This window comes from Streptomyces sp. NPDC056486 (assembly GCF_042795295.1).
Lineage (GTDB): Bacteria > Actinomycetota > Actinomycetes > Streptomycetales > Streptomycetaceae > Streptomyces.
This window is the reverse complement of sequence record NZ_JBHTSF010000044.1, coordinates 1-56475: the sequence shown is the minus strand read 5'-3', so window position 1 is coordinate 56475 and position 56475 is coordinate 1. Positions and strand designations below refer to the sequence as shown.

Sequence of the window (56475 nt, the reverse complement as noted above, 5' to 3'; positions counted from 1 at the left end):
AGCGAGCCGGGCCCGGCGAAACTTGAGCTGACCGGCCGCTACCACGGCTCGACCACGGCAGGGCAGTGGCTCGACCGCATCGTGGCGCACGGCCTCGGTACCCGCAGCCGCGTGGAGCTGACGCTCACGGACGCGGGCCTCGACGTCGTACGCCCCGGGGCAGCCGACTTCTTCGTCCCGGCCGGCCAACTGCGCGAGGCCCGCCTCGACAAGGGCATCGCGGGAAAGGTCCTCGCGGAGGGCGGTCTGCTGATCGTCACCTGGGAACACGGCGAGAAGCTGCTCGACTCGGGCTTCCGCTCGGACCACGCGGCCGAGCAGGCCGAGTGGGTCGAGGCCATCAACAACATGATCCATACGACCAGCACGACGGAAGGCACCGCACGATGACGACCTCCACAAGGGGAGCCTCCAGGACTCCCGCCGTACTCGTCCTGGAGGACGGCCGCATCTTCCGCGGCCGTGCCTACGGGGCCGTGGGGGAGACCTTCGGCGAAGCGGTGTTCTCCACCGGCATGACCGGCTACCAGGAGACCCTCACCGACCCCTCGTACCACCGCCAGGTCGTCGTCATGACGGCCCCGCACGTCGGCAACACGGGCGTGAACGACGAGGACGACGAGTCCGCCCGCATCTGGGTCTCCGGCTACGTCGTGCGCGACCCCGCACGCGTGCCGTCGAACTGGCGCGCCAAGCGCTCCCTCGACGAGCAGCTCGCGAACCAGGGCGTCGTCGGCATCTCCGGCATCGACACCCGCGCCCTCACCCGCCACCTGCGCGAGCGCGGCGCGATGCGCGTCGGCATCTTCTCCGGCGAGGCCTGGACCGGCGTCCGCGACGACGCCCTGCTCGCCAAGGTGCAGGCATCCCCGCAGATGAAGGGCGCCGACCTCTCCGCCGAGGTCGCCACCAAGGAGACGTACGTCGTCCCCGCGATCGGCACCAAGAAGTTCACGGTCGCCGCCGTGGACCTCGGCATCAAGGGCATGACCCCGCAGCGCATGGCCGAACGCGGCATCGAGGTGCACGTCCTGCCTGCCACCGCCACGGTTGAAGACGTGTACGCGGTCAACCCTGACGGGGTGTTCTTCTCCAACGGTCCCGGCGACCCGGCCACCGCCGACCACCCCGTCTCCGTCATGCAGGGCGTGCTCGAACGCAAGACGCCGCTCTTCGGTATCTGCTTCGGCAACCAGATCCTCGGCCGCGCCCTCGGCTTCGGCACCTTCAAGCTGAAGTACGGCCACCGCGGCATCAACCAGCCGGTGCAGGACCGCACCACCGGCAAGGTCGAGGTCACCGCGCACAATCACGGCTTCGCCGTGGACGCGCCCCTCGACAAGGTCTCGGACACCCCCTTCGGGCGCGCCGAGGTCTCCCACGTATGCCTGAACGACCAGGTGGTGGAGGGGCTTCAGCTCCTCGACCAGCCGGCCTTCAGCGTCCAGTACCACCCCGAAGCTGCTGCCGGCCCGCACGACGCCGCGTACCTCTTCGACCGCTTCGTATCTCTGATGGAGGGCCAGCGTGCCTAAGCGCTCCGATATCCAGTCCGTCCTGGTCATCGGCTCCGGCCCGATCGTCATCGGCCAGGCCGCCGAGTTCGACTACTCCGGCACCCAGGCGTGCCGCGTGCTCAAGGCCGAGGGCCTGCGCGTCATCCTGGTGAACTCCAACCCGGCGACGATCATGACCGACCCGGAGATCGCCGACGCGACCTACGTCGAGCCGATCACCCCCGAGTTCGTCGAGAAGATCATCGCCAAGGAGCGCCCCGACGCGCTGCTCCCGACCCTCGGTGGCCAGACCGCGCTCAACACCGCGATCTCCATGCACGAGCAGGGCGTCCTGGAGAAGTACGGCGTCGAGCTCATCGGCGCCAACGTCGAGGCGATCAACAAGGGCGAGGACCGCGAGCTCTTCAAGGGCGTCGTCGAAGAGGTCAACAAGAAGATCGGGCTCGGCGAGTCCGCCCGCTCGTACATCTGCCACTCGATGGACGACGTCCTCAAGGGCGTCGACGAGCTGGGCGGCTACCCCGTGGTCGTCCGCCCCTCCTTCACCATGGGCGGCGCCGGTTCCGGCTTCGCGCACGACGAGGAGGAGCTGCGCCGCATCGCCGGGCAGGGCCTCACGCTCTCGCCGACCACCGAGGTGCTCCTGGAGGAGTCCATCCTCGGCTGGAAGGAGTACGAGCTGGAGCTGATGCGCGACAAGAACGACAACGTCGTGGTCGTCTGCTCCATCGAGAACTTCGACCCGATGGGCGTGCACACCGGCGACTCGATCACCGTCGCGCCCGCGATGACGCTGACCGACCGCGAGTACCAGGACCTGCGTGACGTCGGCATCGCGATCATCCGCGAGGTCGGCGTCGACACCGGCGGCTGCAACATCCAGTTCGCCATCGACCCGACGGACGGCCGGGTCATCGTCATCGAGATGAACCCGCGTGTCTCGCGGTCGTCCGCGCTCGCGTCGAAGGCCACCGGATTCCCGATCGCGAAGATCGCAGCGAAGCTCGCCGTGGGTTACACGCTCGACGAGATCCCGAACGACATCACCGAGAAGACCCCGGCGTCCTTCGAGCCGACCCTCGACTACGTAGTGGTCAAGGCCCCGCGTTTCGCCTTCGAGAAGTTCCCGTCCGCCGACTCCACGCTGACGACCACCATGAAGTCGGTCGGCGAGGCCATGGCGATCGGCCGCAACTTCACCGAGGCCCTGCAGAAGGCGCTGCGGTCCCTGGAGAAGAAGGGCTCGCAGTTCACCTTCGTCGGCGAGCCCGGTGACAAGGCCCTTCTTCTGGAAGAGGCCGTCCGGCCGACCGACGGGCGCATCAACTCCGTCATGCAGGCCATCCGCGCCGGCGCGAGCCCGGAAGAGGTCTTCGCACACACGAAGATCGACCCGTGGTTCGTCGACCAGCTCTTCCTGATCAAGGAGATCGCGGACGAGCTCGCCGCCGCCGAGCGCCTGGACGCCGATCTGCTCGCCGAGGCCAAGCGGCACGGCTTCTCCGACGCCCAGATCGCGGAGATCCGCGGCCTGCGCGAGGACGTCGTCCGCGAGGTCCGGCACGCGCTCGGGGTCCGCCCCGTCTACAAGACGGTCGACACCTGCGCCGCCGAGTTCGCCGCCAACACGCCGTACTTCTACTCCTCGTACGACGAGGAGAACGAGGTCGCCAAGCGCGAGAAGCCCGCGGTGATCATCCTGGGCTCGGGCCCCAACCGCATCGGCCAGGGCATCGAGTTCGACTACTCCTGCGTCCACGCCTCCTTCGCGCTGAGCGACGCGGGCTACGAGACCGTGATGGTCAACTGCAACCCCGAGACCGTCTCGACGGACTACGACACCTCCGACCGTCTCTACTTCGAGCCGCTCACGCTCGAGGACGTCCTGGAGATCGTCAACGCCGAGGCGCAGGCAGGCCCGATCGCGGGCGTCATCGTCCAGCTCGGCGGCCAGACCCCGCTCGGCCTCGCGCAGGCCCTCAAGGACAACGGCGTCCCGGTCGTGGGCACCCCGCCCGAGGCCATCCACGCCGCCGAGGACCGCGGCGCCTTCGGCCGGGTGCTCGCCGAGGCCGGTCTCCCGGCGCCCAAGCACGGCACCGCCACCACCTTCGACGAGGCCAAGGCCATCGCCGACGAGATCGGCTACCCCGTCCTCGTCCGCCCGTCGTACGTGCTCGGCGGTCGCGGCATGGAGATCGTGTACGACGAGACCCGCCTCTCCGCGTACATCAAGGAGTCGACCGAGATCAGCCCCTCGCGTCCGGTCCTCGTCGACCGCTTCCTCGACGACGCGATCGAGATCGACGTGGACGCGCTCTACGACGGCCACGAGCTCTACCTCGGCGGCGTCATGGAGCACATCGAGGAGGCCGGCATCCACTCCGGCGACTCCGCGTGCGCGCTGCCCCCGATCACGCTCGGCGGGCACGACATCAAGCGGCTCCGCGCCTCCACGGAGGGCATCGCCAAGGGCGTCGGCGTGCGCGGGCTCATCAACATCCAGTTCGCGATGGCCGGGGACATCCTCTACGTCCTGGAGGCCAACCCGCGTGCCTCGCGCACCGTCCCCTTCACCTCGAAGGCGACCGCGGTGCCGCTCGCCAAGGCCGCCGCGCGCATCTCGCTCGGCGCGACCGTCGCCGAACTGCGCGCCGAGGGCATGCTCCCGGCGACCGGTGACGGCGGCACGCTGCCGATGGACGCGCCGATCTCGGTGAAGGAAGCCGTGATGCCGTGGTCGCGCTTCCGCGACATCCACGGGCGTGGCGTCGACACCATCCTCGGCCCGGAGATGCGCTCCACCGGTGAAGTCATGGGCATCGACTCGGTGTTCGGCACGGCGTACGCCAAGTCGCAGGCGGGCGCGTACGGTCCGCTGCCGACCAAGGGCCGTGCCTTCATCTCCGTCGCCAACCGCGACAAGCGCTCGATGATCTTCCCGGCGCGTGAACTGGTCGCGCACGGCTTCGAGTTGCTCGCCACGTCCGGCACGGCCGAGGTGCTCAAGCGCAACGGCATCAACGCCACGATCGTGCGCAAGCAGAGCGAGGGCGAGGGCCCGAACGGCGAGAAGACGATCGTCCAGCTCATCCACGACGGTGCGGTCGACCTCATCATCAACACCCCGTACGGCACGGGTGGCCGCCTCGACGGCTACGACATCCGTACGGCGGCCGTGTCCCGCTCCGTGCCCTGCCTGACCACGGTCCAGGCGCTCGCCGCCGCCGTCCAGGGCATCGACGCGCTCAACCACGGGGACGTGGGCGTCCGTTCACTCCAGGAACACGCGGAGCATCTGACCGCGGCCCGCGACTAGCAGCCCACCAGGGGGACACCGATCCGGTGTCCCCCTTCTGGTGAGAACACCGAGGACACCCCATGTACAAATTCTTCTTCAACCTCGTCTTCAAGCGCATGGACCCGGAGCAGGCCCACTACACGGCCTTCCGCTGGATCCGGCTCGCTGCCCGCGTCCCCGTCCTGCGCACCTTCGTCGCGGCCGTGCTCGCGCCGCGCCACAAGGAGCTGCGCACCGAGGCCTTCGGGCTTCGCATGCACGGCCCGTTCGGGCTCGCGGCCGGTTTCGACAAGAACGCCGTCGCGATCGACGGCATGTCGATGCTGGGCTTCGACCACATCGAGATCGGCACCGTCACGGGGGAGCCGCAGCCCGGCAACCCCAAGCAGCGTCTCTTCCGGCTCGTGCAGGACCGGGCACTGATCAACCGCATGGGCTTCAACAACGAGGGTTCGGCGGCCGTCGCCGAGCGCCTGGGTGCCCGTAAGGCCGTCTTCAAGACGGTCGTGGGCGTCAACATCGGCAAGACCAAGGTCGTCCCCGAGGATGAGGCGGCCGCCGACTACGTGAAGTCGACCGAGCGGCTCGCCGCCCACGCCGACTACCTCGTGGTGAACGTGTCGTCCCCGAACACCCCAGGCCTGCGCAATCTCCAGGCCACGGAGTCGCTGCGGCCGCTGCTCACCGCCGTACGCGAGGCGGCCGACCGGAGCGTCACCGGGCGGCGCGTGCCGCTCCTCGTGAAGATCGCCCCCGACCTCGCGGACGAGGACATCGACGCGGTCGCCGATCTGGCCGTCGAGCTCGGTCTCGACGGCATCATCGCCACGAACACGACCATCGCGCGCGAGAGCCTCGGTTTGCAATCCGAACCTTCGCTCTACGCGGAGATGGGCGGTCTGTCCGGCGCGCCCCTCAAGGAGCGCTCCCTGGAGGTCCTGCGCCGCCTCTACGCGCGCGTGGGCGACCGCATCACGCTGGTGGGCGTCGGCGGCATCGAGAACGCCGAGGACGCCTGGCAGCGGATCCTCGCGGGCGCCACCCTGGTGCAGGGCTACAGCGCGTTCATCTACGAGGGGCCCTTCTGGGGCCGCGCGATCCACAAGGGGCTCGCCGCCCGTCTGAACACCTCCCCGTACGCCACGCTCGCCGAGGCCGTCGGCGCCGACGTAAGGAAGTCCGCATCATGAGTGCCCTCGAACCCTTCGGTACGCGCCTGCGCCACGCCATGGACGAGCGCGGGCCGCTCTGCGTCGGCATCGACCCGCACGCGTCCCTGCTGTCCGCCTGGGGCCTGAACGACGACGTCGCGGGCCTGGAGCGGTTCACCGGGACCGTCGTCGAGGCGCTCGCCGGTACCGTCGCGGTCTTCAAGCCGCAGAGCGCGTTCTTCGAGCGCTTCGGCTCGCGCGGCATCGCCGTACTGGAGAAGGCCGTCCAGGAGCTGCGCGCCGCCGGCGCCCTGGTGGTCATGGACGCCAAGCGCGGTGACATCGGCTCGACGATGGCCGCGTACGCGGAGACCTTCCTGCACAAGGACTCACCGCTGTTCAGCGACGCCCTCACCGTCTCGCCCTACCTCGGCTACGGATCGCTGAAGCCGGCCGTCGACCTCGCGCGCGAGAACGGCACCGGGCTCTTCGTGCTCGCCCTCACCTCCAACCCCGAGGGCGCCGAGGTGCAGCACGCGGTGCGCGAGGACGGCCGCACGATCGGCGCGACGATGCTTGGGCACTTGGCGGCCGAGAACGCCGGGGCGGAGCCCCTGGGGTCCTTCGGGGCCGTCGTCGGGGCGACGCTGGGGGACCTCTCCTCGTACGACCTCGCGGTCAACGGTCCGCTGCTCGCCCCCGGCCTCGGGGCGCAGGGCGCAACGCCGGCGGATCTGCCGGGCGTCTTCGGGGACGTCGTGCGCAATGTGGTGCCGAGCGTCAGCCGGGGTGTCCTGCGTGAGGGTCCCGACGTGGTGGGTCTGCGCGTCGCGGCGAGCCGCTTCGCGGACGAGATTCGTGAGGCCGTCGCCTCGGCATGAGGGTGGCCTGAGGGTGTTTTTCCGCCTTCGCAGGACGTGTCCGGCCACGTCCTCACGTTTCGCTGATGGCTCACCAAGCCAAATCCGGGGTGAAATGCCCGGAATGTACACCTCGACAGAGGCTGACCAGGACTTTTCGTCTGTTCTCGCTGACTCTGGCGGCCATGCCCGCTAGTCTCCGACGAGAGCGAACGGGCAAGCGCGTTGCACGTTGCTCACCAGGTGTGGGGCGACTAGGTTCCTCACCGGTCCGTATCCGACAGTTCGACATCCGAGGTGACGTAGGCGTGGCTCTTCCGCCCCTTACCCCTGAACAGCGCGCAGCCGCGCTCGAAAAGGCCGCCGCGGCTCGCCGGGAGCGGGCCGAGGTCAAGAATCGACTCAAGCACTCCGGCGCCTCCCTTCATGAGGTCATCAAGCAGGGTCAGGAGAACGATGTCATCGGCAAGATGAAGGTCTCCGCTCTCCTGGAGTCCCTGCCCGGCGTGGGCAAGGTCCGCGCCAAGCAGATCATGGAGCGTCTTGGCATCTCCGAAAGCCGCCGTGTGCGCGGTCTCGGCTCCAATCAGATCGCCTCCTTGGAGCGTGAGTTCGGCGGTGGCGCTGCCTGACGTTCTCAGGCACTCCTGAGAACCTGGATAATCGCTGCATGGCTGCAACATCCCGGGGGACGACCCCCGTGCCCCCGGACGTACGTCCGCGGCTGACCGTGCTCTCCGGCCCCTCCGGGGTCGGCAAGAGCACGGTCGTCGCTCATATGCGCAAGGAACACCCCGAGGTCTGGCTCTCCGTCTCGGCCACCACCCGGAAGCCGCGCCCCGGCGAGAAGCACGGTGTCCACTACTTCTTCGTCTCCGACGAAGAAATGGACAAGCTGATCGCCAACAGCGAGCTGCTCGAATGGGCCGAGTTCGCGGGCAACCGCTACGGCACGCCTCGGGGTGCCGTCCTCGAACGCCTCGAGGCGGGCGAGCCCGTCCTTCTGGAGATCGATCTGCAGGGCGCGCGCCTGGTCCGCGAGTCGATGTCCGACGCGCAGCTGGTCTTCCTCGCCCCGCCGAGCTGGGAGGAGCTGGTCCGCCGGCTCACCGGCCGGGGGACCGAGGCGCCCGAGGTGATCGAGCGCAGGCTCGGCGCCGCAAAGATCGAACTCGCTGCCGAGGCCGAGTTCGACACCACCCTGGTCAATACCTCCGTCGAGGACGTGGCACGCGAGCTGCTAGCCTTGATGAAAGTTGTTTGATTTTCTTCATCCTCAGTAACCCGGCTCGGCCTTCAATTTCCATCCGAAGGTCGAACCCCATCGGAAGGCAGAGAGTGTCCTCTTCCATCACTGCGCCCGAGGGCATCATCAACCCGCCGATTGATGAGCTCCTCGAAGCGACCGACTCGAAGTACAGCCTCGTGATCTACGCCGCCAAGCGCGCGCGCCAGATCAACGCGTACTACTCGCAGCTCGGTGAGGGCCTGCTGGAGTACGTCGGCCCGCTGGTGGACACCCACGTCCACGAGAAGCCGCTCTCGATCGCGCTCCGCGAGATCAACGCGGGTCTGCTGACGTCCGAGGCCATCGAGGGCCCGGCGCAGTAGTCACAGTTCTTTTCTTGCAGTTCTTTTCTTCATCTCAGGCCCGGCAGCGCGACTGCCGGGCCTGTGGTGTGTCATGGAGTCGTACGTTCCCCGGTCCGGGGGACGCGAGTGCGGGGAGGCACGGTGGGCAAGCCCAAGGTCGTTCTGGGGGTCAGCGGCGGTATCGCCGCGTACAAGGCCTGTGAGCTGCTGCGGCGGCTGACCGAGTCGGGCCATGACGTACGCGTCGTGCCGACCGAATCGGCGCTGCACTTCGTGGGGGCGGCCACGTGGTCGGCCCTGTCCGGCAACCCGGTCTCGACCGAGGTCTGGTCCGATGTCCACGAGGTGCCGCACGTACGGATCGGCCAGTCCGCCGACGTCGTGATCGTCGCCCCGGCGACGGCCGACATGATGGCGAAGGCGGCCCACGGCCTCGCCGACGACCTGCTGACGAACACGCTCCTCACCGCCCGCTGTCCGGTGATCTTCGCGCCCGCCATGCACACGGAGATGTGGGAGCACCCGGCCACGCAGGAGAACGTCGCCACGCTGCGCCGCCGCGGCGCCCTCGTCATCGAGCCCGCCGTCGGCCGCCTCACGGGCGTGGACACGGGCAAGGGCCGCTTCCCGGATCCGGTGGAACTCTTCGAAGTCGTACGTCGTGTCCTGGCGCGCGGTGATCTGGCCCAGGACCTCGCGGGCCGGCACGTCGTCGTCAGCGCGGGCGGGACGCGCGAGCCGCTCGACCCGGTCCGCTTCCTGGGCAACCGTTCCTCCGGCAAGCAGGGGTACGCCCTTGCCCGCAGCGCGGCGGCGCGCGGTGCCCGTGTCACGCTCGTGTCGGCGAACGCGGCCCTTCCCGCGCCCGTGGGCGTCGACGTCCTGCCGGTCGGCACCGCGGTCCAGCTCCGCGAGGCGGTCCTGAAGGCGGCGGCGGACGCCGATGCCGTGGTGATGGCGGCGGCCGTGGCCGATTTCCGCCCGCAGACGTACGCGGCAGGAAAGATCAAGAAGAAGGACGGTCAGGAACCGGCGCCCATCGCCCTGGTCCGCAACCCCGACATCCTCGCCGAGATCGCGGGCGAGAGGCCGCGCCCCGGCCAGGTCGTCGTCGGCTTCGCCGCCGAGACGGACGACGTGCTCGCCAACGGCCGCGCCAAGCTGGAACGCAAGGGCTGTGACCTGCTCGTCGTCAATGAAGTGGGCGAGCGCAAGACGTTCGGCTCCGAGGAGAACGAGGCGGTCGTGCTCGGCGCGGACGGCAGCGAGACCCCCGTGCCGTACGGACCCAAGGAAGCGCTCGCGGACACGGTCTGGGATCTGGTGGCTGAACGCCTGCCGAAAAATTCCTGAAAAAATCAGGGTGACCCGCAGAAGAAGCCAGAAGGCCAAAATAAGCCGGACGAAGTCTCCTGCCCAAGCCTCAGCAGAACAGGCGCGAAAACCTGGGCCCGAATGTCACAATCGCCCCACTGGGCGCCTCAAACCCGGGAAATTCGGGCGTGAGGCCCTCTGGTGGAGAACGATTGTCGTACCGCACAATGCAGTGCCGCAGGTCACAGCACTCCCAAGTGGCGAGACACGTGGTCCGGCGGCCGAGTGCGACCGATAAACTGGTCTCGGACGACGTCGAGCGCAGCTCTCGGCCGTCCACCAATGATCAGCCAGCAGCCGCTGCAACCACAGGGAGCGATGTGTCCCGCCGTCTCTTCACCTCGGAGTCTGTGACCGAGGGTCACCCCGACAAGATCGCTGACCAGATCAGCGACACCATTCTTGACGCCCTTCTGCGGGAGGACCCGAAATCCCGGGTCGCCGTGGAGACGTTGATCACCACCGGCCTGGTGCACGTGGCCGGCGAGGTGACCACCAAGGCGTACGCGCCGATCGCGCAGCTGGTGCGCGACAAGATCCTCGAGATCGGTTACGACTCCTCCAAGAAGGGCTTCGACGGCGCCTCCTGTGGCGTCTCGGTGTCCATCGGCTCGCAGTCCCCCGACATCGCGCAGGGCGTCGACACGGCGTACGAGAAGCGCGTCGAAGGCGACGAGGACGAGCTCGACAAGCAGGGCGCGGGCGACCAGGGCCTGATGTTCGGCTACGCCTGCGACGAGACCCCGGAGCTGATGCCGCTCCCGATCCACCTCGCGCACCGCCTCTCGCGCCGCCTGTCCGAGGTCCGCAAGAACGGGACCATCCCGTACCTGCGTCCCGACGGCAAGACCCAGGTCACCATCGAGTACGACGGCGACAAGGCCGTCCGCCTCGACACGGTCGTCGTCTCCTCGCAGCACGCGAGCGACATCGACCTGGACTCGCTCCTTGCCCCCGACATCCGGGAGTTCGTGGTCGAGGCCGAGCTGAAGGCCCTCCTCGAGGACGGCATCAAGCTGGAGACCGAGGGCTACCGCCTCCTGGTCAACCCGACAGGCCGCTTCGAGATCGGCGGCCCGATGGGCGACGCCGGCCTGACCGGCCGCAAGATCATCATCGACACGTACGGCGGCATGGCCCGCCACGGTGGCGGCGCCTTCTCCGGCAAGGACCCGTCCAAGGTCGACCGCAGCGCCGCCTACGCGATGCGCTGGGTCGCCAAGAACGTCGTCGCCGCGGGCCTCGCCGCTCGCTGCGAGGTCCAGGTCGCCTACGCGATCGGCAAGGCCGAGCCGGTGGGCCTGTTCGTGGAGACGTTCGGCACGGCCACGGTCGACACCGACAAGATCGAGGCCGCCATCGCCGAGGTCTTCGACCTGCGCCCGGCCGCGATCATCCGCGACCTGGACCTGCTGCGCCCGATCTACGCGCAGACCGCTGCGTACGGCCACTTCGGCCGGGCCATTCCCGACTTCACGTGGGAGCGGACGGATCGGGTGGACGCTTTGCGGAAGGCCGCGGGGCTGTAAGGCTCCCTCTCTTCGCGAGTTCCGACGGAGCCCGGTGCCCCTGGTGGGGGTGCCGGGCTCCGTCGTGCCGTGGGGATATCGGCCCCGCGGTCGTGTCAGTGCGGTCTGGTAGGAATGCTGCTGTGAGCAGCGAGAATCAGAAATCTGAGGGGGCGGCAGGGGCCGAGCCTCCGGAGCAGCTTGCGCTCATTCGGGACGCGGTGCGCAAGGCCGATGTGCCCCGGGCCAAGCCGCGGACGTGGCGGGGGGCTCCGCTGGCCAAGAGTTTGCCTGTGGCTCGGGTGCTTGTGGACAAAGGCGTGCTGCATCTTGATCGGTACTTCGACTATGCGGTGCCCGAGGAGTTGGACGAGCAGGCGCAGCCCGGGGTGCGGGTTCGGGTGCGGTTCGGGGCCGGGGCGCGGAATGTGCGGGGTGGGCGGCGTGAGGGCGGGGGGCTGATCGACGGGTATCTCGTGGAGAGGGTTGCCGAGTCGGACTACTCCGGGCCCCTGGCCGCTCTGGCGCAGGTCGTTTCGCCCGAGCCCGTGCTCGAGGGTGAGTTGCTCGGGCTTGCTCGGGCCGTGGCAGATCGGTACGCGGGCAGCCTTGCCGATGTGTTGCAACTGGCCGTTCCGCCCCGGCACGCGCGGGCCGAGGCACGCAAGACGGGGGAGGTGCCGGCGCCTCCGGCCGCGCCTGAAGCGGGGTCCTGGCGGCGGTACGGGCATGGGGCGGAGTTCCTCGGGGCGCTTGCCTCGGGGGGTGCGCCCCGGGCCGTGTGGACCGCTCTTCCCGGGCCGGAGTGGGCCGAGGAGATCGCCAGGGCCGTGCAGGCGACTCTTGCTTCGGGGCGTGGGGCTCTTGTCGTTGTGCCTGCCGGGCGGCCCGCGGCGAGGGTCGATGCGGCGCTGACCCAGCTGATGGGGGCGGGGCAGCATGCTCTGCTCACCGCTGATGTGGGGCAGGAGCGGCGGTATCGGGAGTGGCTTTCCGTGCGGCGTGGCGCCGTGCGGGCCGTGGTGGGCACCCGGGCCGCCATGTTCGCTCCCGTACGGAATCTTGGGCTCGTTGTCGTCTGGGACGACGGCGATGCCAGCCATAGCGACGACAATGCTCCCTTTCCGCATGTCCGGGAGGTGCTCGAACTTCGGGCCTCGCGGGACAAGTGCGGTTTTCTGTTGGGGAGTTGGAGTTGCACGGTTGAGGCCGCGCAGCTTGTGGAGAGCGGGTGGGCCGCGCCGCTGGTCGCCGATCGTGAGCAGGTGCGGGGGGCCGCGCCGCTCGTACGGACCGTGGGGGACGGAGATCTCGCCCGGGACGAGGCCGCACGGGCCGCGCGGCTTCCCACGCTTGCCTGGAACGTGGTGCGGGAGGGGCTGAAGCACGGGCCTGTCCTTGTGCAGGTGCCTCGGCGGGGGTATGTGCCCCGGCTCGCGTGCGAGAGGTGCCGGGAGCCCGCGCGGTGCCGGCGCTGTGCGGGGCCGTTGGAGGCGCGGGACGGCGGCGGGCTGTGGTGTGGCTGGTGCGGTGTGGAGGAAGGCGCGTGGCACTGCGGGGAGTGCGGGGGGTTCCGGCTGCGGGCGCAGGTGGTGGGGGCGCGGCGTACGGCCGAGGAGTTGGGGCGGGCGTTTCCCGCGGTGCCGGTGCGGACCTCGGGGCGTGAGCAGGTGCTCGACACCGTGCCGGGGACGCCTGCGCTGGTGGTGAGTACGCCGGGGGCGGAGCCTGTCGCAGAGGGCGGCTATGCCGCTGCCCTGCTGCTCGACGGGTGGGCCATGCTGGGGCGGCCCGATCTGCGGGCCGGGGAGGAAGCGCTGCGGCGGTGGATCGGCGCGGCCTCGCTGGTGCGGCCGCAGGGGGTCGGCGGGACCGTGGTGGTCGTCGCCGAGCCGACGCTGCGGCCTGTGCAGGCGCTCGTGCGGTGGGACCCCGTGGGGCACGCGGTGCGGGAGCTTTCCGAGCGGGCCGAGCTGGGGTTTCCGCCCGTGTCGCGGATGGCTTCGGTGGCGGGGACGTCGGAGGCCCTCTCGGGGTTTCTCGCCGGGGCCGAACTGCCGGGGGACGCGGTGGTGTTGGGGCCCGTTCCGGTGCCTGACGCGGGGCCAGGGCCTGCGCGCCGGGCCGGGGCGGCGCCGGTCGGGGAGCGGTGGGAGCGGGTGCTGATTCGGGTGCCGCCGGGGAGTGGGGCCGCGCTCGCCGCCTCGCTGAAGGTGGCGCAGGCCGCGCGGATGGCCCGGGGGGCCGAGGAGCCGGTTCGGATTCGGGTGGATCCCTTGGATATTGGTTAGGCCGTGTTGCCCCTCCGGGGTGGGTCTGCCTGGCGCTCGGGGCTCGCGATGCCCGTGCTGCGCTTGCCGCCCCGTTCATCGGTGCCCGGCGTGGGCACAACGAGGGCGGCCCGGCAGCGGCTTGGGTGGGGGTTGCGCCAGTGTGGAGCGGCCTGCCCGCCATGGGGGCGAAACGGCGGCGGCTGCCCCGCCGGGTGGGGGACCCGGTGGAGGCAGCCGTCGAAGTTGCCGTGTTCAGCCGTTGCGTGGGCCCGGGAACGCGTTGGGGCGGGGGTCCTCGCGCAGGGCGGGGCTGCCTGCCGTGGGCTGGGTCGGCATCGCGCGGGCCGCGGGCACCGAGGGGAGCGGGGCGCCGACAGGGACCGGGGGCCGGGCGGTCGTGGGGGAGGGGAGGGTCTCCGTGGCGCGCTCGGCGTCCGCCGCCGCCTGGGTCGTGGCCCGACGTGCGCCGTAACGGCGGTGCACCGCCTGCTTGGTGACCCCGAGGGCCGAGCCCACCGCGTCCCACGAGAAGCCCAGCGAGCGGTCGAAGTCCACCGCGGCGGTCACAAGCGTCTCGACGCTGTCCCGCAGTTCCTGGGCGAGGCGGACGGTCGGGGCGGGGGCGCGCCCGTACACGACGAAGCCCGCGGAGGGGCTTGAGCGGCGCGGGCGGTAGACGTTGCCGAGCTGGGCGGTGAGCGTACGCAGTGCGTCCACCTGCCGGCGGACCCGTTCGATGTCCCGAACCAGGAGATGCAGGCTGGCCCGTGCCTGGGCGTCGTGGGTTGCGTGGTCGGCCATGAACAAGCCTCTCGAACCGGCGTTGAAAAGGATCGGGCCGCGTCAGCGGCCCGTTGTGGTCAACTCTTTCTTGACCAACGCGCTAGTTCGTGTGGGGTCACGGTGCAGGGGCGTATGCGCATATGCACGGGGCGCGTGTACGCGCGTACGCCCCCAGGTGAGCGGCACCTTGGGCGGAGCGGTCCGGCACGGGCGGTCCGGCACGGGCGGCCCCGCGGGGAGCGGCCCGGCGGAGCGGCTCATAGACTGGTGCGCTGCCCGCACGTTTCCGTCCCGAGAGGCCGACAGCCACCGATGAAGCTCGTCTTCGCAGGCACCCCCGAGGTCGCCGTCCCCGCCCTGGACGCCCTGATCGCCTCCGACCGGCACGAGGTGGCCGCCGTCGTCACCCGGCCCGACGCCCCCGCGGGCCGTGGCCGCAGGCTCATCGCGAGCCCCGTGGCCCAGCGTGCGGAGGAAGCAGGCATCGAGGTCCTCAAGCCCGCGAAGCCGCGCGACGAGGAGTTCCTGGCGCGGCTGCGCGAGATCGCGCCCGACTGCTGCCCGGTCGTCGCCTACGGCGCGCTGCTGCCCAAGGTCGCCCTGGACGTCCCGGCCCACGGCTGGGTCAACCTGCACTTCTCGCTGCTGCCCGCCTGGCGCGGTGCCGCGCCCGTCCAGCACGCGGTGATGGCGGGAGACGAGATCACGGGGGCTTCCACCTTCCTGATCGAGCAGGGGCTCGACTCCGGGCCGGTGTACGGGACTGTCACCGAGGTCGTCAGGGCCACCGACACCAGCGGTGACCTGCTCACCCGGCTCGCCTTCGCGGGCTCCGGACTGCTCGCCGCCACCATGGACGGCATCGAGGACGGCTCCCTGAAGGCCGTACCGCAGCCCGCCGACGGCATCACCCTCGCCCCGAAGATCACCGTCGAGGACGCCCAGGTGGACTGGGCCGCTCCGGCCCTCCGCGTCGACCGGGTCGTGCGCGGCTGCACCCCTGCGCCCGGTGCCTGGTCCGTGTTCCGCGGTGAGCGGCTGAAGATCATCCAGGCCGCGCTCGTCGCCGACCGCACCGATCTCGCGCCCGGTGAGCTCGCCGCGGCCAAGAACAATGTGTACGTCGGCACCGGCTCGCACGCCGTGGAGCTGCTCTGGGTCCAGCCGCAGGGCAAGAAGCCGATGCGCGGCGCCGACTGGGCGCGCGGGGTGCGGATCGCCCCGGACGAGCGCCTCGGCGCCACCGACGTACGCTGAATCAGTTCGCCCCATCCAATAGCGGAGCACCTTTGAACGACCAGCCCGACCGGCGTCCCCAGAAGCAGGGCAAGCCCGGCAAGCCCCACCGCCGCCCCAAGAAGGACCCCGTCCGCTTCCTCGCCTTCGAGGCGCTGCGGGCCGTGGACGAGCGCGATGCCTACGCGAACCTCGTCCTGCCGCCGCTCCTGCGCAAGGCCCGGGAGAAGGAGGGGCCCGAGAAGTTCGACGCGCGTGACGCGGCGCTCGCCACCGAGCTCGTCTACGGGACGCTGCGCAGGCAGGGAACGTACGACGCGATCGTGGCCGCCTGCATCGACCGGCCGCTGCGCGAGGTCGACCCGCCGGTGCTCGACGTGCTGAACATGGGCGTGCACCAGCTGCTCGGGACGCGTATCCCGACGCATGCCGCCGTCTCCGCCTCCGTGGAGCTGGCGCGCGTGGTGCTCGGTGACGGGCGGGCCAAGTTCGTCAACGCGGTCCTGCGCAAGGTCGCCGCCGACGATCTCGACGGCTGGGTGGAGAGGGTCGCGCCGCCCTACGACGAGGACGCCGAGGACCACCTCGCCGTAGTCCACTCGCACCCCCGCTGGGTCGTCTCCGCGCTCTGGGACGCGCTCGGCGGCGGCCGTGCGGGCATCGAGGACCTTCTGGAAGCCGACAACGAGCGGCCCGAGGTCACTCTCGTGGCCCGCCCGGGGCGCACCACCGCCGATGAACTCCTCGACGTGGTCGGCGAGGAGAACGCGCTGCCGGGCCGCTGGTCGCCGTATGCCGTGCGGCTCAGCGAAGGCGGCGAGCCCGGATCGATCGACGCCGTGCGCGAGGGCCGTGCAGGGGTACAGGACGAGGGCAGCCAGCTCGTCGCGATCGCACTCGCGAACGCCCCGATCGAGGGGCGCGACGAGAAGTGGCTCGACGGATGCGCGGGCCCTGGCGGCAAGGCCGCCATGCTCGCCGGTCTCGCAGCGCAGCGCGGCGCGGCCCTCCTTGCCGCCGAGAAGCAGCCGCACCGCGCCCGCCTCGTCGCGCAGTCCCTGCGCGGCAACCCGGGTCCCTACCAGGTCATCGCCGCCGACGGCACCCGGCCGCCGTGGCAACCAGGCACTTTCGACCGCGTCCTGATGGACGTGCCCTGCACGGGGCTCGGTGCCCTGCGCCGTCGCCCCGAGGCCCGCTGGCGGCGCCGTTCGGAGGACCTGGACGGCTTCGCGCCGCTCCAACGGGGTCTGCTGCGTACCGCGCTGGAGTCCGTGCGCGTCGGGGGCATCGTCGGATACGCCACCTGCTCACCGCATCTCGCGGAGACGCGCGCTGTCGTCGACGACGTGCTCAAGCAGCACGAGGGCGCCGCCGAACTGATCGACGCACGCCCGCTGCTGCCCGGCGTACCGGCCCTGGGTGACGGGCCCGACCTCCAGCTCTGGCCGCATCTGCACGGCACGGACGCGATGTACCTAGCGCTGATCCGGCGGACTGCCTGAGTTCGGACTGCCCGAGGTCACCGCCGGAGTACGGACCGCCCGGTCCTTGCTCAGGGCGTGCGGCCACCACACCTTCGGTCCCACGTCCAGGAACAACGCCGTGACCAGGACGGACCGTACGACGAAGGTGTCGAGCAGGACGCCGATCGCGACCGCGAAGCCGATCTCGGCGAACCCCACCATCGGGAGCGTGCCGAGCGCGGCGAACGTGCCCGCGAGGACCAGGCCCGCCGACGTGATGACCGCACCGGTCGCGGCGAGGCCGGTGAGCACGCCCGCACGGGTGCCCTGTCGGCCTGCCTCCTCACGGATGCGGGTCGACAGGAAGATGTTGTAGTCGATGCCGAGCGCCACCAGGAACACGAAGACGAAGAGCGGGAAGTCCGTGGACTCGCCCGCGTAGTCGAAGATGTGGCGGAAGGCGAGCGCGCTGATTCCCAGGGCGGCGGTGAAGGACAGAACGACCGTCGCGATCAGGAGCAGCGGCGCGACCAGGGCGCGCAGCAGCAGGCCGAGGATCAGCAGGACGACGACGAGGACGAGCGGGATCACCAGCTTGTTGTCGTGGGTCGTGGCGCGGTCCATGTCCAGGATGGCCGCCGTGTTGCCGCCCACCTGCGCGTCCGCGTCGGGCACCGCGTGCACCGCGTCGCGCACCCGCTCCACGGTCCGCTTGGCCGCCCCGCTGTCGGTGGCGTCGGTCGTCGTCGCCTCGAACAGAACCCTGCCCTCGTACTCCGGTTTCGTCCCCGGTGGTACGACGATGCTGGCCGGGACCACCCCGCTGGTCCGGGCGACCACGGCGCGGACCTCGTCGCCCTGATCCGCGTCGGCCACGATCACCAGCGGGTCACCGCTGCCCGCGTCGAAGTACTCGGCCTGCACCTCCTGGCCCACGATCGAGTCCGGCTTGTCCGTGAACGAGTCCGCGTTGCTCAGCCCTTCCGCGCGCAGCTGCGTCATGCCGAGGGCGAGCGCCGCGAGGACCACCGCTGTGACGCTCCAGGTCAGTCGTGGGCGGTGGGCGATGCGGCGGCCCGTGCGGGCCCAGACGCCGCGCTCGGTGGGCTCCTGGGAGCCGTTGTGCGGGACCAGCGGCCAGAAGAGCCACCGGCCGCAGACCACCAGGAGCGCGGGGAACAGCGACAGCATCGCGATCAGGGCGACCGCGACACCGATGGCGGCGACAGGGCCGAGGCCCCGCGTCGAGTTCATGTCGGCGGTGAGAAGGACCAGCATGCTGACGACGACCGTGGCGCCCGACGCGATGACCGCGGGGCCCGCCCGGTGCAGGGCAAGCTGCATCGCTTCGTGCCGGTCCTCGTGCCGGCGCAGCTCCTCGCGGTAGCGGGCGACCAGGAGCAGCGCATAGTCCGTCCCCGCGCCGAAGACGAGGACCGTGAGGATGCCCGCGCTCTGGCCGTTGACCGTCAGGCCCGCGTGCTCCGCGAGCAGGTAGATCAGCGCCTGTGCGGTGAAGAGGGAGACGATCACCGAGATCAGCGGGACGACCAGGAGGACCGGACTGCGGTAGGTGATCAGGAGGATCACGATGACGACACCGGCCGCCGAGAGGAGCAGCGTCGAGTCGAGGCCGTCGAACGCCTCGGAGAAGTCCGCCGACGTTCCGCCGGGCCCGGTGACGTGCACCGCGAGGCCGTCGGCGCTCTCACCGGTCCCGCCGACCCGCTCCCGGATGGAGTCGACGGCGGGCGCGATCCGCTCCCAGCCCTTCTCGTCCATGGTGATGGGCACGAAGACCTGCGCGGCCCTGGCGGCGTCGGCGCCCGAGGCCTTCTTCGTGTCGAAGAGGGGGCCGCGTGTCTCCGCGCCGCGGATGCCGTGGGCGCGCAGTTCCTTGAGCTCGCGGACGTCCTTGGCGATCTGCACCCGGTCCTTGACGGTGAGCCCGCTCTCGCGGGCGTACACGACGATCGCGGGGATCTGTTCGGGCCTGAATTCTTCGGAGATCTTGAGGACTTGCGTGGACTCCGCGGAACCGGGCAGCCAGGACGATGCCTGGTTGTCCTGGGCGTCCGTGAGCTTCTGGGCCAGCGGTGCGGCCGCGACGATCACCACCAGCCAGAAGAGCACCACGAGCCACTTGGTGCGCCGCCCGCACACCAGCCAGGCCACGCCCCGCCCCGCCTGGCGCTGACCGTCCGACCGTTCGTCTGGCATGGCTACCCCCGCTGCCCCACGTGGTGCCGGTGGACCGCCCAGCATGGCACGCGGTCCATGGTCAGAGGAGCCCGTCGGCCCACGCTACGGACCGCGGAGGGCAACGAGCGCCGGGCATGGCAGTCTTGGGGCATGGCCGTGCAGATCAACCCCAGCATCCTGTCCGCGGATTTCGCCCGTCTTGCCGAGGAGGCAACAGCGGTCGAAGGTGCCGACTGGCTCCATGTCGACGTCATGGACAACCACTTCGTCCCGAACCTCACTCTGGGGGTACCGGTCGTAGAGTCCCTGGCACGGGCGACGGACACACCGCTGGACTGCCATCTGATGATCGAGGACGTCGATCGCTGGGCACCGCAGTACGTCGAAGCGGGCGCCGGATCGGTCACCTTCCACGCGGAAGCGGCCGCCGCACCCGTCCGCCTGGCCCGTGAGATCCGCGCCCAGGGCGCCCGCGCCTCCATGGCGCTGAAGCCCGCGACACCCATCGAGCCGTACGAGGACCTCCTCCCCGAGCTCGACATGCTGCTGATCATGACGGTCGAGCCGGGCTTCGGAGGGCAGTCGTTCCTCGACATCATGCTGCCCAAGATCCGCCGCACCCGTGAGCTGATCAGCAAGCATGGCCTCGAACTCTGGCTCCAGGTCGACGGCGGGGTCTCGGCCGCGACCATCGAGCGCTGCGCCGAGGCGGGCGCCGACGTCTTCGTGGCGGGCTCCGCGGTGTACGGCGCGGACGACCCGGCGGCGGCGGTACGTGCACTGCGCACCCAAGCGGCGGAGGCGACGGCAGGGGCGGCATGGGCGTGCGGCCACTGAGCCACAAGAACATGAACGCGGTCCTCCGGGGCTGATCAAGTACGTCGGATCTGCAAGGATGAACGGCGAACCCAGGTTGTGCTGCGGCAATGCGCGTGAAGCCGTGGCAATGCGCGCGAAGCCGCACCAATGCGTATGAATGCGTATGCGTGTCAGTGCGTGTGAATGCGTGAACGACAGTTGCTTGAAATGACAGTGAGGAGATCGTCGTGTCGACGGGCGGCCGGTCAGCCATGCGGATGGGACCCGCGGAGCTGGTGCAGGCGGCGGCCATGGCCCGCCGCTTCTATCTCGAGGGCAAGTCCAAGATCCAGATCGCCGAGGAGTTCGGCGTCAGCCGCTTCAAGGTGGCCCGGGTCCTGGAGACGGCCCTCGAGCGCGATCTCGTACGGATCGAGATCCGTGTGCCCGCCGAGCTGGACGCGGAGCGCTCGGACGCGCTGCGCGCCCGCTACGGCCTGCGGCACGCGGTCGTCGTCGAGTCGCCCACCTCGGCCGACGAGGTCGAGGAGTCGCCCGATCCCGAGAACCTCGGCGAGGTCGCGGCCGATCTGCTCGGCGAGCTGGTCAACGAAGGCGACGTCCTCGGCCTCGCGTGGGGGCGCTCGACCATCCACATGGCGGCTGCTCTCGACCAGCTGCCGCCGTGCACCGTGGTGCAGCTGACGGGTGTGTACGACGCCGGGACCGCCGAACGCGGTTCGGTCGAGGCCGTGCGGCGTGCCGCGCAGGTCTCCGGCGGCGAGGCCCACCCCATCTACGCGCCGATGCTGCTCCCGGACCCGGCCACGGCCGCCGCGCTGCGGAACCAGACCGGGATCGCGCGGGCGTTTGAGTACTTCGACAAGGTCACCGTCGCCGCCGTCTCCATCGGCTCCTGGGAGCCCGGCATCTCCACCGTCCACGACATGCTCAGCGACGAGGAGCGCGCGCACTACGCTTCGCTGGGAGTGGCCGCGGAGATGTCCGCGCACCTCTTCGACGCCGAGGGGCGTCGGGTCGGGCGTGATCTGGGGGAGCGGTGCATCACCGTCGAGGCGGATCGGCTTCGCCGCATTCCCGAGGTCGTCGCCATTGCCGGTGGGCAGCGGAAGGCCGCCGCGATTGATGCCGTGCTGAGGTCCGGGCTTGTCACCAGCCTGGTTACGGACACGGCTGCCGCTGATCAGTTGCTGGTCAGGGGGGCTACTCCGCATCCCGCGCTGGACCGGGAGGATCCGGACGGCAGCTGAGTGGCTGCGGGTCGTGGGGGCTGGTCGCGCAGTTCCTCGCGCCCCTACCGGGGCGCTATGGCAGCATCTGTCGCATGTCGACCCGGTTCGTGCCTCGCGTGCTGGCGGCGCTCCTTGTCTGCCTCGCTGTCCTCGTCACCGGGTGTTCCTCCGCCAGCGGCGGGGACGCGGAGGCCTCAGCCCCCGCCTGGGCGCACGGCATGGACACCGTCCAGGCCGACCGGCTGCCCGCCGAGGCCCGGGGGACGTTGCGGCTCATCGCTGACGGCGGGCCCTTCCCGTACGCCAAGGACGGTTCCGTCTTCGGCAACTTCGAGGGAGAGCTGCCGAAGCAGCGGCGCGGCCACTACCGCGAGTACACCGTGCGCACCCCCGGCGAACGTGACCGGGGCGCACGGCGGATCGTCACCGGAAGCGGCGGCGAGACCTACTACACCGACGACCACTACGCGTCCTTCAAGGCGGTACTGAGATGACGTCCGAACCGCTGGCGCCGGTCCTTGCGGCCGTCCGCGCCGCCGGCCTGAGCACCGTTTCGATCGACCTGAGCGGGGTGAGCGACAAGGCGGCCTTCATGGACCGCTGCGCCCGCGCGCTAGAGCTCCCCGACTGGTTCGGGCGCAACTGGGACGCGCTCGCCGACTGCCTCACGGACCTGGGATGGGCGCCCGCCGCACCCGGCCGTCTGCTCGTCGTCACCGGCTGGCAGGAGTTCGCCGAAGCGGCGCCCCAGGAGTGGATCGTCGCCCAGGAGGTGTTCACCGACGCGGTGGCATACGCGCGAGAACGCGGGACGGGTCTGGAGATCGTCCTCGCGCTCGGCACGCACGCCTGAGCGGACGGTGACCGTCGTGGCCGGTTCTTGGAGGATCCGACCAGGGCTCTCACGCCCCGGCTGGGTGATCATCCCAGGCGGCACATCGCCCCGGACATGGGACACTGAAGTACGTGCTTTTCCCTCGGCCTAACTGTCCGGGGGCCACCTCTGATCGACTGGGATGAGCAGCACGTGCGTTTCCTCAATGACATCCAGCCTGCGTACGACCTGACGTACGACGACGTCTTCATGGTGCCGCGGCGCTCCGCCGTCGGATCGCGACAGGGTGTGGACCTCTCCGCCCCGGACGGCACCGGCACCACGATCCCGCTGGTCGTCGCGAACATGACCGCGATCGCCGGGCGCCGGATGGCCGAGACCGTCGCCCGCCGCGGCGGCCTCGTCGTGATTCCGCAGGACATTCCGATCGAGGTCGTCACCGAGGTCATCTCCTGGGTCAAGACGCGCCACCACGTCCTGGACACCCCCATCGTCCTGGCCCCCACGCAGACCGTCGCCGACGCGATCGCCCTGCTCTCCAAGCGCGCACACAACGCGGCCGTCGTCGTGGACGCCGATCAGAAGCCGCTCGGCGTCGTCACCGACACGGACCTGAACGGCGTCGACCGCTTCACCCAGATCTCCGAGGTCATGTCGAAGGACCTCGTGCTGCTCGACGCGGACATCGACCCGCGCGACGCCTTCAACAAGCTGGACGCCGCCAACCGCCGCTACGCCCCCGCCGTGGGCAAGGACGGCCGCCTCGCCGGCATCCTGACCCGTACGGGCGCCCTGCGCGCGACGCTCTACTCGCCCGCCCTCGACGCCGACGGCAAGCTGCGCATCGCCGCCGCCGTCGGCATCAACGGCGATGTCGCGACCAAGGCCAAGCAGCTCCTCGACGCGGGCGCCGACACGCTCGTCGTGGACACCGCGCACGGCCACCAGGAGTCGATGATCGCCGCGGTGAAGGCCGTGCGCGCGCTCGACCCGCAGGTGCCGATCGTCGCGGGCAACATCGTCGCCGCCGAAGGCGTACGGGACCTGATCGAGGCCGGTGCCGACATCATCAAGGTCGGTGTGGGCCCCGGTGCCATGTGCACCACGCGCATGATGACCGGCGTCGGCCGCCCGCAGTTCTCGGCGGTGCTCGAATGCGCCGCGGAGGCCGCGAAGTTCGGTAAGCACGTGTGGGCCGACGGCGGTGTCCGCCACCCCCGTGACGTGGCCATGGCGCTGGCCGCCGGTGCGTCGAACGTCATGATCGGCTCGTGGTTCGCCGGGACGTACGAGTCCCCGGGCGACCTGCAGCAGGACGCCAACGGCCGCCTCTACAAGGAGTCGTTCGGCATGGCGTCGGCGCGTGCGGTGAAGAACCGCACCAGCGAGGAGTCGGCTTACGACCGTGCCCGCAAGGCGCTCTTCGAGGAGGGCATCTCGACTTCGCGGATGTTCCTGGACCCGGAGCGGCCCGGCGTGGAGGACCTGATCGACTCGATCATCGCGGGCGTCCGTTCCTCCTGCACGTACGCCGGTGCCGGCTCGCTGGCGGAGTTCGCCGAGCGGGCCACCGTGGGTGTGCAGAGCGCCGCTGGTTACGCGGAGGGCAAGCCCCTGCACGCCAGTTGGAGCTAGGGGCTTCGCGGGGAGCTGTGCCATTCGTCCGCGGGTTTGCCGTGGCTGGTCGCGCAGTTCCCCGCGCTCCTTCGGGGCGCTGACACCACCGCCTTCGCCAGCAGCTCGTGGCCCTCGTCGCCCGGATGTACGCCGTCGACCAGGTGTCCGGCGTGCAGCAGCTCGCGGCCCGGCAGTAGATCCACTCCCGCGTCCAGTGCCGCCCGCTCCACGGCGGTCCGCAGCTCCCCGAGCGTGGCGCCCAGCGCGTTCGGTGTCGTCTCGGCGTCCGGGCGGATCACCGGGGAGACCACCAGGAGGGGAACGTCCGGGTGACCCCGACGCACCAGGGCCAGGAACGCCCGCGCCGTCTCGTACAGCAGCCCCGCCGAATGCGGCGTACGTGACCAGCAGTTCGTGCCGAAGGCGACGGTGAGCAAGTCGGCTTCCAGTGAGGCGAGTTGCTCGGCCGACGCCAGTTCTCCGCGCGCCGCGCCCGCGTATCCGAGATTCACCGACTCCACGCCGAGAGCCCGTCCCGCAAGGGCGGGCCACGCCAGATGGGGCCGTGAGACCGACCAGCCCTCCGCGATCGAGTCACCGTGGACGAGCCAGCGCGGTCGGCGGGCGGCAGGCGTCAGGGTGCCGTCGACCGGGCGAACGCCGTGCAGGACGGGCCGGAGCGCCTCCGGCAGGTGCAGGGTGAACTCGCCGTCGGGATAAGGGAGATGGACCAGCACCCGGTGCTCGCCCGGCGGCGGTGCGGGGGTGTCGATGGCGTCCTCGCCGGCGAGCAGCGTGAACATCGCGGGCGCGTCGCGGTACGAGTCCGCAGCTGACGGGGGAGAAGCGGTGTACGCGATCTCCACGGCGCTCACCCCGCACGCGGTGAACTCAAGCCGCACCCCGGCCGGTAGGCCCGCCCGCTCCCACGTGTCCCCGGGCAGCCGCTCCCGGTCGGCCGGGTCGGCACGCACCGCCCGGCCGTCCTCGGTCCACCAGGCCGCGCCGCGCACGAACTCCCTCACCGCGCACCCCCGATGGTCGGATACGGGAACTTCACGCCGACCCCGCCGTCCACGACGAGCGTCTGGCCGGTCACGTAGGAGGAGAGCGGCAAGGCGAAGAAGAGCAGGGCCGATGCGATGTCCGAGGTCTCGGCCACCCGGTCGAGCGGGGCGTTGCGGGCGTTCCGCGCGCGGCCCTCTTCGCCGATCAGGCCCGCCACCCGTGGCGTCCAGACGACACCGGGCGCCACCGCGTTCACCCGTACCCCGCGCGGGCCGTACTCCACCGCCGCCGAGCGGACCAGGGAGATCAGGCCCGCCTTGGCCGCGCCGTAAGCGGCGTGCAGGGGCGCTGCCGTCAGGCCCGACACCGACGCCACGAAGACCAGGGGGCCGCCGCCCGCGTCGGCGAGCGCCTCGCCGCCGTACTGGACCGCGAGCCAGGCGTGCCGCAGGACGAGGGAGAAGTGCCAGTCCCAGGACGCGTCGTCAAGCTCGTCAAGCGGCGCGTAGCGGGCCATGCCGACGATGTCGACGACACCGCCTATCGGGCCCAACTCCCGGCGCGCGTGCGCGAAGAGTTCCCGCATCTCTTCGCGGCGCGTCACGTCGGCGACGTACGCGATGCCGCCCGTCTCGGCCGCGACGGCTTCGGCGCGGCCCTTGTCGAGATCCACGCACAGGACCCGCGCGCCCGCAGCCGTGAGCGCGTGCGCCGTCTGGCGGCCGATGCCGTTGCCCGCGCCGAGCAGGACGAAGGTGCGGTAGTCCAGGCGGTGCAGGGCGGCGTAGTCGGGGACGGGCGATGCGTCGAGAGGCTCGCTCACGGCGTCGCCCGCCGAAAGCTCACTCACGGTGTCGCCCGCCGGGGCCGGTACGACGCCAGCTCCGGGATGACTTCCTTGCCCAGGATCTCGATCGTGCGCAGGATCTCCTGGTGCTCCAGATAGCCCCACTGGACGTAGCAGATGAGCTGGTCGATGCCGAGGTCGGCGTAGCGCTTTGCCTTGCGGACGATGGTCTCCGCGTCACCGATCAGGATCATGTCGCCGTCGTTGAACTCCTCGACGGGGACGTTCCCTTCGATGATCGGGGTGAGGAACGGGAAGGTCCGTTCGCGCTCGTCGGGGGTCAGGTGAGGCAGCTCCCAGTCGAGCGTGAACTGGGCCAGGTTGCGGTACCACCAGGCCACCGAGTCCCAGACCCGCCGCGAAGGCCGGTCCGCCACGTGCACCAGCGTGTACGCGCTGACGCGGTCCGTGGTGACGTCCGTGATCGGGGCGGGTGTGCTCGCCGCCGCGCGGTAGGCGGCGACCTGGCGGGCCATCGCGTCCAGCGGCTGCATGATCGAGAAGGAGAGCAGACCGAGGCCCGCCGCGCCCGCGACCTCCGCCGAACCGGGGGATGTGGCCGCCATCCAGCACGGCGGGTGCGGGTCCTGGACCGGCTTGGGCGTGACCATCCGCCGGGGGAAGGTGAAGCGCTCCGACTCGTAGGCGAAGTACTCCTCGCGCCACATGCCCGTCACGATCTCGATCGCCTCGCGCCAGTCGGACCGCGACTGCTCGCGGTCGACGCCGAAGGCCGTCTGCTCCATGGGGGTCGACCGCCCCGTGCCCCACTCCACACGCCCGTCCGAGAGCACGTCCACCGCCGCCACCTTCTCCGCGATCCGCTGCGGGGGAGTGAAGCCGAAGGGGGTGAGCGTGACGCCGAAGCCGAGGCGTATCCGCTCGGTGAGCGCCGCGAGATGCCCGAGAAGGACCTCGGGCGCGGGGCAGTGCGAGCGGCCCTCGCGGAAGTGGTGCTCCACGGCCCACACCGTGCGGAAGCCGACCCGGTCCGCGAGCCGGATCTGCTCCACGGCCTCGCGGTAGGCGCGCTGCTCGGCGGTGCGCTGGCCGTGGGGGTGGGGTCCGTTCCAGGGCTTCGGTACGTCGATCTCGTACAGCACATCGAGGTCCATGGCCTGCTGCCTCCCTCTCGACCCGGGTGCGCGATCGGCTCGACCGGGGTGCACGATGAGGCAGATCTGACGAAGTGTCAACCACTTCCCCGGCGCCTCGGCACGCAACGGACGAATCGGACCGCGCAACGAAGACCCGCGGGGAGGCGAAGTACGCAACGATCATGCGGGGCCGCGCAAGGTTGCTGCATTACGTACGTGAAGCGCGCCTCATAGAGTCATCCGCTGTACGTGGTGTGGCAGGGTCCGCATGCTCGGCGGTCCCCGACCATGCGTGGGAGCTGCCGCGGGCCCCGCCGCCCTGACCGGCAGCGATGAAGGAGCCACGCGTGCTCGACCAAGGCGCACCCCCGCAAGACCACCCAAACCCCTCGGGGGCCAGGGGGCTCGGCGGTCGCTTGATGCGGCGCAAGCCGGTGGAACTCCTGGTCGCGGAGGGTGGTCAGGGTGAAGGCGGCTCGCTGCGGCGCTCCCTCGGCATGTGGCAGCTGACCATGATCAGCATCGGTGCCACGCTCGGCACCGGCATCTTCGTCGTCCTCGGCGAGAGCGTCCCGAAGGCCGGGCCGGCCGTGACGATCTCCTTCGTGATCGCCGGTCTCACCGCGCTCTTCTCCGCGCTCTCCTACGCCGAGCTTGCGGGTTCCATACCGGTCGCCGGATCCTCGTATTCGTACGCGTACGCAACGATGGGTGAACTCGTCGCCTGGGTCTGCGGATGGTGCCTGGTCCTGGAGTACGGCGTTTCTGTCGCGGCGGTCGCCGTCGGCTGGGGCGAGTACCTCAACGAGCTGCTCGACGGAACGATCGGTGTCACCATCCCGGACGTGCTCTCATCGGCACCCGGTGAGGGCGGCGTCATCAACCTGCCCGGCCTGATCGTCGTGCTGCTCGCCATGGTGTTCCTGCTCGGCGGCGCCAAGGAATCGGCGACGGCCAACACGATCATGGTCATCGTGAAGATCGCCGCACTCGTGCTCTTCTGCACCATCGGTTTCATGGGCTTCAAGTCCGGCAACTACTCGGACTTCATGCCGCTCGGCACGGCGGGCGTCAGCGCCGCCGCCGCGAGCCTCTTCTTCTCGTACATCGGCTTCGACGCCGCCTCCACCGCCGGTGAGGAAGCGAAGAACCCGCAGCGCGACCTGCCCCGCGCGATCATGCTCTCGCTGGTCATCGTCACGGCCCTCTACGTCCTGGTCGCGGCCGTCGCCGTCGGCGCCTGGAACTGGAAGGACTTCGAGGGCTCGGAGGCCACGCTCGCCGCGATCATGAACGACGTCACCGGGCAGGGCATGTGGGGCACGATCCTCGCCGCCGGCGCGGTCATCTCCATCGCGTCCGTCGTCCTGACCGTCCTCTACGGCCAGACCCGCGTCCTGTTCGCCATGTCCCGCGACGGCCTGGTCCCCAAGGTGTTCGGCAAGGTCAGCAAGAAGACGGGCACGCCCCGCGTGAACACCGTCATCGTGTCGCTGTTCTGCGCCGCGCTCGCCTCCGTCATCCCGCTCGGCAAGCTCGTCGACGCCACCAGCATCGGTACGCTCTTCGCCTTCGGCCTGGTCAACATCGCGGTGATCGTGCTGCGCCGGACGCGCCCGGACATGCCGCGCACTTTCCGGGTGCCGCTGGGCTGGCTGTTCCCCGTGCTCGGCTTCGGCTTCTGCGCGTACAACATGTTCAGCCTCGACTCCATCACCTGGATCGTCTTCGGTGTCTGGATGGCCGTCGGCCTCGTGTTCTACTTCTTTTACGGCATGAGCCGCTCCCGATTGGCCTCCGCAGAGAAGTGATCCACCCCCAGTGCGACTGAACGATCTCGACGAACGCATCGTGCACGCCCTCGCCGAGGACGCCCGCCGTTCCTACGCCGACATCGGCCAGCTGGTCGGGCTCTCCGCGCCCGCCGTCAAGCGGCGCGTGGACCGGCTCCGCGAGACCGGCGCCATCACGGGATTCACCGTGCGGGTCGACCCGGCCGCGCTCGGCTGGGAGACCGAGGGGTTCATCGAGATCTACTGCCGCCGCAACACCTCGCCGGAGGCGATCCGGCGGGGTCTGGAGAGGTATCCGGAGATCGCGTCCGCGTCCACCGTCACCGGTGACGCGGACGCGGTCGTCCAGGTCTTCGCCGCCGACATGCGGCACTTCGAGCGGGTGCTCGAGCGGATCGCGGGCGAGCACTTCGTGGAACGGACGAAGTCCGTGCTCGTGCTTTCGCCTTTGATGCGGCGATTCTCGTCCGGGGCGCCCGCGTAGCGCCTCTGCCGCGGGTCGGGCGCTACTTCATCGGCAGTACGTGGAGATCGCCGCTGCCCGGCTTGGTCTTGTCGAACGGGGCCGCGCTCACGCACTTGGGCATGTCGTCCGGCAGATCGTTCGGGATGCCGACCATGGCCCAGCTGTAGCCGAAGCGGTCCTGCTTGCCCTTGCCCTGGTCGTGGACCGTCAGGCCGAGGCGCTTGCCGACCGCCCCTTTGAGGCCGCCGTCCGCCTTCGTGACGACCGCAGACACCGTGGCGACCTTTCCGCCGGTCAGCAGGCAGTCCACGCGGGCCTCGGCGGAGCCGCCGAACTTGGGCTTCTCCATGTAGTGGCTGAGTTTGATCGTGCCGTGGGCCTTCCCCGGGTCGTTCTTGTCCGCCGCGTCCAGATGGGCGTCGATGGTGATGGTGGCGTTGTCGCCGGGGGGCCGGTCCAGCTTGGCGGTTCCGGTCAGGGCTGCGGCCTCGCGCCCGGGGTGCGGGGCGTCCGAAGCGGTCGTGTCCGACGCGGTCGCGGAGCCCGCGACTCCGGCGAGCGCGAGGAGCGTGGCGCCTACGGCGACGACTCGGATGAGGGTGGAGCGGCGGTGCATGTGAAGCCCCCGTCTGACTGTGGTCGGCCCGGTCCTTCCGGGCGTGATCCACACTCCCGTGGACCGGTGCCCGTCGCATCGCGCGCAAGGTGGTGACCGGCTCCGCCGTGCGGCGGGGGACAGCTGGTCCGTGAGGTGGAGATGCCGGGCCCGCCCGACCCCCGTACGGGCGAGCCCCGGCGCGTCAGCCGGTCGGGTACGTGAGGTGCCAGGGCTTGACGTGGAAGTCGCCGGTGCCCTTCTTGACCTTCTCGAAGGGGGCCGAGCTCGTGCACTTCGGCAGCTTCTTGGTCCCGTCGGGGCCGCCCACCGCGGCCCAGCTGTAGCCCACGCGGTCGTGCTTGCCCTGGTCGTGGACGCTGAAGCCGACGCGGCCGCCCTTGATGTCCTTGAGGTTGGTGGCGGTGATGATGCCGGTGGCCGTGGCGACCTTGCCGCCCGTCATCAGGCAGTCGATGCGGCCCTTCGCCCAGCCGCCCTTGCCGCCCGGCTTGTCGAGGTGGACGAAGCGGAAGGTGCCGGTCGCCTTGTCCGGGCGCATGTTGTGGCGCTGCGGGAGGTGGGCGTCGAAGGTGAACGTCACGTCCTCGGTGGTCTTGCGGTACAGCTTCGCGGTGCCGGTGAGCGTGGCGGCCTCGCGCTTCTGTGCGTGCGGGCGGGCCTCGGCGGCCCGGCGCGCGCCGCCGCCGTCGCCGTCGTCGTCGTCGGAGGCGACGGCCGCTCCCGCGGCTCCGGCGCAGATCAGCAGGGCGGTTCCGATGGCGATCACGCGGCTGCGAGCGGTCCGGGTGCTTGTGTTGCGGCTCACGGGGAGCCTCCGTCCGAAGTGCCGTTCACCCGGTCCTTCCGGGTGAGATCACGCTCCCGCGGCAGGGGGTCCCGGCACGTCCGGCCACGGGCGGCAATCCGCCTCCGCCGCGCGGCGGGGGACACCCCCGCGCACCGTGCGCCATGCGGTGGACATCACTACGACCCCGGTCCCATGCCGCCACGCAACGAATCGCCGATCAGGGCCTCACACGCGCAACAGATCGAGCAGTAGCCCGCAACGCTCGCGCCTTGTCGGGCGAGGGCTGCCGACCGTAGCGTCTAAACGATCCCCACCAGCCCCTTCGTACGCCCCGAGGTCCGTCATGCCCCCGCTGCGCACCGCCCTGCTCCAGAGCTCGGGCCGCCCCGGCTCCGTCGCCGCCAATCTCAAGGCGCTCGACGAGTCCGCCGCCCGTGCCGCCGAGGCGGGCGCGGGCCTTCTGGTGGCGCCCGAGATGTACCTCACCGGGTACGCCATCGGCGACGACGTGCCGCGTCTGGCCGAGGCCGCCGACGGGGCATCGGCCGCCGCGATCGCCGAGAGCGCCGTACGACACGGCGTCGCGATCGCCTACGGCTACCCGGAGCGGGACGGCGAGCAGGTCTTCAACTCCGTCCAGCTGATCGGCACCGACGGCACGCGCCTGGCGAACTACCGCAAGACCCACCTCTTCGGCTGCTTCGAGCGCGACTCCTTCACCCCCGGTGAACAGGCCGTCGTCCAGGCCGAGTTGGGCGGTCTGCGGATCGGCCTGATGATCTGCTACGACGTGGAGTTCCCGGAGAACGTCCGCGCGCACGCCCTCGCGGGCACCGACCTGCTGCTCGTGCCCACGGCCCAGATGCACCCCTTCCAGTTCGTCGCCGAGTCCGTCGTTCCGGTGCGGGCCTTCGAGAACCAGATGTACGTCGCCTACGTCAACCGGGTCGGCAAGGAAGGGGAGTTCGAGTTCGTCGGGCTCTCCACACTCGCAGGGCCCGACGGAGTCGCGCGCACCCGCGCCGGGCGGGACGAGCAGCTGGTGTTCGCCGACGCGGACCCGGCCTTCCTCGCCGCGTCGCGCGAGGCCAACCCCTATCTGCGCGACCGACGCCCGGATCTGTACGCGTCCCTGAGCTGAATCTCCCGAGCCTCCCTCTCCCGAGCCTCCCCCTTCTTCTGTTCTGCCGTTCCCGCAAGGAGTCCGTACCCCATGACGTCCACGGTGCCCAACGCCGTCCAGCACACCGACGCGCAGCCTCCGATCACCATGTTCGGTCCGGACTTCCCGTACGCGTACGACGATTTCCTCGCGCACCCGGCGGGCCTGGGCCAGATACCCGCGACCGAGCACGGCACGGAGGTCGCGGTCATCGGCGGTGGCCTGTCCGGCATCGTGGCGGCGTACGAACTGATGAAGATGGGCCTCAAGCCCGTCGTCTACGAGGCCGACCAGATCGGTGGCCGCCTGCGCACCGTCGGCTTCGACGGCTGTGACGGCGATCTGACCGCCGAGATGGGCGCGATGCGCTTCCCGCCGTCCTCGACGGCGCTGCAGCACTACATCGACCTGGTGGGCCTCAAGACCCAGCCGTTCCCCAACCCCCTCGCGGAGTCGACCCCCTCGACGGTCGTCGACCTCAAGGGCGAGTCCCACTACGCGACGTCCGTCGACGACCTTCCCCAGGTCTACCGCGACGTGATGAACGCCTGGAACTCCTGTCTGGAGGAGGGCGCCGACTTCTCCGACATGAACCGCGCCCTGCGCGAGCGCGACGTACCGAAGATCCGTGAGATCTGGTCGAAGCTCGTCGAGAAGCTCGACAACCAGACCTTCTACGGCTTCCTCTGCGAGTCCGAGGCATTCAAGTCCTTCAGGCACCGCGAGATCTTCGGCCAGGTCGGCTTCGGCACGGGCGGCTGGGACACCGACTTCCCGAACTCCATCCTGGAGATCCTGCGCGTCGTCTACACCGAGGCCGACGACCACCACCGCGGCATCGTCGGCGGCAGCCAGCAGCTTCCGCTGCGGATGTGGGACCGCGAGCCGCAGAAGATCGTGCACTGGGGGCTCGGCACGTCCCTGAGCTCGCTGCACGAGGGCGGGGTGCCGAAGCCCGCCGTGACCCGGCTCGACCGCACCGCGGGCAACCGCGTCACCGTCACCGACGCGTCGGGCGACATCCGCACGTACCAGGCGGCGATCTTCACCGCCCAGTCCTGGATGCTGCTCTCCAAGATCGCGTGTGACGACACGCTCTTCCCCATCGACCACTGGACGGCGATGGAGCGGACCCACTACATGGAGTCCTCCAAGCTCTTCGTGCCCGTGGACCGGCCGTTCTGGCTGGACAAGGACGAGGAGACGGGCCGTGACGTCATGTCGATGACGCTCACCGACCGGATGACGCGCGGTACCTACCTGCTCGACGACGGGCCGGACAAGCCCGCCGTCATCTGCCTCTCCTACACCTGGTGCGACGACAGCCTGAAGTGGCTGCCGCTCTCGGCGAACGAGCGCATGGAGGTCATGCTCAAGTCGCTCGGCGAGATCTATCCCAAGGTCGACATCCGCAAGCACATCATCGGTAACCCGGTGACGGTGTCGTGGGAGAACGAGCCCTACTTCATGGGCGCCTTCAAGGCGAACCTGCCCGGCCACTACCGCTACCAGCGGCGCCTGTTCACGCACTTCATGCAGGGCTCGTTGCCCGAGGACAAGCGGGGGATCTTCCTCGCCGGTGACGACATCTCCTGGACGGCCGGGTGGGCCGAGGGCGCCGTGACGACCGCGCTGAACGCCGTGTGGGGCGTCATGCACCACCTTGGCGGGGCCACGGACGGGACGAACCCCGGGCCCGGCGATGTGTACGACGAGATTGCTCCCGTCGAGCTGCCGGAGGACTGACAGGCGGCGCCGTCTTGCCTGGGGCGCGTGGGAATCTGACCGGCCGTTGTGGCTGGTCGCGCAGTTCCCCGCGCCCCTTCGGGCGCTCCCATCGGCCCGGGTCTTACACCCCTGCTGCCCTCGCCGCCTCGTACACCTCGGCCGCCAGGTCCTTCAGTTCCTCCGCGTCCCGCGTGCTGCCCGCGAGTTCGATGAGGATCTCCTCCACGGCGCCCGTCGAGGCGTGTGCCTCGAGGTCCTCGATGATCTGCGCGACGTTGCCCTGGAACGGGGAGCGCTTCTCGCCCTCGTACGCGGTCGGCGTGTACCGGGCGTTGACCCGCAGGACGCTCTGGACCGGGGCCGTACGCCCCCGCTCGGCGGCCAGTTCCTTCAGAGCCTGCGCCTGCTCGGCCAGCTTCTCGGCGCCCATGCCGACCGGCATCCAGCCGTCGGCGCGGTCGACGAGCCTGCGCAGGGCGCGCGGGCTGTTGGCGGGCAGCAGGATCGGGATGGGGCGTGCGGGCTTGGGGCCGACCACGGAGGGCGCGATCGTGGTCAGCTCCCCTTCGTACGAGACCGGGTCCGGGCCCCAGACCGCGTGGCAGACGTCGATCAGCTCGTCCAGGACCTTGCCGCGCTTCTCGAAGGGGGCCACCCCCGCGGCCGCGTACTCGTCGTGCGACCAGCCGGTGCCGAGACCGGCGACGACACGGCCGCCGCTCGCCGCGTCCAATGTGGCGAGCGAGCGCGCCAGTTGGAACGGCACGTGCAGCGGGGCGATCAGGACGCTGGTGCCAAGGCGCGCCCGCTCGGTGGCCGCGGCTGCCAGGGTCAGGGTGATCAGCGGGTCGGGCACCGAGCGGTACGTGTCGGGCCAGGGCAGGCCCTCGATGCCGTAAAGACCCTGCGTCGCGGGCTCGGGGAACAGGACGCGTTCATAGACCCACAGGCTCTCGTACCCGATCTCCTCGGCTGCGCGGGCCACCGCCGGGACGTCACGTCCGATGCTGTACTGCCGGCCCTGCGGGAGGCTGAGTCCGAGTCGTGTGGCCATGCTTGTGCTCCTTCGCATCCGGGGTCACTTATTTCAACGTACAAGGATCGCTGGGTAGTTACCCGGGTGTGGGCGCCGAGTGGCCGGATCAGTCCGGCAGGGGCGTGAGCAGCATCCGGCCCACGAGGCCGACCGCTCCGTCCAGGCGGTCACGGAACTTCTCGGCGACGGAGGGCAGTTCGTGCAGGGCCCGCATCGCGAGCGCCGTCGCCCACGCGCTGTCCCTGGCCCGCTCCAGACTCCAGGAGCCGAGCAGATGGGTGAGCGGGTCGGCGACCTGGAAGAGGTCGGGGCCCGGCATCAGATCTTCGCGGATGCGCTCCTCGAGCGAGACGAGAATGTCGCCCACGCGCTCGAACTCGTCCTCCAGGTCGGCCGGTTCGCAGCCGAGCGCACGACAGGTGTCCACGACGGCCAGCGGTAGGTCGTGCCCGATGTGTGCGTTGATGCCCGCGAGCGCGAACTGCAGGGGACGTACGCCGGGATGGCGCCGGAGCTCGAACAGCGGCCGCCAGCAGGCGGGCGGTCTGCGGTCGGCGGCCACGGTGTCGACCGCCGTCAGATAGCGCTCGGCGAACAGGACGTCCAGCGTGATCGCGGCTCCGGCGTCCGGGAAGCGGCCGCTTTCGACATGCAGGGCGACCTCTTCGGTGACCGAGAGATAGACCCGGTTGAAGACCCCGACCCCGTCCCCCGAGGGGAAGCCTGCGCCCAGCGCGCGCATCCGCGTCACCACGCCGTCAACCCCGTGTGCCGAGCCTGTGAACTCCGCGAACCGCTCCAACTGCGCCATGGTGGCAGGTTCCCAGCCCTGGGCCGGACCGCGTGCCGCCGCACCGGCTGCTTCCCCAGAACGAGGGAACGGCGATCGTGTGTGCCCCTGAGGGGGCTACGACGTGGCGCGCGGCTGAGATCCGTCGGCGCCCGCTTCCGGGCCCTCCTCGGGGGCTTCGTCGGCTTCGTCGGCTTCGTCGTACGAGGACGTGCCCGAATCGAGGAGCGGTTCCTGCGACTTGAGGTGCGGCGGGGCGAAGGCGCGAAGTACGTGATAGCCCGTGATCACGACGATCGTGCCGAGCGCGATGCCACTCAGCTCGAAGTTGTCCGTGATCTTCAGCGAGACGCCGCCGACGCCGATGATGATGCCCGCCGCGGCCGGGACCAGGTTCAGCGGATTGCGCAGGTCCACCCCTGCGCTGATCCAGATCTGGGCGCCGAGCAGGCCGATCATGCCGTAGAGGATGACGGTGATGCCGCCGAGCACGCCGCCCGGGATGGCCGCCACGACCGCGCCGAACTTGGGGCAGAGGCCGAAGAGCAGGGCGAAGCACGCGGCTGCCCAGTACGCGGCCGTGGAGTAGACGCGGGTCGCCGCCATCACGCCGATGTTCTCGGAGTACGTCGTGTTGGGCGGGCCGCCCACCGCCGTGGAGAGCATGGACGCGGCGCCGTCGGCGGAGATCGCCGTGCCGAGCTTGTCGTCCAGGTTGTCGCCGGTCATCTCGCCGACCGCCTTGACGTGCCCGGCGTTCTCCGCGACCAGCGCGATCACGACGGGCAGCGCGACGAGGATCGCCGACCACTCGAAGCTCGGCGCGTGGAAGGACGGCAGGCCGATCCAGTCGGCGTTGCCGACAGCGGAGAGGTCCAGGCGCCAGTGGTCGACGACCTTGCCCGAGCCGTCCGCCGAGTGGATCTTGCCGAAGGTCAGGTCGAGGACCCAGGACAGGGCGTAGCCGAAGATCAGACCCAGGAAGATCGCGACGCGCGACCAGAATCCGCGCAGGCACACCACGGCCAAACCGGTGAACAGCATCACCAGGAGCGCCGTCCACTGGTCCTGCGGCCAGTACGTGGAGGCGGTGACCGGCGCCAGGTTGAAGCCGATCAGCATGACGACGGCGCCGGTGACGATCGGCGGCATCGCGGCATGGATGATCCGCGCCCCGAACTTCTGGACGGCGAGGCCCACCAGGAACAGCGCGGCGCCGACCACGAAGACCGCGCCCGTCACCGTCGCGGAGGAGCCGCCCTGCGCGCGGATGACGGCGGCCACGCCCACGAAGGAGAGCGAACAGCCCAGATAGCTGGGCACCCGGCCGCGCGTGGCGAGCAGGAAGATGACGGTCGCGACACCCGACATCATGATCGCCAGGTTGGGGTCGAGGCCCATCAGGACGGGCGCCACGAAGGACGCGCCGAACATGGCGACCACGTGCTGGGCGCCGAGCCCGAAGGTCCGCGGCCACGAGAGCCGCTCGTCGGGACGGACGACTGCTCCGGGCGCCGGGGTGCGCCCGTCGCCGTGCAGTCTCCAGCGCACGCCGAGATCCATGGTTCTGTTCCGCCTTCTGTGCGCCGAGCTGTGGGTATGACCCGTGACTGGGACTGACCCGTGACCGGGACTGACCCGTGTCCGGGAATGGCCCGTGAGAATGACCTGAAAGATCAGCGCAATGTTAGTGCCGCATAAGTTCGGCTACCCGTCGGGGCGGACGCGGCGGCGGGCTCAGGGGCGCGGGCCGGGCGCCGCCGCATCCGCGGGGCTTGCCGCGGCGGCCTTGCGGCCGTCCGTGCGCAGGACTCCCGCGAACACCGCGAGCCCGCAGGCGAGCACCGTCACCAGGCCGAAGGAGACCACCAGGCTCGTCGCGTCGGCGAGCGTGCCGATCGCGGACGGGGCGATGAGGCCCGATGTGTACGTGATGGTGGCGACGCCCGCGATGGCCTGGCTCGGATTCGGGCCGCTGCGCCCGGCCGCGGCGAACGCGAGGGGCACCACGACCGCGATGCCGAGCCCGAGCATCGCGAATCCGCACATGGCGATCGCCGGATGCGGGGCCACCACCACGAGAAGCCCGCCGAGCGCCGCGACCACGCCGCCCACGCGCACCGTGCGGACCGAGCCGAAGCGGTCCACCACCGCGTCGCCCGCGAGCCGCGCGATCGCCATGGTGAGCGTGAATCCGGTGGTGGACGCGGCGGCGACACCGGCCGACGTGTCCAGGACGTCCCGCAGATAGACCGCCGACCAGTCCAGGCTCGCGCCCTCGGCGAAGACCGCGCAGAAGCCGACCGCACCGATCAGAAGCGCCGACTTGGGCGGCAGCGAGAACCGCGGCGGCGCCACTTCCTCCGGTGCCGCCTGCAGATCGAGCACGCCCTGGCAGGCGACGAGGCCGATCGCGGTGAGCGCCACGGCGGCGAGCGTGTGGTGCAGGCGGGCGTCAGCGCCCAGGTGGGCGGCGACCGTGCCGGCCGCGGAGCCGATGAGGGCGCCGACGCTCCACATGCCGTGCAGGCCCGACATGATCGACTTCTTCATGCGGGTCTCGACCTCGACGCCGAGGGCGTTCATCGCCACGTCCGACATGCCCGCCGTCGCGCCGTACACGAACAGGGCGATGCAGAGCGTGAGCAGATTCGGCGCGAGCGAGGGCAGGATCAGGGCCATCGTCCACAGGGCGAGAAGCCCGCGCAGCGCCGTCCGGGCGCCGAACCGGTGGCTGACCCAGCCCGCGAGCGGCATCGCGAGGGAGGCGCCGATCGCGGGGAAGGCGAGGGCGAGGCCGAGGAGCCCCGCGCTGAGCCCCGCGTGCTCCTGGATCCAGGGCACGCGTGTCGCGAAGGAGCCGGTGACGGCGCCGTGCACGCAGAAAACTGCGGCCACGGCGTACCGCGCCCGCTTCAACTGCCTTGCGTCAAGGACCACTTCACTCATCGATGCTCCGCCCCTCCCGAGGTACCGTCCCGCTACGGCGACGTAAACTATCAGGAACCCTGCCTGATAGTTAGCAGGTTTATGGAAGGATCCCGGCATGCCCGCATCACCGAGCACCGCCCGGGCCATCAACGACCGGCTCGCCCTGGGGCTTCTGCAGCGCGAAGGCCCGCTGACGGCCAACCAGTTGAAGCAGCTCACCGGCCTGTCCAGGCCCTCGGTCGCCGACCTGGTCGAGCGCCTCCAGGGCTCCGGCCTGATCGCGGTCGTGGGGGAGGCGGGTGCCCAGCGCCGGGGGCCCAACGCCCGGCTGTACGGGATCGTCGCCGACCGGGCTCACCTCGCCGCGCTCGACGTACGCACCGACGGCGTCTCCGTGGTCGTCACCGATCTGCTCGGCGCGGTGCTCGCCGAGGCCTCCGCGCCCATCGGCGGTGACACCGGCACCGGGCCCGCCGTCGAGCAGGCCGTGGCCCTCGTCGAGCGCACCGCACGGGACGGCGGCGTCCGGCGGCTGCACACCGTGGGGATCGGCGCGCCCGGCCTCATCGACCCCGCCACCGGGGAACTGCGCGACACCACCTCGCTGCCCGCCTGGCACCGCGGTCTAGCGGGCGCCCTGCAGGAGCGGCTCCCGGCGCGCGTGCTCGTGGAGAACGAGACCAACCTCGCCGCCCGCGCCGAACAGCGCGACGGCGCCGCCCACGACCGCGACACCTTCGTGCTCCTCTGGCTCGGCGAAGGAGTCGGCGCCGCCGTCGTGCTCGACGGGAAGCTGCGCCGCGGGGCGTCGGGCGGTGCGGGGGAGATCGGCTTCCTGCCGGTGCCCGGCACGGCCATGCTGCCGTCCGCCACCGCCTGCGAGGGCGGCCTCCACTCGCTGGTCGGCGCCGCCGCGCTCCGTGAGCTCGGCGCCGAGCACGGGATCCTGGAGCCGGGCGCGAGCGCCGCGGACGTGGTTCGCGGCGCCGTCGAGACCGGCCATGAGGCCTACCTCGACGCGGTCGCCGACCGGATCGCCGTCGGCGCCGCTGCCATGGCCGCGATCCTGGACCCCGGCTGTGTGGTCCTGGGCGGCGAGGTGGGCCGCGCGGGCACAGATGTGCTCGCCGCCCGCGTGATGAAGCGCGTCAGCGCGATGTCGCCGCTGTGCACAGAGATCAGGGCGAGCCCTCTTGGAGGCTCCGCCGTGCTGCGGGGCGCGCTGCTCGCCGCCAGGGATGCGGCACAGGACGAGCTTTTCGGGCCACGCCACTGATCACGCCACTGGCCGGACCGCTGTCCCGGCCGCTGTGAGCCAGGCCACAGGGGCTCGCCCGCATGGGCGTCGATCAGGCGTGGCAGACTGGCTCTGTACCAAAAGCAGCGCACTCCGGGGTCGGTGTAATTCCGAACCGGCGGTTATAGTCCGCGACCCGACCGCTTCCAGCGGCCGGTTGACCAGGTGAAATTCCTGGACCGACGGTGAAAGTCCGGATGGGAGGCAGTGCGCGGCGGGCGGGCATTCGTGCACGTCGCCGAGTGGCTTGTTTTTGGGATACCCGGTATCCGGGTTCCCCAGGGAGAGGTCTTGTTCCGGCGTCGCTCCCGGTGTCGCAGTCCGTACATTCTGTCGTCATCGACAGGCCCCGGAGTCCGTGCCTTATGAGGCAGGAGGACCCGGTGGCCACCGCAGCCGCAGTAGCAGCGAACGAGCCCGAGCACACCGCCATGCGTCGCGCCGTCGCGCTCGCAGCGCTCGGTCTCGGCGCCACGAGCCCCAACCCGGTCGTCGGATGCGTGATCATCAACGCCTCCGGAGAAACCGTCGGCGAGGGCTACCACCAGCGCGCCGGCGGCCCGCACGCCGAGGTCCACGCCCTGCGCGCGGCCGGCGAACAGGCCCGCGGTGCCACTGCCCTGGTCACTCTCGAACCCTGTAACCACACCGGACGCACCGGCCCCTGCGCCCAGGCGCTCATCGACGCCGGGATCGCCCGTGTGGTCTACGCGGTCAGCGACCCGAACCCCGCCGCGACCGGGGGCGCGCAGCGACTGCGTACCGCCGGGGTCGACGTGCGATCGGGCCTCCTCGAGGACGAGGCGGCGGCGGTCAACGCCGCGTGGCTGACCTCCGTGCGGCTCGGCCGCCCGCACGTCACCTGGAAGTACGCCGCCTCGCTCGACGGCCGCATCGCCGCCGCCGACGGCAGCAGCCGCTGGATCACCTCCGCCGAGGCCCGCGCCGACGTCCACCGCCTTCGCGCCGAGTGCGACGCGGTCGTGGTCGGCTCCGGCACCCAGCGCGCCGACGACCCGCACCTCGCCGTGCGGGGCATCGAAGGAGCCGTCCAGCCGCTGCGCGTCGTCGTCGACACGAACGGCACCGCGGTGAAGGCCGGCGCCCGCGTCCTGGACGACGCGGCTCCCACGCTCATCGCGGTCGCCGACAACGTGACCCCCGACGGCGATGCCGAAACGGTCCGACTCCCGCGCGCGGAGGGCGGGTTGGACATCCCGGCCCTCCTCGACGAGCTCCACACGCGCGGGGTGCGTTCCGTCCTCCTCGAAGGCGGACCGACCCTCGCCGGAGCCTTCGTCGCCGCGGGCGCCGTCGACCGCGTCGTCGCCTATCTCGCCCCCGTCCTGCTCGGCGCGGGCCCAGCCGTCCTCACCGGCGGCGGAATCACGACCATCACCGAAGCGTTGCGGCTCGACATGAGCGAGACCGTCCGCATCGGAACCGATCTGCGCGTCACCGCGACCCTCGTAGCGAAGGAGCACTGAAGTGTTCACCGGAATCGTCGAAGAGCTGGGCGAGATCACCGCCGTCGAGAACCTGGACGACGCATCCCGCTTCCGCGTCCGTGGCCCCGTCGTCACCGACGGCGCGAAGCACGGCGACTCCATCGCGGTCAACGGGGTCTGTCTGACGGTCGTGGAGCACGAGGGCGCGGAGTTCACCGCCGATGTGATGGCGGAGACCCTGAACCGATCGAGCCTGGGCGCGCTCGCGGCAGGATCGCGGGTCAACCTGGAGCGGCCCACCGCCGTGGGCGACCGCCTGGGCGGACACATCGTGCAGGGACACGTCGACGGCACCGGCGAGATCGTCGACCGCAAGCCCTCCGAGCACTGGGAGATCGTCAAGATCTCGCTCCCCGCGGAGCTCGCCCGCTACGTGGTGGAGAAGGGCTCCATCACCGTCGACGGCGTCAGCCTCACGGTGGTCGACGCGGGAGACGACTACTTCACCATCAGCCTCATCCCCACCACCCTCGCCCTGACCACGCTCGGCATCAAGCAGCCCGGCGACCCGGTCAACCTCGAGGTGGACATCATCGCGAAGTACGTCGAGCGGATGCTCGGCGACCGTGCCACCGCTGTTCCGACCGCCGCTCCCGCTCAGGAGGCCACGAAGTGAACTGGCTCAACTCCGAAGCCTTCACGGCCTTCGGGCAGCACGTGATCTGGTCCGACATGGTGGGCAACACCGTCGGCCTGATCGCCCTCGCGCTCGGCTGGCGGCGCTCCATATGGACCTGGCCCGCCCAGTTCCTCTCCGGCGTCATCCTCGTCGGCGCCTACGCGTCCGCCCACCTCTCCGGCGGTGTCGGCAAGCAGCTCCTCGTCATCGGCGTGGCCCTGTGGGGCTGGCGTCTGTGGACCAACGGCAAGCAGCAGGCGCAGGACGGCTCCATCGCCGTCCGGTTCGCGACCTGGAAGGAGCGCGGGGTGCTGCTCGGCGGCACGGCCATCGGCACCCTCGCGGTCGGCGCCCTGTTCGCCGCCGTCCCCGACCTGTCCTGGAACCCCTGGCCCGACGCCTACATCTTCGTCGGCACGCTCGCCGCGATGGTCGCCCAGGCCCGCGGCCTCGTCGAGTTCTGGTTCGCCTGGCTCCTCGTCGACGTGGTCGGGGTACCGCTCGCGTTCAGCAGTGGTCTGGCCTTCTCCGGCCTCGTGTACGTCATCTACCTCGCGCTCGTCCTGTGGGGCATGCGCGACTGGTGGCTGCGGTCGCGCTCTGCGTCCTCGCAGGCCTCGCAGCCCGTCATGGAAGGAACCCCGGCATGAGCGCGACACCGGTTTGGTACAGCACAGGTCACGAAGAGGACGCGTCGGACCTCGCCCTCGACCCCGTCGAGGCGGCCATCCGCGACATCGCCGCCGGACGGCCCGTCGTGGTCGTCGACGACGAGGACCGCGAGAACGAGGGCGACCTCGTCATCGCGGCCGAGAAGGCGACGCCCGAGATCATCGCCTTCATGATGAGCGAGTGCCGCGGCCTGATCTGCGCACCCATGGAGGGCGACGAGCTCGACCGCCTCCAGCTCCCGCAGATGGTCGAGAACAACACCGAGTCGATGCGGACGGCCTTCACGGTCTCCGTCGACGCGAGCGGCGCGCACGGCGTCACCACCGGCATCTCGGCCGCCGACCGCGCCACCACGCTCCAGATGCTCGCCGCGGGCTCGTTCGAGCCCACCGACTTCGTGCGTCCGGGCCACATCTTCCCGCTGCGCGCCAAGTCCGGCGGCGTCCTGGTCCGCAACGGCCACACCGAGGCCGCGGTCGACCTGGCCAGGCTCGCGGGTCTGCGCCCCGCCGGGGCCATCGTCGAGATCGCGGGCGAGGACGGCACGATGCTCCGCCTGCCGGAGCTGATCCCGTTCGCCCGCAAGCACGGCCTGACGATCATCTCCATCGAGGACCTGATCGCCTACCGCAGCGGCAGCGAGCCGACGGTCCGCCGCGAGGCCGAGGTCCGCCTGCCCACCGCCTTCGGCGACTTCACGGCGTACGGCTACCGCTCCACCGTCGACGGCGTCGAACACGTCGCCCTCGTCCACGGCGAGATCGGCGAGGGCGACGACGTCCTGGTCCGCATCCACTCCGAGTGCCTGACCGGCGACGTCTTCCACTCCCTGCGCTGCGACTGCGGCCCGCAGCTGGAGGCGTCGATGCGGCGCATCACGGACGAGGGGCGCGGCATCGTGGTCTACCTCCGTGGCCACGAGGGGCGCGGCATCGGCCTCCTTTCCAAGCTGCGCGCCTACGAGCTCCAGGAGCGCGGCAGCGACACCCTGGACGCCAACCTGGAACTCGGCCTGCCCGCCGACGCCCGGGACTACGGAGCGGGGGCGCGGATCCTGGACGACCTCGGCGTCCGCGGCGTGCGCCTGATGACGAACAACCCCGACAAGACCGACGCGGTGATCCGGCACGGCCTCAAGGTCACCGGGCGCGAGCCGATGCCGGTCCAGGCGGGCGAGCACAACCTCCGGTACCTGCGCACCAAGCGGGACCGGATGGGGCACGACCTGCCCTGGCTCGACACCACCCCCGAGGTGTCGGCCTGCGGCAACCAGTAAGTACCGGCATACGACAACGCGTACGACAACGCATACGAAAACCAGGAGAAGCGCGTGAGCGGCAAAGGTGCACCCGAACTGAGCGTGAAGAACTGCGGAGACCTGCGGGTCGCGGTGATCGCCGCCCAGTGGCACGAGAAGGTCATGGACGGCCTCGTCGACGGCGCCCTGCGCGCCCTGCACGAGCTCGGCATCGACGAGCCGACCGTCCTGCGCGTGCCCGGCAGCTTCGAGCTGCCGGTCGTCGCCAAGGTCCTCGCGGGACGCGGCTACGACGCCATCGTGGCGCTCGGCGTCGTCATCCGCGGCGGAACCCCGCATTTCGAGTACGTGTGCCAGGGCGTCACGCAGGGCCTCACCCAGGTCACGGTGGACACCGGGGTGCCCATCGGCTTCGGCGTCCTCACCACCGACACCGAGGAGCAGGCCCTGGACAGGGCGGGCATCGAGGGCTCCCACGAGGACAAGGGGCACGAAGCGGTCACCGCCGCCGTCGCCACCGCGACCACGCTGCGTACGATCTCCGAACCCTGGCGGTGAGCGGGGCCGGGAAGCCGCGTAAAGTAAGCGACATCATGTCCAAGAAGACTTTCGAGGAGCTCTTCACCGAGCTCCAGCACAAGGCCGCCAACGGCGACCCCGCCACGTCGCGCACCGCCGAGCTGGTGGACAAGGGCGTCCATGCCATCGGCAAGAAGGTCGTCGAGGAGGCCGCCGAAGTCTGGATGGCCGCCGAGCACGAGGGCAAGGAAGCCGCGGCCGAGGAGATCTCGCAGCTCCTCTACCACGTGCAGGTGATGATGGTCGCCCGCGGCATCTCCCTCGACGACGTGTACGCCCACCTCTGAGCCGTACGCCCGCTGTACCCAACTCCCCTCAACGCAAAGGAATCCGTCCTCATGCTGCGCATCGCCGTCCCGAACAAGGGTTCACTGTCCGGACCTGCGTCGGCGATGCTCCATGAGGCCGGATACCAGCAGCGCAAGGAGTCCAAGGAGCTCGTCCTCGTCGACCCGGACAACGAAGTCGAGTTCTTCTACCTCCGGCCCAAGGACATCGCGATCTATGTCTCGGCCGGCAAGCTCGACATCGGCATCACGGGTCAGGACCTCCTGATCGACTCGGGCGCGAACGCCGAGACGATCCTGCCGCTCGGCTTCGCGCGCTCCACCTTCCGCTTCGCCGGGAAGCCGGGCACGGCGAGCACCATCGCGGACCTCGCGGGCAAGACCGTCGCGACCTCGTACGAGGGCATCGTCGCCAAGCACCTCGCGGACAGCGGCGTCGACGCCTCCGTCGTCCACCTGGACGGCGCCGTCGAGACCGCCATCGAGCTGGGCGTCGCCCAGGTCATCGCGGACGTCGTGGAGACCGGCACCTCGCTGCGCAACGCGGGCCTCGAAGTGTTCGGCGAGCCGATCATGAAGTCCGAGGCGGTCGTCATCCGGCGCACCGGCGCCGACACCGACGACCCCAAGGTGGAGCAGTTCCTGCGCCGCCTGCAGGGCGTCCTGGTGGCCAGGGCGTACGTGATGATGGACTACGACTGTCGCGCCGAGCACCTGGAGCAGGCTGTGGCCCTCACCCCGGGCCTCGAGTCGCCGACGATCTCGCCGCTGCACAACGAGGGCTGGGTCGCCGTCCGCTCCATGGTCCCGGCCAAGGAAGCCCAGCGGATCATGGACGACCTGTACGCCATCGGGGCGCGGGCCATCCTGACCACCGCCATCCACGCCTGCCGCCTCTGATGACCCGGCAGGAGACCCCGGCGATGACAGACCAGACCGACCAGACCGACGTTCCCGCCCTGCCCGTCACCTTCCGGCCCAGCCGGACCCGGGCCGTCCTGCTCACGGCGGGCGCCGCGATCCTCGTGGTCCTCACGGTGATCGCCCTGCTCATCCCGGGCCTCAGCGCGGGGGAGCGGCTCAGCTTCATCTTCACCGGGGCGCTGCTCTTCGGTGTGCTCGCGCTCCTGAGCAGGCCCAAGGTCGTCGCCGACGAATCCGGCGTGACGGTCGTCAACATCGCGACCAGCAGGCGCCTGGAGTGGGCCGAGATCGTTCAGGTCAACCTGCGTCCGGGCGACCCGTGGGTGTTCCTCAACCTCAGTGACGGCACCAGCCTCCCCGCCATGGGCATCCAGCCGGGCATCGCCAAGCAGCGGGCCATCAGCGACGCCCGTGCGCTGCGTGCCCTCGCCGAGGCCCGCACCCCGCAGGGCTGACGTTTATGGCCCGGTCTTGATTAATCTGGTGGCGGGGCACGCATGGTGTGCCGCCCCGCCCCAGTCGGGCCCGCCCGGTCCGCTGGGGCTCCTGCTACCCGAGGAGTGACTCCCTCCGGCGATGGACGGTTCGTCCTGTAGTACATGCGCCGCCCCCTCCCGACATACCGGGACAGGTCAGACCAGGGAGGCGGCGGTATGACCACTTCCCTGCTGCTTCTCGGGGCGGCATTCCTGCTGATTCTCGCCAACGGCTTCTTCGTGGCCGCCGAGTTCGGGCTCGTCACCGTCGAGCGCCCGGACGCCGAGAAGGCCGCCGCCGAAGGCGACCGACGGGCCCGTACGGTCGTCGGCGCCCTCAAGGAGCTGTCCTTCCAGCTCTCCGGCACCCAGCTCGGCATCACCATCACCTCACTCGTGGTCGGCATGCTCGCCGAACCGGCCCTCGCGCATCTGCTCGCGGGCCCTTTCACGGCGACCGGCCTTCCGGAAGGCGCCGTACCGGGCGTCTCCGTGGTCGTCGGCATGCTCCTCGCGTCCGCCGTGCAGATGGTGATCGGCGAGCTGGTACCGAAGAACTGGGCGGTCTCCAAGCCGCTCCAGGTCGCGCGGTTCGTCGCGGGCCCGCAGCATGTGTTCTCGCGCCTCTTCAGGCCCGTGATCTCCCTCCTCAACACCACGGCCAACCGGCTCGTACGACTGTTCGGCGTCGAGCCCGCCGAGGAGCTGGCCTCGGCCCGCACCCCCGGCGAACTGGTCTCCCTCGCCCGGCACTCGGCGCAGGCAGGCACCCTCGAACAGGACACCGCGGAGCTGTTCGTCCGCACGCTCTCCCTCGGCGAGCTGACCGCGCAGCACATCATGACCCCGCGGGTGAAGGTCAGCGCGCTGCAGACGTCGGCGACCGCCGAGGACGTGGTGAACCTGACCCGCGCCACCGGGCTCTCGCGCTTTCCCGTGTACCGCGAGCGCATCGACGAGATCGTCGGCATGGTGCACCTCAAGGACGCCCTCGCGGTCCCCGCCCACGAGCGCCTGAGAGCGCCCGTGGGCCGCATCGCGCAGACGCCGCTCCTGGTACCGGAGACGCTGCCCGTGCAGCAGCTCCTGGAGCAGCTGCGCAGCCAGCAGCCGATAGCCGTCGTCGTCGACGAGTACGGCGGCACCGCAGGGGTGGTCACCCTGGAGGACATCGTCGAGGAGCTCGTCGGCGAGGTGCGTGACGAGCACGACCTCCTCGACCTGCCCGAGATCGCCGTGGCACCGGCCGAGGACGGCCGGCCCGCGTGGGACGCCGACGGCAGCTGCCGCGTCGACACACTCCGGCGGATAGGACTCGACGTCCCCGAGGGGCCGTACGAGACCGTGGCCGGACTCGTCGCCGATCTGCTCGGCCGCATCCCCGTACCCGGCGACCGGGCCGAACTCCCGGGCTGGCGGCTCGCGGTGCGCCAGGTGGACCACTACCGCGCCGAGCGGGTACGGCTCGTACGGGCCCCACAAGCCACAGATACTCCACAAGCCACAGATGCCCCAGAGGCCATGAGCGTGGCGGAGGCCGCCCGATGAGTGTGCTCCAACTCCTGTTCGCCCTCCTCCTCGTCCTCGCCAACGGCTTCTTCGTGGGGGCCGAGTTCGCGCTCGTCTCCGTGCGCCGCAGCCAGATCGAGCCCCTTGGCACCAAGCGGGCCCGCCAGGTGCTCTACGGCCTGGAGCATCTGCCGCAGATGATGGCGGCCGCCCAGTTCGGCATCACCATGTGCTCGTTGACGCTCGGCGCGGTCGCCGAGCCCACCGTCGCGCATCTCCTGGAGCCGGTCTTCGAAGCGGCGCACATCCCCGAGGGGGCGATCCATCCGCTCGGGTACGCCATCGCGCTCGCCGTGGTCGTGTTCCTCCACCTCGTCGTCGGCGAGATGGTTCCCAAGAACCTCGCGATGGCCGCCCCGGAGAAGACCGCGCTCTGGTTCAGTCCCGGCCTCGTCGCCTTCGCCCGCCTCTGCCGTCCGGTCACGGTGGCGCTGGGGGCATGCGCGCGGCTCGTCTTGAAGCTCTTCGGGGTCGAGCCCAAGGATGAGGTCGAGGCCGTCTTCACCAGCGAGCAGCTCAACCGGCTCGTCGGCGACTCGGGCCAGGCGGGGCTGCTCGACCCCGAGGAGCAGGAGCGCCTCGAGGACGCCCTGGAGCTGGGCTCGCGCCCGGTGACGGACGTCCTCCTGGACCGGGCGTCCCTGGTCACCGTGGGCGCGTCGGTCACCCCCGAGCAGGTCATCGAACTCACCGGGCGCACCGGCTACTCCCGTTTCCCGGTCCGCGCGGAGAACGGCGCCTTCATGGGCTACCTGCACGTGAAGGACGTACTGGACCTCGAAGAGACGGACCGCGCGGTGCCGCAGCAGGTCTGGCGCGCGATGACGACGCTGCGCGCCGAGCTCCCCCTGGACGACGCCCTGACGGTGATGCGCCGCGCCGCGACGCATCTGGCGCAGGTCGCCGACGCGTCGGGCAAGGTGCTCGGCCTGGTCGCCCTCGAGGACGTCCTCGAGCTCCTGGTCGGCGAGGTCCGCGACCCGGCGCACCGGATCTCGGCGCCCCGCAAGCCCGAGGAGTCCAGGGACGGCGCCCTGGTGTGACCGGGCGGGGCGGGGAGCTCAAGAGCCTCAGACGGCCCTCGGCGGGTCCTGAGGCCCCCGCCCCGACAGCACTTCGCCGTAGGCCTGCATCAGGTCCGGGAGCCGCAGTGTCGACAAGTCGTCACGGCTCGGATCGCCGGGATAGCCGGTGAGCCGCAGGTCGCGGTAGGCACAGCTCTTCTCGTAGAGCGTGCGCAGGAAGCGGCCGTTGCCGAGCTCGTCGATCCAGGCCTGGTCGACGACGTGCCCACTGATGGAGCGCAGCTCGTCCAGTGCCTCCTCGTCCCACACGTCGCCGTTCTCGTCGGCCAGGACCTCGCCGATGGAGGTGAGTTCCAGGGGGCGGTACGAGGGGAAGTCCACGCGGGTCGTGAAGCGTGACGAGAGTCCGGGGTTGGCGGCAAGCAGGCGGTCCATGCCCTCGGGGTAGCCCGCGAGGATCACCACCAGATGGTCGCGGTTGTCCTCGGCGCGCTTGAGCAGGACCTGGAGGGCCTCGTCGCCGTACGCGTCGCCCTTGCCGTAGCCCGAGTTGGAGAGGGAGTACGCCTCGTCCACGAACAGCACGCCGCCGATCGCCGAGTCGATCAGCTCATTGGCCTTCACGGCGGTCTGGCCCAGATACTCGCCGACCAGGTCCGCGCGCTGCGCCTCCACCAGATGGTCGCCGCCGAGCAGGCCCAGAGCGTAGAACGCCCTTCCCAGGATGCGGGCCACCGTGGTCTTGCCGGTGCCCGAGGGGCCGGAGAAGACGAAGTGTCGTTTCGGCGGCTGTACGGGCAGCCCCTGCGCGGCCCGCAGGCGTGCCATGTTCAGCTGCGCGGAGAGCGCCTTGACCTGGCGCTTCACCGGTTCGAGGCCGACCATCCCCTCCAGCTCGGCCAGTGCTGCCTCCAGGAGTGCGGGATCGGTGGGGCCCGGCGGCAGCTGCGGTCCCGGCTGGACGGGGATCACGGCCTTCTCACGCACGGAGTCGGACTCGGTGGGGACGCCGCCCGCGGGCAGGTCGGGCTCGGTGACCTTCAGATCGCGGCCCTCGGTACCGAAGAGCGGATCGATGCCGTCGGGCCCCTCCATCACGTCCTGCCCGAAGCCGGTCAGGGCGATCGCCGCCAGGTCGGTGACCTCGTCGTACCCGTCGCCCTCCGAGATCGCCGCGAGCCGCGCGGAGGTGTCCATGAAGGAGGGATCGACGCGGTGCACCGCGCGGTAGAGCGGCAGGGCCGCCGCCGAGCGGCCCGTGCCCTCGTGCGCGCGGGCCAGCCAGTAGCGAAGCTCCTTGCGCTGCGGCTGCTCGCTGCGGCACCGCATCAGGGCGGCGGACAGGAGCGGCTCGGCCTGGCCGAACATCTCCAGGCGTACGCGGGCCATGCCTCCGAAGAGGCCGGCCTCGATGCCCAGCATCGCGTCGTCGATCAGCGAGTCCGTGTGCCGGACCAGCTGCTCCCAGTCCTTGACCAGATAGGACCGGCAGGCGTGCAGGAACCGCACCTGCGGATCCGCGTCGACCGGCGGCAGACCGGCCAACGCCCGGTCGAGCTCAGGGACGTGGCGTCCGTCCAGCCAGTGCGACGCGTGCGCGAGCAGCAGATCGCGTGTGCTCTCCAGGACGGGCTGGACCCACCAGCCGAGCCAGTACCAGGAGTTGAGCGTGCGCCCGTGCCGGGCGCGCTGCTCCCCGAACCTGTCCCGGTGCTGGAACATCCGGAGCAGCGCCGTCGTCGTGTCGATGCGCAGCGCGTGCAGGCCGAGCCAGCCGTCGGCCATCCCCGGATCCATCCGCACCGCCGCCCGGAACTCCTCCTCCGCCTGCGGATAGGCGCCCATCGTGTAGGCGTCGACGCCCCTCAGCCAGGCGAGGTCGGCCGGGGCGGGTGAGCCCACCGCGTCGAAGTCCATCACGTCCCCCACAAACCGTGCCCCCGTTTGTGTACCGCCGGACCGGTGTCCGTCGGCAACTTCGCTGAACCGCCGTGCTGCGGACGGACGTTGAACCGGTGCGCAGAGCAGCCGTCCGTAAGTCGCACCGAAGGGCATCGTACCTGCGAGGGAGTGCCCGGCCGTAGGGTGCCGCACTGCGGGATCGGGCAGGTGAGGGGGGACCTCGTCGTCACCGAGGGTGAGCGAAAGGAGGCTCGCAGCGCCCGCAATGCGGGGCCGGAGGGCAGAACGAAGCCCCCGATCACGGGGGAACAACCGGGGGCTTCGAGTCTGCGGGCGGCCTCGAAAGACCGCACATTCAGAACGTAAGTCCTGTAAGGGCCCTGGGTCAAGCCGAGTTGAGGCACTCATGAAAACTCGTGAGAACTTCCGGAAGTCACTTTCCGCAGGTTCAGCGCACCGCCTCTGGATCATCACCCTGTGTGACGGTCTGGTGCTGTGTAACCGTCTCATTCGGACCCTGCAGTACCTCATATCCCTTGCACCACTGTCGTACCAAAGACTGGGCAAAAGGTCGTGAAGGGTCTTCTGCGAAGTGCCGACGCTCCGCGGGTTCCCATCCGTCCCAGAAGTCGCTCTGGACCGCACCGTCCCGGTGGCGCCCCCGCCCCCAGGCCTCTTCACGCGGCAACTCCATCCACAGCAGCCGCGCCAGGAACGGGCGCAACGCGCGGCGGCCCGCGCCGACGCCCTCGACGAGGACCACGGGCGCGGGCGGCAGGGTGCGGGCCTGGGGCCCGAAGCGGCGGGCGTGCCAGTCGTACGTCTCGTAGCGCGCCGTTCCGCCGTGCGAGAGCGGCACGATGACCTGTCGCGTCAGCCGGTCCGTCCAGCCGAACAGCTCGTCGTGGCTCGCGATGTCGTCGAGCCGCAGGACGGGCGCACCGCCCAGGGCCTCGGCGAGGCGGTCGGCGAAGGTCGACTTGCCGGAGCCCGCGTGCCCGTCGACGGCGACGAGGCGGACGGGGCCGCAGGAGGGCGGCAGGCGCAGCAGATCTTCGGCGACACGGGACAGGGGAGTGGCGTGTGCGGTCATCGCGTCCAGCGTACGGGCGCGGAGCATCCAGCGTACGGGTGCGGAATCCTCCACTCCGCGCGCCATCCCTGCTCACGCCAGTGGTCGAGGCCAATATTGGCGGACGCGGTGGTGGTCATAGCGCTGGCAGAAGTCGGCGTGGAGCAGCCATAGTTGGCCTACCGCCGTGCATCTGACCTGCCCCATCCGGATCCGTCCGGAACCCACGTCGACTGGGGGTCCCGCCATGGACCGAGCTGATGACATGTCCCGCAGAACCGTCCTCTCCGCTGCCGCAGCCGTGGCCGCGGTGGCCGCCACGGTGAGCCCCGCGCTCGCGGCGGGCGCCCTCCAAGGCGCCGCGCGCGCGAAGCGACCGGTGAGCAACCGCTTCTGGGCCTCGCACGCCGACTGGAGCGCGGGTACCGCGAAAGGCACCCGTGCCGTCCCCGGAGCCCGCCCCGCCGTGGAGATCGCCGAGGCGGCGGGCCGCACCGACTACGCAGATCCCCACACCGGCAAGACCGCCACCTGGGAGTACGCCCAGTGGACCTCGCCCGTGCACCGTCCTGACGTTCCCGCGACGGAGGTCGTCGCCTCCTGGAACGCCCGTACGCCCACGGGTACGTGGCTCCAGGTCGAGCTCCAGGGGACGTACTCGGACAAGAAGAAGACCCCTTGGTACGTCCTGGGCCGCTGGACCTCGGGCGACGACAAGGAGAAGGACATCCGCCGCACGTCGGTCGACGGCCAGAGCGACGGCAAGTCCAGCATCTGGACCGACACCTTCTCCATCAATGACACGACGACGAGCCTTCGCCTCGTCTCGTACCGCCTGCGACTGACCCTGTACCGCAAGCCGGACGCCACGGTGACCCCCACCGTGTGGCGGCTCGGCGCGATGGCGTCCGCCGTCCCCGACCGCTTCACCGTCCCGGCGTCCAAGCCGAAGCTCACCAAGGAGCTGAAGGTCCCGCGCTACTCGCAGGAGATCCACGCCGGGCAGTATCCGGAGTACGACAACGGCGGCGAGGCCTGGTGCAGTCCCACCTCCTCGCAGATGATCATCGAGTTCTGGGGCCGCAAACCCACCCCCGCCGACCTCGCCTGGGTCGACCCGTCCTTCGCCGACCCCCAGGTGTGCCACGCGGCCCGCTATGCCTTCGACTACCAGTACGAAGGCTGCGGCAACTGGCCCTTCAACGCGGCCTACGCGTCGACGTACAAGGATCTCCAGGGCGTCGTCACCCGCCTCGCCTCGCTCACCGAGCTCGAGTCGCTGATCGCCGCGGGTATCCCGGCCATAACGTCCCAGTCGTTCCTCAAGGAGGAGCTGACGGGCGCCGGTTACGGCACGGCGGGCCACCTGATGACGGTGATCGGGTTCACGTCGAAGGGGGACGTGATCGCCAACGATCCGGCGTCGCCCAGCAACGCGGCGGTGCGCCGGGTCTACAAGCGGCGCGAGTGGGAGAACATCTGGCTCAGGACCAAGCGCAAGAACGCCGCGGGGAAGGTCGTCTCCGGTACGGGAGGCGTCTGCTACCTGTACTTCCCGGTGAAACTCTCGGCGAAGCAGAAGGCGGCGCTGGCGGGGGTGGGGATCCACTGAGACAGCACGAAGGCCCCTCTCCGCTGAGGGAGAGGGGCCTTCTTCGTGCCGGCTACACGGCCACTCCGGGGAGCCGGAGCGTCCGCGCGAAGTCGTCGAGGGGCTCGATGGCCGCGGCGACCACTTCCGGATCGTCGTGATGCCCGCGCAGGCAGACGTCGGGGATGCCGGGCGGAGTGTGCCAGTGGTACGTCACCGAGGTCATCATGATGCTGCTGTCCGCCGGGTAGGAGCGGGTGACCCGGACCCCGTCCGCGCCCAGATACGGGGAGGCGAAAGCAACGCTGCCGGTGCGCTGCTGCCACTCGGGGATCTCCGGGTGCGGCACGGCGGGCGCGGTGATGCCCTCGCAGGAGGCGGCGTCGGGGGCGTCGCAGTGGATGCGGGTGGCGTGCATGACCAGGGGCATGCAGGTCAGCGGAACGGGGTGATAGATGAACGCCTCGTCGGCGTGCAGCTTGTCCCGGAGCATCACGATCGTCTGCTCGTAGAAATCCTTGTGGAACCGGCGGAGTTTGCGGGTGAGCTCGATGTCGTGGACGGCGGCCAGACCGGTCAGGTGCAGGTCCAGCCACTCCTTGAAGGTCTTCTTGTCGATCTGGAGGTGGAGATAGCCCCAGAGGCCTGGGTTGGCATCCGTGTCGACGTGGAGAGGGGCACCGAGGTCGGTGCTCCACAGGGTGCCTTCGGACATGGGCGGTCTCTTTCGTCGGGGCGCGGGCAGAGGCGAGCCTTCAGGCATAGCTCCAGCGGAAGGTGCCCATGATGGCGTCGAACAGTTCGACGAGGGTGTCATGGAAGGCGGGGTCCGAGCCGGGCGCGACAAGGGCGCTGAAGGAGAAGGTGAGGTACTTGTCGGGGGCGCTGTCCGGGATGGGCACAAAGTATTCGACCTGGCGGTGTGCGACTTCGACGCCCTGGGCGGCGTCGGCGGGAACCTCCTTCTCCGAGCGCAGAGCCGCGGTGTCGTCGAGCTCCCGCATTTCGGCCCCGGGGGTCTGGGAGGCCAGCGCGAGCAGGACCGCTTCCGGGCCCCTGTCGGGTGTGACCCTCGGAATTTCGATCGGTTCGGAGGCGACGATCGAGACCGGCAGCGTGATGCCGTGGAGAGGTTCGGTGGGGAGGTAGAGGGTCATTCCGCCCTTGGCGCTGGCCCGGCGGACGACCTTCTTCATCTCCTGGAGGAGCTTCAGCCGGGCCTTCGGAATGTCGTCCTTGGGGAAGCCGACGGGCAACTGCGCGACGGCCTTGCGGACGATGCGGTCCATCGCCTCCCGGGTACCCGTTTCCAGCGGGATCACGTCCCAGCCGGGCGGCGGCACCAGGTTGAAGCCGACCGGGGTCCGCCGGTGCTCAGCGGTGGCCATGGCCCTCCCGCCTCACGTCCAGGGCATAGGCGACGCCGACGAAGAGTGCCCACGCCGGGGCGGCGATCATGCCCGGCCAGAATCCGAAGAACAGCGAGGGCAGGAAGAAGCCGCCGCCCATGGCGAGATCCCGGGTGAGGTAGGGCGGACGGCCCGTGTATCGGGGGTACTTCGCGAAGACCCAGACGTAGTGGAGGAGGCAGCCGACGATTCCGCCCTCGTAGACGTAGAGCACATCGTTCGCCAGGGACTTCGGTACCAGGAGCATGACCCCCAGTACCGGCAGGAACAGTGGCATTCCGATGATCAGCGTCAGTCGGAGTCGCCGGTTGGGGCCGGTGCCGAGTCCGGTGCGAGCGGCCTCGGCCTCGGCAATGCGTTGCGCCGAGTGCAGGTCCATGGTCGTTCCTCACAGGTGATGTACGGATGTGCAGCGGGGTATGTCGCTCCAGGTGGTCCGCCCCGCTACCAGTGCGTGTCGGGGGCGGGCTTGAGCGTGTTGTCCTTCCAGTCGGAGTAACCCGCGTTGTAGGGCTTCTCGCCGGTTCCGAGCTTCTCGGTCGTCACGCTTGTCAGGTCGCTCTTGCCCAGCGCCTTGTCCATGACGTCCATCCCCATGCCGCCCCAGGCCAAGCCGAGACCCACCTGGTAGGACTTGTAGGCCTTGTCCGCGGCGGCTCCCGCGGCCTCCGGGAAGGCAGCCTTGTTCGCCTTCAACATCTTCGCCATGCCGGCCATCTCCTTGTCGCCGAGGTGCAGCACCGTCGACAGCGGGCTGACCCTCAGCGGCCCCTTGGCGACCAGGCCGACATTCTGGGAGATGGACTTGCGCATGGCGTTACGGGCTCCGCCGATGGCCGTCCGCCCCGCCCCTTCCGGCAGCTTGGTCATCAATCGGCCCATGTCGTCCATGACGCCCTTGACGCCGCTGAGCCCTCTGCTCAGGCCGGCGGTCCGGGCGGTCTGAGCAGCGCCCACGGTGGCCTTCGCGCCCTTTGCGAGCTTCGCAGCGGCCCCGAGGCCACCCACCACGAGCACCGCACCCACGACGTCGAAGATGACATCCGTCCAGGTGGCGTCCCCGGATGCCACCAAGAGGAGTCTGAGTGCGATCGTGAGGGCCGCGATTCCCAGGATGACCAAGTTCAGGCCCGGAATGAGCAGAGCCAGGAAGCCCAGTGCCGTAGCGATCCAGCCGAGAACGTCGATGAAGGCTTTGATCAGGTCCGCATTGTCATGGGCCCAGCCCTTGACGTTGTCCCACCACGAGTCCTCGATGACGTCGTCGATCTCGTCGTTTATCTTGCCGGCGTAGTGGCTGGCGTCGCTGTCGCGGTCCCCGGTGACGGTGCCGAGGCGACTCCTGTACGACTGCAGCGGGTCCTCGGCAGCTCCGCTCGTCGACGGTTCCGGCTTCTTGTCCCCGTCCGCCTTCTCGGCGTCCTTGGCCTTCTCCCGCTCGACCTCCGCGTGCTTCTCCTTGGCCTCGCGCAGGATCCGGTCGGCGTCGCCCTGGTGGTCCTCCAGCTTGTTCGCCCACTTGGTGAGGTGCCCGTGGACCCGCTCGTACCGGGAGGCCACCTCCCGCATGTGTTTCTCCAGCGTGCCGGAGTCCTCGCGCAGGCGCTGGACGTACTTTCCCTTGAGCTTGTCCTCGTCCGAGATGGCCTTGAGGTTCCCCGCCTGCTCACGCAGCTTCTCCGCGACCGAGACCATGTGCCGGACCTCTTCCCGGATCTCCTCCGGGTCGCCGGGAACGGGGTCGGTCTCGCACAGCGGCTCCCAGTCGACGGGGCGGCGCTTCGACGCCGCGGTGGTCACTGGCCCTTCCCCTCGCCCTTGTCCTTGCCCTTGGTCTGCTTCTCGAGTTCCTCGTCCAGTTTCTCGAATGCATTCTTCGTCTCTGCGACGAGCTTGCCCGTCGATTCCAGGCCCTCGATGAGCCTGGTGCGGTAGTCGTCCCAGTTGTCGACGAAATCACCCATGGCGTCCGCGATGTTCCCGGCGCCCCAGTGCTTCTCCATGTCATCACGACGGTTCTCGATGTCCTTGAACGTCGTGCGCAAAGTACCGAGTTGGCGTTCGCAACCGCTCAGGAACTCGTAGTCGACCGTGAGGTCGCCACCGGACACAGCTCTCCCTCCCGTGGCCCGACCGCTGTACCGGGCAGGCCGCAGAGCATGTTCAGTTCATGACCCGGGGATCGTAACCGACAAGGCTGATCCGATCATCAACGACGGAGAACGGCCCCTCCCGCACGAGCGGGAGGGGCCGTTC

At 70.3% G+C, this 56475-nt stretch carries 52 protein-coding genes and 1 riboswitch (1 of these 53 only partly in view); of the genes, 34 read left to right on the top strand and 18 right to left on the bottom strand.

Annotated features, from left to right (window positions below; all coding sequences use genetic code 11):
- From ACFQ7F_RS19480 to ACFQ7F_RS19430, 11 genes are all read left to right on the top strand, one after another.
- On the top strand, positions 1-390 hold the 3' portion of the coding sequence (locus ACFQ7F_RS19480; protein WP_383271937.1) for a hypothetical protein. It extends 183 nt beyond the left edge of the window; 390 of the gene's 573 nt are visible here — the last part of the coding sequence; the start codon falls outside the window, past its left edge; the stop codon is at positions 388-390.
- Complete coding sequence (gene carA, locus ACFQ7F_RS19475; protein ID WP_383271935.1) at positions 387-1535, top strand: glutamine-hydrolyzing carbamoyl-phosphate synthase small subunit; 1149 nt, start codon at positions 387-389, stop codon at positions 1533-1535. The genes ACFQ7F_RS19480 and carA overlap by 4 nt, the downstream gene beginning before the upstream one ends.
- A complete protein-coding gene (carB, locus tag ACFQ7F_RS19470) occupies positions 1528-4836 on the top strand; it encodes a carbamoyl-phosphate synthase large subunit (RefSeq protein WP_383271933.1) in 3309 nt (1102 codons plus the stop codon). The genes carA and carB overlap by 8 nt, the downstream gene beginning before the upstream one ends.
- A 62-nt stretch (positions 4837-4898) precedes the next feature.
- Positions 4899-6008 (top strand): quinone-dependent dihydroorotate dehydrogenase, encoded by a 1110-nt coding sequence (locus ACFQ7F_RS19465; RefSeq protein WP_383271931.1) that lies wholly within the window; start codon positions 4899-4901, stop codon positions 6006-6008.
- Positions 6005-6850, top strand: coding sequence for an orotidine-5'-phosphate decarboxylase (gene pyrF / locus ACFQ7F_RS19460; protein WP_383271929.1), 846 nt, complete (start codon positions 6005-6007; stop codon positions 6848-6850). Before ACFQ7F_RS19465 ends, pyrF begins: the two co-directional genes overlap by 4 nt.
- Positions 6851-7137: 287 nt before the next feature.
- Positions 7138-7461, top strand: coding sequence for an integration host factor (locus ACFQ7F_RS19455; RefSeq protein WP_005319887.1), 324 nt, complete (start codon positions 7138-7140; stop codon positions 7459-7461).
- A 38-nt stretch (positions 7462-7499) separates the two neighbouring features.
- The gene (gmk, locus tag ACFQ7F_RS19450) at positions 7500-8093 is read left to right on the top strand and encodes a guanylate kinase (RefSeq protein ID WP_383271927.1); all 594 of its coding nucleotides are present in this window, start codon (positions 7500-7502) and stop codon (positions 8091-8093) included.
- Positions 8094-8167: 74 nt separating this feature from the next.
- A complete protein-coding gene (gene rpoZ / locus ACFQ7F_RS19445) occupies positions 8168-8440 on the top strand; it encodes a DNA-directed RNA polymerase subunit omega (protein WP_005319902.1) in 273 nt (90 codons plus the stop codon).
- A gap of 123 nt (positions 8441-8563) precedes the next feature.
- Complete coding sequence (gene coaBC / locus ACFQ7F_RS19440; RefSeq protein WP_383271925.1) at positions 8564-9775, top strand: bifunctional phosphopantothenoylcysteine decarboxylase/phosphopantothenate--cysteine ligase CoaBC; 1212 nt, start codon at positions 8564-8566, stop codon at positions 9773-9775.
- Between the two features lie 341 nt (positions 9776-10116).
- Positions 10117-11325 carry a methionine adenosyltransferase gene (metK, locus tag ACFQ7F_RS19435; RefSeq protein ID WP_383271923.1) on the top strand — a complete coding sequence of 403 codons (1209 nt, stop codon included), beginning with the start codon at positions 10117-10119 and terminating at the stop codon, positions 11323-11325.
- 122 nt (positions 11326-11447) lie between these two features.
- On the top strand, positions 11448-13595 hold the full coding sequence (locus ACFQ7F_RS19430; protein WP_383271921.1) for a primosomal protein N': 2148 nt from the start codon (positions 11448-11450) through the stop codon (positions 13593-13595).
- Positions 13596-13829: 234 nt separating this feature from the next.
- On the opposite strand, the gene ACFQ7F_RS19425 is transcribed toward ACFQ7F_RS19430, so the two are convergent.
- Positions 13830-14378 carry a hypothetical protein gene (locus ACFQ7F_RS19425; RefSeq protein ID WP_383271919.1) on the bottom strand — a complete coding sequence of 183 codons (549 nt, stop codon included), beginning with the start codon at positions 14376-14378 and terminating at the stop codon, positions 13830-13832.
- A gap of 294 nt (positions 14379-14672) precedes the next feature.
- Here ACFQ7F_RS19425 and fmt point away from each other — a divergent pair, with 294 nt between their 5' ends.
- The gene (gene fmt, locus ACFQ7F_RS19420; protein WP_383271917.1) at positions 14673-15617 is read left to right on the top strand and encodes a methionyl-tRNA formyltransferase; all 945 of its coding nucleotides are present in this window, start codon (positions 14673-14675) and stop codon (positions 15615-15617) included.
- A 32-nt stretch (positions 15618-15649) separates the two neighbouring features.
- The gene (locus ACFQ7F_RS19415; RefSeq protein WP_383271915.1) at positions 15650-17101 is read left to right on the top strand and encodes an RsmB/NOP family class I SAM-dependent RNA methyltransferase; all 1452 of its coding nucleotides are present in this window, start codon (positions 15650-15652) and stop codon (positions 17099-17101) included.
- Here ACFQ7F_RS19415 and ACFQ7F_RS19410 read toward each other — a convergent pair.
- Complete coding sequence (locus ACFQ7F_RS19410) at positions 17075-19282, bottom strand: MMPL family transporter (RefSeq protein ID WP_383271913.1); 2208 nt, start codon at positions 19280-19282, stop codon at positions 17075-17077. The two genes, ACFQ7F_RS19415 and ACFQ7F_RS19410, sit on opposite strands and share 27 nt — an antisense overlap.
- Positions 19283-19414: 132 nt before the next feature.
- Between ACFQ7F_RS19410 and rpe the strand changes: the two genes are divergently transcribed.
- From rpe to ACFQ7F_RS19385, 5 genes are all read left to right on the top strand, one after another.
- Complete coding sequence (rpe, locus tag ACFQ7F_RS19405; protein WP_383271911.1) at positions 19415-20101, top strand: ribulose-phosphate 3-epimerase; 687 nt, start codon at positions 19415-19417, stop codon at positions 20099-20101.
- 233 nt (positions 20102-20334) lie between these two features.
- Entirely contained in the window at positions 20335-21333 is a 999-nt protein-coding gene (locus ACFQ7F_RS19400; protein WP_383271949.1) for a sugar-binding transcriptional regulator, read from the top strand.
- A 74-nt stretch (positions 21334-21407) separates the two neighbouring features.
- On the top strand, positions 21408-21809 hold the full coding sequence (locus ACFQ7F_RS19395; RefSeq protein WP_383271909.1) for a ribonuclease domain-containing protein: 402 nt from the start codon (positions 21408-21410) through the stop codon (positions 21807-21809).
- Positions 21806-22168, top strand: coding sequence for a barstar family protein (locus ACFQ7F_RS19390; RefSeq protein WP_383271907.1), 363 nt, complete (start codon positions 21806-21808; stop codon positions 22166-22168). Before ACFQ7F_RS19395 ends, ACFQ7F_RS19390 begins: the two co-directional genes overlap by 4 nt.
- Positions 22169-22342: 174 nt before the next feature.
- A complete protein-coding gene (locus ACFQ7F_RS19385; RefSeq protein WP_383271905.1) occupies positions 22343-23785 on the top strand; it encodes a GuaB1 family IMP dehydrogenase-related protein in 1443 nt (480 codons plus the stop codon).
- On the opposite strand, the gene ACFQ7F_RS19380 is transcribed toward ACFQ7F_RS19385, so the two are convergent.
- From ACFQ7F_RS19380 to ACFQ7F_RS19370, 3 genes are read right to left on the bottom strand one after another with little or no spacing between them, the layout of a single operon-like run.
- Positions 23782-24792, bottom strand: coding sequence for a GDSL-type esterase/lipase family protein (locus ACFQ7F_RS19380; protein WP_383271903.1), 1011 nt, complete (start codon positions 24790-24792; stop codon positions 23782-23784). The two genes, ACFQ7F_RS19385 and ACFQ7F_RS19380, sit on opposite strands and share 4 nt — an antisense overlap.
- Positions 24789-25625, bottom strand: coding sequence for an SDR family NAD(P)-dependent oxidoreductase (locus ACFQ7F_RS19375; protein WP_383271901.1), 837 nt, complete (start codon positions 25623-25625; stop codon positions 24789-24791). Before ACFQ7F_RS19375 ends, ACFQ7F_RS19380 begins: the two co-directional genes overlap by 4 nt.
- Complete coding sequence (locus ACFQ7F_RS19370) at positions 25622-26737, bottom strand: LLM class flavin-dependent oxidoreductase (RefSeq protein ID WP_383271899.1); 1116 nt, start codon at positions 26735-26737, stop codon at positions 25622-25624. Before ACFQ7F_RS19370 ends, ACFQ7F_RS19375 begins: the two co-directional genes overlap by 4 nt.
- 329 nt (positions 26738-27066) lie before the next feature.
- Between ACFQ7F_RS19370 and ACFQ7F_RS19365 the strand changes: the two genes are divergently transcribed.
- Positions 27067-28530 (top strand): amino acid permease, encoded by a 1464-nt coding sequence (locus ACFQ7F_RS19365; protein WP_383271897.1) that lies wholly within the window; start codon positions 27067-27069, stop codon positions 28528-28530.
- Between the two features lie 10 nt (positions 28531-28540).
- Complete coding sequence (locus ACFQ7F_RS19360) at positions 28541-28996, top strand: Lrp/AsnC family transcriptional regulator (protein ID WP_351168714.1); 456 nt, start codon at positions 28541-28543, stop codon at positions 28994-28996.
- A gap of 22 nt (positions 28997-29018) precedes the next feature.
- On the opposite strand, the gene ACFQ7F_RS19355 is transcribed toward ACFQ7F_RS19360, so the two are convergent.
- Positions 29019-29594, bottom strand: a complete 576-nt coding sequence (locus ACFQ7F_RS19355; RefSeq protein ID WP_383271894.1) for a Repetin — start codon at positions 29592-29594, stop codon at positions 29019-29021.
- Between the two features lie 184 nt (positions 29595-29778).
- A complete protein-coding gene (locus tag ACFQ7F_RS19350) occupies positions 29779-30402 on the bottom strand; it encodes a Repetin (RefSeq protein WP_383271892.1) in 624 nt (207 codons plus the stop codon).
- Between the two features lie 334 nt (positions 30403-30736).
- Here ACFQ7F_RS19350 and ACFQ7F_RS19345 point away from each other — a divergent pair, with 334 nt between their 5' ends.
- A complete protein-coding gene (locus ACFQ7F_RS19345; protein ID WP_383271947.1) occupies positions 30737-31525 on the top strand; it encodes a carbon-nitrogen hydrolase family protein in 789 nt (262 codons plus the stop codon).
- 72 nt (positions 31526-31597) lie between these two features.
- Positions 31598-33292, top strand: a complete 1695-nt coding sequence (locus ACFQ7F_RS19340; protein WP_383271890.1) for a flavin monoamine oxidase family protein — start codon at positions 31598-31600, stop codon at positions 33290-33292.
- A 103-nt stretch (positions 33293-33395) separates the two neighbouring features.
- On the opposite strand, the gene ACFQ7F_RS19335 is transcribed toward ACFQ7F_RS19340, so the two are convergent.
- From ACFQ7F_RS19335 to ACFQ7F_RS19320, 4 genes are all read right to left on the bottom strand, one after another.
- Entirely contained in the window at positions 33396-34328 is a 933-nt protein-coding gene (locus ACFQ7F_RS19335; RefSeq protein ID WP_383271888.1) for an LLM class F420-dependent oxidoreductase, read from the bottom strand.
- Positions 34329-34416: 88 nt separating this feature from the next.
- The gene (locus ACFQ7F_RS19330; RefSeq protein ID WP_383271886.1) at positions 34417-35121 is read right to left on the bottom strand and encodes a DUF5995 family protein; all 705 of its coding nucleotides are present in this window, start codon (positions 35119-35121) and stop codon (positions 34417-34419) included.
- Between the two features lie 96 nt (positions 35122-35217).
- On the bottom strand, positions 35218-36663 hold the full coding sequence (locus ACFQ7F_RS19325) for a uracil-xanthine permease family protein (RefSeq protein WP_383271884.1): 1446 nt from the start codon (positions 36661-36663) through the stop codon (positions 35218-35220).
- A gap of 174 nt (positions 36664-36837) precedes the next feature.
- On the bottom strand, positions 36838-38049 hold the full coding sequence (locus ACFQ7F_RS19320) for an MFS transporter (RefSeq protein ID WP_383271882.1): 1212 nt from the start codon (positions 38047-38049) through the stop codon (positions 36838-36840).
- Between the two features lie 97 nt (positions 38050-38146).
- Between ACFQ7F_RS19320 and ACFQ7F_RS19315 the strand changes: the two genes are divergently transcribed.
- From ACFQ7F_RS19315 to ACFQ7F_RS19265, 11 genes are all read left to right on the top strand, one after another.
- Positions 38147-39307: an ROK family transcriptional regulator gene (locus ACFQ7F_RS19315; RefSeq protein WP_383271880.1), complete on the top strand. Its 1161-nt coding sequence runs from the start codon at positions 38147-38149 to the stop codon at positions 39305-39307.
- Between the two features lie 105 nt (positions 39308-39412).
- Positions 39413-39543, top strand: a riboswitch (FMN riboswitch).
- A 150-nt stretch (positions 39544-39693) separates the two neighbouring features.
- Positions 39694-40815, top strand: a complete 1122-nt coding sequence (gene ribD / locus ACFQ7F_RS19310; protein ID WP_383271878.1) for a bifunctional diaminohydroxyphosphoribosylaminopyrimidine deaminase/5-amino-6-(5-phosphoribosylamino)uracil reductase RibD — start codon at positions 39694-39696, stop codon at positions 40813-40815.
- Position 40816: 1 nt separating this feature from the next.
- On the top strand, positions 40817-41452 hold the full coding sequence (locus ACFQ7F_RS19305; protein WP_383271876.1) for a riboflavin synthase: 636 nt from the start codon (positions 40817-40819) through the stop codon (positions 41450-41452).
- 56 nt (positions 41453-41508) lie between these two features.
- Entirely contained in the window at positions 41509-42105 is a 597-nt protein-coding gene (locus tag ACFQ7F_RS19300; RefSeq protein WP_383271945.1) for a nicotinamide riboside transporter PnuC, read from the top strand.
- Positions 42102-43403 carry a bifunctional 3,4-dihydroxy-2-butanone-4-phosphate synthase/GTP cyclohydrolase II gene (locus ACFQ7F_RS19295; RefSeq protein ID WP_383271874.1) on the top strand — a complete coding sequence of 434 codons (1302 nt, stop codon included), beginning with the start codon at positions 42102-42104 and terminating at the stop codon, positions 43401-43403. Before ACFQ7F_RS19300 ends, ACFQ7F_RS19295 begins: the two co-directional genes overlap by 4 nt.
- A gap of 54 nt (positions 43404-43457) precedes the next feature.
- On the top strand, positions 43458-43943 hold the full coding sequence (gene ribH / locus ACFQ7F_RS19290) for a 6,7-dimethyl-8-ribityllumazine synthase (protein WP_383271872.1): 486 nt from the start codon (positions 43458-43460) through the stop codon (positions 43941-43943).
- Positions 43944-43978: 35 nt separating this feature from the next.
- Entirely contained in the window at positions 43979-44251 is a 273-nt protein-coding gene (locus ACFQ7F_RS19285) for a phosphoribosyl-ATP diphosphatase (protein ID WP_055564821.1), read from the top strand.
- A 51-nt stretch (positions 44252-44302) separates the two neighbouring features.
- Entirely contained in the window at positions 44303-45151 is an 849-nt protein-coding gene (hisG, locus tag ACFQ7F_RS19280) for an ATP phosphoribosyltransferase (protein ID WP_383271870.1), read from the top strand.
- Positions 45152-45174: 23 nt separating this feature from the next.
- Positions 45175-45630 carry a PH domain-containing protein gene (locus tag ACFQ7F_RS19275; RefSeq protein WP_383271868.1) on the top strand — a complete coding sequence of 152 codons (456 nt, stop codon included), beginning with the start codon at positions 45175-45177 and terminating at the stop codon, positions 45628-45630.
- Positions 45631-45828: 198 nt separating this feature from the next.
- Positions 45829-47199: a hemolysin family protein gene (locus ACFQ7F_RS19270; protein WP_383271866.1), complete on the top strand. Its 1371-nt coding sequence runs from the start codon at positions 45829-45831 to the stop codon at positions 47197-47199.
- The gene (locus ACFQ7F_RS19265; RefSeq protein WP_383271864.1) at positions 47196-48263 is read left to right on the top strand and encodes a hemolysin family protein; all 1068 of its coding nucleotides are present in this window, start codon (positions 47196-47198) and stop codon (positions 48261-48263) included. Before ACFQ7F_RS19270 ends, ACFQ7F_RS19265 begins: the two co-directional genes overlap by 4 nt.
- 27 nt (positions 48264-48290) lie before the next feature.
- Here ACFQ7F_RS19265 and ACFQ7F_RS19260 read toward each other — a convergent pair whose 3' ends face one another.
- Both ACFQ7F_RS19260 and ACFQ7F_RS19255 read right to left on the bottom strand, forming a co-directional pair.
- On the bottom strand, positions 48291-50162 hold the full coding sequence (locus ACFQ7F_RS19260) for an AAA family ATPase (protein ID WP_383271862.1): 1872 nt from the start codon (positions 50160-50162) through the stop codon (positions 48291-48293).
- A 433-nt stretch (positions 50163-50595) separates the two neighbouring features.
- Positions 50596-51240, bottom strand: coding sequence for a uridine kinase (locus tag ACFQ7F_RS19255; RefSeq protein WP_383271859.1), 645 nt, complete (start codon positions 51238-51240; stop codon positions 50596-50598).
- A 226-nt stretch (positions 51241-51466) separates the two neighbouring features.
- Between ACFQ7F_RS19255 and ACFQ7F_RS19250 the strand changes: the two genes are divergently transcribed.
- The gene (locus tag ACFQ7F_RS19250; protein ID WP_383271857.1) at positions 51467-52831 is read left to right on the top strand and encodes a peptidase C39 family protein; all 1365 of its coding nucleotides are present in this window, start codon (positions 51467-51469) and stop codon (positions 52829-52831) included.
- Between the two features lie 52 nt (positions 52832-52883).
- On the opposite strand, the gene ACFQ7F_RS19245 is transcribed toward ACFQ7F_RS19250, so the two are convergent.
- The 5 genes from ACFQ7F_RS19245 to ACFQ7F_RS19225 form a co-directional block, all read right to left on the bottom strand.
- Positions 52884-53525 carry a hypothetical protein gene (locus ACFQ7F_RS19245; protein ID WP_383271855.1) on the bottom strand — a complete coding sequence of 214 codons (642 nt, stop codon included), beginning with the start codon at positions 53523-53525 and terminating at the stop codon, positions 52884-52886.
- 40 nt (positions 53526-53565) lie between these two features.
- A complete protein-coding gene (locus ACFQ7F_RS19240) occupies positions 53566-54198 on the bottom strand; it encodes a hypothetical protein (protein WP_383271853.1) in 633 nt (210 codons plus the stop codon).
- Positions 54185-54598, bottom strand: a complete 414-nt coding sequence (locus ACFQ7F_RS19235) for a hypothetical protein (protein ID WP_383271851.1) — start codon at positions 54596-54598, stop codon at positions 54185-54187. The genes ACFQ7F_RS19240 and ACFQ7F_RS19235 overlap by 14 nt, the downstream gene beginning before the upstream one ends.
- Before the next feature lie 65 nt (positions 54599-54663).
- The gene (locus tag ACFQ7F_RS19230) at positions 54664-56019 is read right to left on the bottom strand and encodes a hypothetical protein (RefSeq protein WP_383271849.1); all 1356 of its coding nucleotides are present in this window, start codon (positions 56017-56019) and stop codon (positions 54664-54666) included.
- Positions 56016-56330, bottom strand: a complete 315-nt coding sequence (locus ACFQ7F_RS19225; protein WP_383271847.1) for a hypothetical protein — start codon at positions 56328-56330, stop codon at positions 56016-56018. Before ACFQ7F_RS19225 ends, ACFQ7F_RS19230 begins: the two co-directional genes overlap by 4 nt.
- Between the last annotated feature and the right edge of the window lie 145 nt (positions 56331-56475).

What these genes read in the sequence shown, in the direction of transcription:
- carA (WP_383271935.1), top strand. Translation starts at nt 387, where the DNA reads ATGACGACCTCCACAAGGGGAGCCTCCAGGACTCCCGCCGTACTCGTC.
- ACFQ7F_RS19465 (WP_383271931.1), top strand. Translation starts at nt 4,899, where the DNA reads ATGTACAAATTCTTCTTCAACCTCGTCTTCAAGCGCATGGACCCGGAG.
- pyrF (WP_383271929.1), top strand. Translation starts at nt 6,005, where the DNA reads ATGAGTGCCCTCGAACCCTTCGGTACGCGCCTGCGCCACGCCATGGAC.
- gmk (WP_383271927.1), top strand. Translation starts at nt 7,500, where the DNA reads ATGGCTGCAACATCCCGGGGGACGACCCCCGTGCCCCCGGACGTACGT.
- ACFQ7F_RS19425 (WP_383271919.1), bottom strand. Translation starts at nt 14,378, where the DNA reads ATGGCCGACCACGCAACCCACGACGCCCAGGCACGGGCCAGCCTGCAT.
- fmt (WP_383271917.1), top strand. Translation starts at nt 14,673, where the DNA reads ATGAAGCTCGTCTTCGCAGGCACCCCCGAGGTCGCCGTCCCCGCCCTG.
- ACFQ7F_RS19410 (WP_383271913.1), bottom strand. Translation starts at nt 19,282, where the DNA reads ATGCCAGACGAACGGTCGGACGGTCAGCGCCAGGCGGGGCGGGGCGTG.
- rpe (WP_383271911.1), top strand. Translation starts at nt 19,415, where the DNA reads ATGGCCGTGCAGATCAACCCCAGCATCCTGTCCGCGGATTTCGCCCGT.
- ACFQ7F_RS19400 (WP_383271949.1), top strand. Translation starts at nt 20,335, where the DNA reads ATGCGGATGGGACCCGCGGAGCTGGTGCAGGCGGCGGCCATGGCCCGC.
- ACFQ7F_RS19395 (WP_383271909.1), top strand. Translation starts at nt 21,408, where the DNA reads ATGTCGACCCGGTTCGTGCCTCGCGTGCTGGCGGCGCTCCTTGTCTGC.
- ACFQ7F_RS19390 (WP_383271907.1), top strand. Translation starts at nt 21,806, where the DNA reads ATGACGTCCGAACCGCTGGCGCCGGTCCTTGCGGCCGTCCGCGCCGCC.
- ACFQ7F_RS19370 (WP_383271899.1), bottom strand. Translation starts at nt 26,737, where the DNA reads ATGGACCTCGATGTGCTGTACGAGATCGACGTACCGAAGCCCTGGAAC.
- ACFQ7F_RS19355 (WP_383271894.1), bottom strand. Translation starts at nt 29,594, where the DNA reads ATGCACCGCCGCTCCACCCTCATCCGAGTCGTCGCCGTAGGCGCCACG.
- ACFQ7F_RS19340 (WP_383271890.1), top strand. Translation starts at nt 31,598, where the DNA reads ATGACGTCCACGGTGCCCAACGCCGTCCAGCACACCGACGCGCAGCCT.
- ACFQ7F_RS19335 (WP_383271888.1), bottom strand. Translation starts at nt 34,328, where the DNA reads ATGGCCACACGACTCGGACTCAGCCTCCCGCAGGGCCGGCAGTACAGC.
- ACFQ7F_RS19330 (WP_383271886.1), bottom strand. Translation starts at nt 35,121, where the DNA reads ATGGCGCAGTTGGAGCGGTTCGCGGAGTTCACAGGCTCGGCACACGGG.
- ACFQ7F_RS19325 (WP_383271884.1), bottom strand. Translation starts at nt 36,663, where the DNA reads ATGGATCTCGGCGTGCGCTGGAGACTGCACGGCGACGGGCGCACCCCG.
- ACFQ7F_RS19320 (WP_383271882.1), bottom strand. Translation starts at nt 38,049, where the DNA reads ATGAGTGAAGTGGTCCTTGACGCAAGGCAGTTGAAGCGGGCGCGGTAC.
- ACFQ7F_RS19315 (WP_383271880.1), top strand. Translation starts at nt 38,147, where the DNA reads ATGCCCGCATCACCGAGCACCGCCCGGGCCATCAACGACCGGCTCGCC.
- ribD (WP_383271878.1), top strand. Translation starts at nt 39,694, where the DNA reads ATGAGGCAGGAGGACCCGGTGGCCACCGCAGCCGCAGTAGCAGCGAAC.
- ACFQ7F_RS19300 (WP_383271945.1), top strand. Translation starts at nt 41,509, where the DNA reads ATGGTGGGCAACACCGTCGGCCTGATCGCCCTCGCGCTCGGCTGGCGG.
- ACFQ7F_RS19295 (WP_383271874.1), top strand. Translation starts at nt 42,102, where the DNA reads ATGAGCGCGACACCGGTTTGGTACAGCACAGGTCACGAAGAGGACGCG.
- ACFQ7F_RS19285 (WP_055564821.1), top strand. Translation starts at nt 43,979, where the DNA reads ATGTCCAAGAAGACTTTCGAGGAGCTCTTCACCGAGCTCCAGCACAAG.
- hisG (WP_383271870.1), top strand. Translation starts at nt 44,303, where the DNA reads ATGCTGCGCATCGCCGTCCCGAACAAGGGTTCACTGTCCGGACCTGCG.
- ACFQ7F_RS19275 (WP_383271868.1), top strand. Translation starts at nt 45,175, where the DNA reads ATGACAGACCAGACCGACCAGACCGACGTTCCCGCCCTGCCCGTCACC.
- ACFQ7F_RS19270 (WP_383271866.1), top strand. Translation starts at nt 45,829, where the DNA reads ATGACCACTTCCCTGCTGCTTCTCGGGGCGGCATTCCTGCTGATTCTC.
- ACFQ7F_RS19265 (WP_383271864.1), top strand. Translation starts at nt 47,196, where the DNA reads ATGAGTGTGCTCCAACTCCTGTTCGCCCTCCTCCTCGTCCTCGCCAAC.
- ACFQ7F_RS19260 (WP_383271862.1), bottom strand. Translation starts at nt 50,162, where the DNA reads ATGGACTTCGACGCGGTGGGCTCACCCGCCCCGGCCGACCTCGCCTGG.
- ACFQ7F_RS19255 (WP_383271859.1), bottom strand. Translation starts at nt 51,240, where the DNA reads ATGACCGCACACGCCACTCCCCTGTCCCGTGTCGCCGAAGATCTGCTG.
- ACFQ7F_RS19250 (WP_383271857.1), top strand. Translation starts at nt 51,467, where the DNA reads ATGGACCGAGCTGATGACATGTCCCGCAGAACCGTCCTCTCCGCTGCC.
- ACFQ7F_RS19245 (WP_383271855.1), bottom strand. Translation starts at nt 53,525, where the DNA reads ATGTCCGAAGGCACCCTGTGGAGCACCGACCTCGGTGCCCCTCTCCAC.
- ACFQ7F_RS19240 (WP_383271853.1), bottom strand. Translation starts at nt 54,198, where the DNA reads ATGGCCACCGCTGAGCACCGGCGGACCCCGGTCGGCTTCAACCTGGTG.
- ACFQ7F_RS19235 (WP_383271851.1), bottom strand. Translation starts at nt 54,598, where the DNA reads ATGGACCTGCACTCGGCGCAACGCATTGCCGAGGCCGAGGCCGCTCGC.